A 46924-nucleotide genomic window follows, 5' to 3' on the forward strand; every position below is an offset into this window, starting at 1 on the left:
TTCGCGCCAAAAGCGCTCCAACACCTCACGCACCGGTGGCCGGATGGAGCGGTCCTGACCATCGCGCGCCAGCTCATGCGTCAAGGCCATCTTGACTGCGGCGGTCTTGCTCATTCCCCGACGCTGCGCCAGTTGCTCGGCCAAGGCATTGGCTTCGTGATCTTTGATGAACAGCGACGCCATTTAGACCTCCGGGGATATTCTTTTTTACCAAAAGATATCCCCACACTCAACTATCGACGCCCTCATACGCCTCGACGATGCGCCCCACGATCGGGTGGCGCACCACGTCGCCGCTGCCAAAGCGGCAGATCGACAGGCCTTCCACGCCCTCCAGCCGACCGACCGCGTCGTTCAGCCCTGACGCGTTCATCCCGCCGGGCAGATCGGTCTGCTTGGGGTCGCCGCAAATCACCATGCGGCTGTTCTCGCCAAAGCGGGTGAGGAACATCTTCATTTGCGCAGGCGTGGTGTTCTGCGCTTCGTCGAGGATGATGAAGGCATCGGCGAGCGTGCGCCCGCGCATGAAGGCGATCGGCGCGATTTCGATTTCACCGCTGGCGATGCGCCGTTCGACTTGCTCGGCGGGCAGGCAGTCGTTGAGCGCGTCGTAGAGCGGGCGGAGATAGGGATCGACCTTCTCCTTCATGTCGCCGGGCAGGAAGCCGAGTTTTTCGCCCGCCTCCACTGCCGGACGCGACAGGATCAGCCGTTGCACGCTGCCGGTGATGAGCTGCGCCACGGCTTGCGCGACCGCGATATAGGTCTTGCCGGTGCCCGCTGGCCCAAGCGCGAAGATGATGTCGTTGTTGAGCAATTGCCGCATGTAATGCGCCTGCGCGATGGTGCGCGGCACGATCGTCTTCTTGCGCGTGCGGATCATGATCTGCGGCACCGCGCCGCCACCGGCATCGGCCTGAATGATCCCGGCGAGCGTCGGTTCGCTCGACATGGCGATAACCGCGTCGATCAGGCCAGGATCGACCACTTCGCCGCGCACGATCCGGTTGTAGAGCCCGTGCAGCACATCCCGCGCCTGCGCCACCGCTTCGGCGCTGCCCTCCAGCCCGACCTTGTTGCCACGCGCGGTGATATAGACGCCGAGTTTGTTCTCCAGCGCGAGCAGATTCTGGTCGAACTCCCCGAACAGTTGCGCCATCAATTGCGGTCGGTCGAACACGAGTTCAGCGCGACTACGATCACCGGATTGCGCGGGTACAGGCTTGCGGCTCATGCGTTTCCTTTGCTCGGTTGGATGGGCAACACATCAGGAAGACAGTGCGAAGCCGCGGATCGCGCGGTCGATCGGGGGCAGCCAGATATCAGCGTCGCAGCCCAAGGCGTTCGAGCACGATGCGCGCGCCCGACAACAGGATCATGCCGACGCCCGCCGCGATATAGACCCATAAGGCCACCGGATTGCGCTTCCATTGCGGCGGAACGAGATCGGTTGGCGCGGGCTTCGACATGGCTTCTATTTGGGCTTTTTGTTGGGCGGTGTCGAGGGGCGTGTGCGGCTCCCCTCCCTTCCAGGGAGGGGAGAATTTAGGCTGTGCGCGTCCCCAGCATCGAATTTGCGCCCGCTTCGGCCAGCGTGACCTCGACCAGATCCCCGATCGCGGCATCGCTGACGAGATGGACCGATTGCAGCCACGGACTCTTGCCAATCAACTGGCCGGGCAATTTGCCGGGCCGCTCCAGCAGCACCTGGCAGGTGCGGCCAACGGTGGCGGCATTGAACGCCGCCTGATCGCGGTTGAGCGCGGCCTGTAGCCGTTGCAGGCGTTCGTCCATTACCCCTTCGGGGATCTGTTCCGCCATCGTCGCGGCGGGGGTGCCGGGGCGGGGGCTGTATTTGAAGCTGTATGCCTGGGCGTAACCGACCGCGTTGACCAGGCTCAGCGTATCCTCGAAATCGGCATCGGTCTCGCCGGGAAAGCCGACGATGAAATCGCCCGACAGCGCGATGTCGGGGCGGCGCGCGCGGACGCGCTCGAGGATGCGCAGATAGGAATCGCGGCTGTGGCTGCGGTTCATCGCCTGCAGCACGCGGTCGCTGCCCGATTGCACCGGCAAATGCAGGAACGGCATCAGCTTCTCGACGGCACCGTGCGCGTCGATCAGCCCCTGCGTCATGTCATTGGGGTGGCTGGTGGTATAGCGGATTCGCGCCAGCGCCGGGATGTCGGCCAGCGCCGCGATCAGGTCATGCAGGCCGCGTGTATCGTCGCTCCACGCATTGACGTTCTGCCCCAGCAGCGTGATCTCGCGCGCACCCGCATCGACCAGCGCCTTGGCCTCATCGACAATCTGGTCCCAGCCGCGCGAGACTTCGGCACCGCGCGTATAGGGCACCACGCAATAGGTGCAGAATTTGTCGCAACCTTCCTGCACCGTCAGGAAGGCGCTCGGCGGCACGCGGCGGCGCGCGGGTAAATGGCCGAACTTCATGTCGACCGGCATATCGGTATCGAGCGCGGATTCGCCGCGCGCCGCCCGCGCCACCAACTCGGGCAGATTGTGATAGGCTTGCGGCCCCACTACCACATCCACCTTGGCGCGGCGCACGATCTCGGCCCCTTCGGCCTGGGCAACACAACCGGCAACGGCGATCATCGGCGCGCGACCGATGTCGCGCAGCGCCTCCTTGCGCAGCCGCCCGATGTCCGAATAGACCTTCTCGGTCGCGCGTTCGCGAATGTGGCAGGTGTTGAGCACGACCAGATCGGCTTCGATCGGATCGACTTGGGTCAGGCCCTGCGCGGCCATCAATTCGGCCATGCGGTCGCCATCATAGACGTTCATCTGGCAGCCGAAGGACTTTACGGCATAGGTTTTGGGGGCGGGTTTCATGATGCGCGGGCTATAGGCGCGCCGCGCGAGCGTGACAAATTACGGTTGCGGGTGCCCGGTAAAGGGCCGCAGCGGGTGGCCGATCGTGCGGACCAGCGCTTCTTCGATGCGGCGGCGGCTTTCGGCGGCAATGGCTTTGCGCCCCGGAAAGTCGCGCGGGTGGAACGGCTCCAGGAACGTTACGGTCATCCGAAAGGTGCCAGCCCGGGCGAGCAGGCGCACCGCATTATCCTTGCCCGATTCAACACCGATCCAGGAGATTTCCTCGCTCGCCGCGCCATAATCGAGCAGCACCGGCTGCACGAGAATGCCGGGCGGCGGCGGCTCCAGCACCTTCAGCATCGGCGTCTTGAACGGGAAGAGCGAACGACCGTCGGTGGTCGTGCCCTCCGGGAAAACGGTGACCGACCAGGTCTCAGCCAGCGCATCGCGCAGGCGGTTGATTTGTTCGGCGACGCCCAGCCGGTCCTCGCGCTCGACAAACACCGTGCGGTTGAGCGTGGCGAGCCAACCGACCACCGGGGCATCGCGAATCTCGGCCTTGGCGACGAAGGCAGTGCCGCTCGCTCCGGCAATGGCGAGGATGTCGATCCAACTGACATGGTTGGAGATGTAGAAGACGTCGCGTTTCAGCGCGGCTCCTTTTACTTTGACGCGCGCGCCGCAAATTCGCGCGGCAGTGGCCAGAAAGAAACGCGGCCAGGGCGAGGAAATGTGCAGAATGCGCCACAAATAATGCGGCGGAATCGAGACAAGCAGGACAAACGCCAACAGCGCGGAGCGAGTGCATAGCCGCCACCAGCCGAGCCAGCCAAGCGGGGGCGGGTTGCCCGCCGCCGCAGCAGCGCGAGCCTCGGGGCGAATCGGCATCGCCTCAGGCCTTGCGGTCGAGCGCTACGCCGTAGAGTTCCATGCGATGATCGACCAGGCGGAAGCCTAATCGTTCCGCAATGGCCTTTTGTAGCTGTTCGAGTTCGGGATCGACGAATTCGATGACCTTGCCGGTTTCGACGTCGATCAGGTGATCGTGGTGCGCCTCGGGCGCCGGCTCGTAGCGCGAGCGACCGTCGCCAAAGTCGTGCCGGTCGAGAATGCCGGCTTCCTCGAACAGGCGAACGGTGCGGTACACCGTCGCGATGGAAATGCCAGGATCGATGGCGGAGGCGCGTTCATACACCTTTTCGACATCGGGGTGGTCGTCGGCATCGGACAATACGCGCGCAATCACGCGGCGCTGATCGGTGATGCGCAGACCCTTTTCCGCGCAGAGAGCTTCGAGATCGATATGACGCGCCATACGACGCGTTTAGGCGTTCCGTACTTGTTGCGAAAGGGGATAGTGATTCGCAACAACCGCTTGACCAGCCCCTCCCCGTGAAGGGAGGGGCTGAACAGGCTTAGCGAACGACCTTGCGGCGCTTGGTGCCGAGGCCGATTTTCTTCGCCAGGGTCCGGCGCTGCTCCGCATAATTTGGTGCAACCATCGGATAATCGGCAGGAAGATTCCACTTCGCGCGATATTGCTCGGGGCTCATTTGGTAATGCGTCATCAAGTGGCGCTTGAGCATTTTCAACTTCTTGCCGTCTTCCAGACAAACGATGAAGTCTGGCTTGATCGAGGAGCGGACCGAAACGGCAGGCTCCTGCTTCACGGTTTCGACCGGGATCGGACCGCCAAGGTTGCTTAACGCACCATGAACGTTAGCGATCAATACCGGCAGATCGGAGACGGCGACGCTGTTATTGCTGACATGGGCCGCAACAATATCCGCTGTTAGCGTGATCAAAGTCTCCTGAAGCTCGTTCATGATGTCCATAATAATCCTTTCAACCGAACTGGACGATTGTTACGCATCGTCAGGTTGATGCCTATTGCGCGTCATTCGCCTGTGCGCAAGTAGGTATTACGCCGCATGACAGTATTGTTAGGGAAGAGTCCTACGATAGGTCAGAGCATCAAAGGCTTGCCCGCCAGGTCCGCGATAGTAATGTCGGCGCTCTCCGACTTTTAAAAAACCTTCGCTACTATAAAGCTTTACGGCCTCATTGCCGTCTCGGACTTCCAGATGCAGCGAGCGCGCACCTTGCGACAAAGCGTCTGTAGCGACCGAGCGCAGCAACGCCGCAGCAACACCGCGCCGACGTAAATGCGGGGTTGTTGCCAACAGAAGTAGTTCCGCTTCGTCGAGCACACGGCGAGATAGCGCAAAGCCAGCCGGCTCCCTGCCAAGTTCGGCGATCGTCAACCACACACCAGGCATTGCCAGCAGCCCGAGAACTTGATTGTGCGTCCACGCCTCGCCGAAGCGCGCATCGAAAGCGGATTGCATGATGCGGTCGACAACCGCGAGATCGGCAACCGCGCCGCTGCGCAAATCGATGCCCAGCATCGTACTCATGCCGACATGGTCGCAATCATTTGCGGTTTTGCATCCGGTGGCCGCCCATAAATGGGCTTGGGTTCCAACGCGGCAAGGTGCGGCGGGAGGAGAATGGCGTCGGCGGCGTTGGGCAAGCGCTCCTGCACATCGAGCGTCGGCTCCAGCGCAAGCAGGAAGCGCACGCCGTTCCCGACCGCGACACGCCCGCCCAATGCCGCCAATGCCGCCTCGGGCCGTAGCGAGGCAAACGGGCCGGTCCCGGCGGATGGGGCGGTAAAGCCTTGCATGAAGACCTCGCCATGCCCGCCTTCCATTACGACCGCAAGATCGTCGGTTACCCCCGATGCAAAGGCGGCGGTGGCGAGCAGGGGTAACGAGGAATAGCCGCTCAGTGTGGCGCCCCAGCCGAGCGCCAGCCCGCGCGCCGCCGCGACGCCGACGCGGATGCCGGTAAAGCTGCCGGGACCGCAATCGACCAGGATGTGCGACGCGCGGCCTCCCTCCGGGAGCGCCGCGATCATTGGGATCAGCCGTTCAGCATGGCCGCGCCCGACGATTTCATGGGCTTGGGCGATGACGGTTCCGCCCTCCATCAGCGCGACCGAGCAAGCCGCAGTCGCGGTTTCGATGACCAGGGTACGCAAACCGATATCAGGCGATGCTGTTGAACTTTTCGAACGCCGGGCGGGGAAGGCGATCGAAGATCGTCGCAGCGTCGCCATGTCCCAGCGTTGAAATGAAGTTGGTGGAGACAGAGGGCGTGTCCGCGAAGAACGCGGCATCGACCTTGCCCGCATCAAAGCCTGACATCGGCCCGGTATCGAAACCGAGCGCACGCGCCGCGATGATGAAATAGGCGCCTTGTAAACTCGAGTTGCGGAAGGCCGAAGCGGCGCGCAATTCGGGATCGCCATCAAACCACGCCTTGGCGTCGACGTGCGGGAACAGTTCGGGCAGATGGGTGTGGAAATCACGGTCCATGCCGATGATAACCGTGACCGGGGCCTTCAGTACCTTGGGGGCATTTTGGGCCGAGCAACATTCCGCGAGCTTGGCCTTGGCCGCATCGCTGGTACACCACACGAAGCGCGCTGGAAGCTGATTGGCCGATGTCGGGCCCCACTTCATCAATTCCCAGATTTTATGCAGATCGTCTTCGGTGACCGGCGCATCGGTATAACCGTTATAAGACCGCGCGGTGCGGAAGATCTGGTCCAGCGTGGCATCGTTCAAAACGGTCATCATACGGCTCGCACTTCGGTGACTTCGGGAACGTAATAGCGCAGCAATTGCTCGATGCCGTTCTTCAGGGTCGCGCTCGATGAAGGGCAACCGGCGCACGCGCCCTGCATCGCCAGATAGACCTTGCCCTTGTCGAAACCGCGATAAACGATGTCGCCGCCATCATTGGCAACGGCCGGCCGAATGCGGGTTTCGATCAGATCCTTGATTTGCGCGACGATGTCGGCATCCTCGGGCGCATCGGCGAACGCGTTGTCAGCCGGGACGCTGATCCCGCCAGCGGTGCCGGGGCGGAACAGCGGCATGTCCGCGCTGAAATGGTCGAGCAGCAGGCCAAGCACGTCGGGCTTGAGGTTGCTCCAGTCACTACCGGGGGCCGCAGTGATCGAGATGAAATCGCGCCCGAAGAACACGCCGGTCACATCGCCAAGACCAAATAATGCTTCGGCCAGGGGAGAGGCTTCAGCTTCTTCGGGCGTGACGAAGTCGCGCGTACCCGCCTCCATCACCACGCGGTTGGGCAGGAATTTGAGCGTCGCCGGGTTGGGCGTTGTTTCGGTTTCGATCAGCATGATGGGCATGTGGCGCGCTGCTCGCACCGGCGCAAGGGTGGATATGGTGCCTATTTGGAAATCCACTGTCGCAAATTCGGCGATTATCCGGCGCGAGAACCGACCGCAAGCCGGACCAAGCGCCGCTGGCGGAGCCGGGGCCTGCGCGCTATCGTGCCTGCCATGATCGTCTATTCGCGTGCGACGCGCCTCGCCCTTCTCGCCTTTCTCACCATCGGTGCCGCTCCCCAGCACACGGTGCGCAGCGCCGAAAGCCACGCGGAGGCACAACAGGCGGCGAGCCCGTCCGCAACCGATGCTGGCGATGGCCGACCCGGCAATGCCATCGCCAGCCGCGCGGCGTGGCTTTACAAGGGCAGTGACATCACGCCCGATCCGGCGTGGCATTTCGGAACCTTGAAGAATGGTCTGCGCTACGCGGTGCGCAAGAACGGCGTCCCGCCCGGCCAGATTTCGGTGCGCGTGCGGATCGATGCGGGCTCGCTGTACGAAATGGATGGCGAGCGCGGCTTTGCCCATATGATCGAGCATCTCTCCTTCCGTGGCTCGGAATATGTGCCGGATGGCGAGGCCAAGCGGATCTGGCAGCGGATGGGAACGACCTTCGGTTCCGACACCAACGCGCAAACGACGCCGACGCAAACGGTTTACAAGCTCGATTTGCCCAGCGCGACCGATGCCGGGATCGATGAAAGCCTGCACATTCTGGCGGGCATGGTGTCAAAGCCCAATATCACGCCGCAAGCGCTCAATGCCGAACGTCCCGCCGTGCTCGCCGAACAGCGCGAGGCGCCGGGGCCGCAAGTGCGTGTGTTCGATGCGCTGAACGCGACCTTCTTCGCGGGGCAGCCGCTCGCCGATCGCTCGCCGATTGGCCATGTTGCCGAGCTTGAAGCCGCGACGGCGGAGACCGTGAAAGCGTTTCACGATCGCTGGTATCGGCCCGAGCGCGCGTTGGTGGTGATTGCGGGCGATTTCGATCCGGCCAAGCTTGAACTGATGGTCGCCAAGAATTTCGCCGACTGGAAGGGGGCGGGGCCGAACCCGCCCGACCCCGATTTCGGCGTGCCCGATCCCAAGCAGATCACGACCAAGGCTGTGGTCGAGCCCGGCATCCCGACGCGGATCGAAATGGCGATCGTGCGCCCGTGGCACTACAATGACGATACGGTGGTGTTCAACCAGAAGCGGCTTGCCGACAGCGTCGCGCTGGCGGTTATCAATCGTCGGCTGGAAACGCGCGCGCGCTCGGGCGGCAGCTTCATCGCGGCGGCGGTGCGGCTCGAAGATCCCTCGCGCTCGGCCAATGGCACCTTCGTGACGATCCTGCCGGTCGGATCGGCGTGGGAGCCCGCCTTGAAAGATGTACGCGCGGTCATCGCCGATGCGCAGGCGTCGCCGCCGACCAGGGCCGAAATCGAGCGCGAGCTTGCCGAACAGCGCATCGCCTTCAAGACGCTGGTCGATACCTATCGCGCCGAGGCTGGCAGCAAGGAAGCCGATGACATGGTTCAGGCGCTCGACATTCGCGAGACGACCACTGCGCCATCGACGATTCAGCGGGTGTTCCAGGATGCCGAAAAGAAAGGTTTCTTCGCACCGGACAAGATCCTCGCCTCGACCCGGCGTGTGTTCCAGGGCACCGCGACACGCGCGCTGATTTCGACCCCGGCTGCCGAGCCCGGCATCGAGACGAAGCTCGCCGCCGCGCTCAAGGTCGATGTCAAAGGACTGGCGGGCAAACGCATCACGCAGGCCAAGGTGTCGTTCGACAAATTGCCCAAGCTGGGGCTTCCGGCGACGATCGTGTCGCACACGACGATCAAAGAATTCGACATGCAGGAATATAATCTGTCGAACGGCGTGCGCGTGCTGATCTATCCGACGCCATCGGAGGACAGCCGCGTTTATGTGCGCGTGCGCTTCGGCGGCGGTTATAACGCGCTGCCGACCGATCGCGAGACGGCGGCGTGGGCGGCGGGCCTGGCGTTGACCGCAGGCGGGATCGGCAAGCTCAACCAGGGCGATCTCGACGCCTTGACGTCGGGCCGCCGGATCGGCCTCGATTTCGGGGTCGATGAGGATGCCTTTACCTACAATGCGATGACCTCGCCGAGCGATCTCAACGACCAGTTGCGGATCATGGCGGCGGCGCTGTCGGCTCCGGCGTGGGACCCGGCACCGGTGCTGCGCGCGGGCGCGGTGGCGATCTCGGGTTATCCCAGTTCGAGTTCGTCGCCCGACGGCGTGTTGTCGCGCGACCTCGAACGCTTGCTCCACGATGGCGATCCGCGCTGGGGCAACCCCAGCCTGGCGGCGATCACCGCGACCACGCCCGAATCGTTCCGCGCGCTGTGGGAACCCTTGCTCAAGACCGGGCCGATTGAAGTGATGGTGTTCGGCGACATCAAGGCCGATGTCGCAATCGCGGCGGTGCAGAAGACGCTGGGGGCATTGCCGCCGCGCACCGCATCCGCCGGCTCTGCGGTGCCGCCGGTACGTTTCCCCGCGCATAACCTGTCGCCAGTGGTGCGCACGCATGACGGGCCCGATAATCAGGCCGCAGCGGTCATCGCCTGGCCGACCGGCGGTGGCGTCGCCGGGGCGACCGAGGCACGGCGGCTGGATGTGCTGGCGGCGATCTTCAGCGACCGCTTGTTCGACCGGCTGCGTTCGCAAGCAGGGGCAAGCTATAGCCCGAACGTCTCCAGCTCCTGGCCAACCGGGATGCCGAGCGGCGGGCGCATCATGGCGATTGGCCAGGTTGCGCCGGAAAACATTCCGCTCTTCTTCAAGCTCTCGCGCGAAATTGCGGCTGAGCTGGTCGCCAAGCCTGTCGATGAGGATGAACTGAAGCGCACGATCGGGCCGATGCAGCAATCGATCATCCGCCAATCGACGGGCAACCAGTTCTGGATGAACCAGTTGGATGGCGCGACCTATGAACCGGCCCGCATCGCTGCGGCGATCCGCCTGTATTCGGATATTTCCAGCATAACCGCAGCGCAGTTGCAGGAAACAGCCACCAAATATCTGCGCCCAGATCGCGACTGGACGATGCAGGTGGTGCCCAAAGGCAAATAAGCGACGGCGGCGCGCGCCGGAGCGCGCCGTCGTTCAGCCGATCGCGAGCGGCCGCCCGTCGCGGTCGACCGCGACCATTACGAATTGCGCGGTGGCGGCGCGGCGGCGCTCGCCCGTCAGCAAATCCTCGGCCCATAATTCGACGCCGATTCGCACCGAGGATCGCCCCGTAGCGATGACGCGCGCGATCATTTCGGTCATTTCGCCCTCGCGTACCGGCGAGCGAAAATCGATCCGATCCGACGCCGCCATCACCATCACCGCGCGGGCGTGGCGCGTGGCGGCGATGAAGGCGGCCTTGCCCAGCATCCGCAGCGCATCCCCGCCGAACAGCGTGCCATAATGATTGGTCTGTGGCGGAAAGACGATGTCGGCCATGTGCAGTTCCGTGGCCGGTGGTTCCCGCGTTTCGCCAGGAAGCGAGGGGAGAGGCAGCCGCGTGCCCGGCCCTTTGACCGCGACCAGCGTGAAGTGTCCGCGCGTACACAGCCGCCGTTCGCCGCTGAGCAATGCCTCGGCCACCAGCGTGACCTCCACATCGAGCGCGCTGTTGCCGACGCGGACGATACGCCCGGTCGCCTCGATCAACTCGCCCTTCAGCGCGGGCGCGAGGAAATCGATCCGCTCGGAGGCGGCGGTGACGAACGGGGCCCGCCCGTGGCGCGCGGCGGCGAGGAACGCCACCTTGTCCATATGCGCCAGCGCCACGCCCCCGAACAACGTGCCATGATGATTGGTGTCGCCCGGCAGGATCATGTCGACCAACCGGACTACGCCGGTGGTGACGCCCCGTGCGGGGACGTCACTTGATAATGCGGTCGTGGTCATGCCGACTCGGGCACCTTGGCGCGCAGCGTGCGCGCGGCGGCGACCATCGCGGCGATCGCGGGTTTCACCTCGTCCCACTTGCGCGTCTTGAGCCCGCAATCGGGGTTTACCCAGAGTTGTTCGGGCCGCAGATGGTTTTGTGCAAGCCGCATCAGCGCCACCATTTCCTCCTCGGTCGGCACACGGGGGGCGTGAATGTCATACACGCCCGGCCCGATCGCACTTGGATACCGATAGCGCGCAAAGCCCTCCAGCAACTCCATTTGCGATCGCGCGGTCTCGATCGAGATGACGTCGGTGTCCATCGCCCCGATCGCGGGCAGAATGTCGTTGAACTCCGAATAGCACATATGCGTGTGGATCTGCGTCGCATCGCCCACCCCGGCGGCGGACAGGCGGAAACACTCCACCGCCCAGTCGAGATAGGCCTGCCAGTCGCGGCGGCGCAGCGGCAGGCCTTCGCGCAGCGCGGCTTCGTCGATCTGGATCGCCCGGCAACCGGCGGCTTCGAGGTCGAGCACCTCGTCCCGGATTGCGAGTGCGATCTGGCGGCACGATGCTTCGCGCGGCTGGTCGTCACGGACGAAGGACCAGTTGAGAATCGTCACCGGGCCGGTCAGCATCCCCTTCATCGGCTTGTCGGTTAGCGATTGCGCATAGCGCCACCAGGCGACCGTCATCGGCGCGGGCCGCGACACATCGCCGAACAGGATGGGCGGGCGCACGCAGCGCGACCCATAGGATTGCACCCAGCCGCTGACGGTGAAGGCGAAGCCCGACAGTTGCTCGCCGAAATATTGCACCATGTCGTTGCGTTCGAACTCGCCGTGAACAAGCATGTCGAGCCCGACTTCTTCCTGCCAGCGCACCGCGCGTTCGGTCTCCTCGCGCAGGAATTGGGTATAGGTGGCATCGTCGATCGTGCCGCGATTATGGTCGGCGCGGGCATGGCGGACCTCGGCGGTTTGCGGGAAGGACCCGATCGTCGTGGTTGGAAAGGCAGGCAAATCGAGCATCGCCGCCTGCGCGCGTTGCCGCGCGGGATAGGGCGACCGGCGTTCCCGGTCATCGGGGGTGATCGCCGCAATCCGGGCGGCGACCCCTGTGTCATGGACGCGCGGCGATACCTTACGGGCCGCAGCGGCGGCGGTCGACGCGGCCAATTCGGCGGCGACGGCTGCGCGGCCCTGATTGAGCGCGGTTTTGAGGATGTTCAGTTCCTCGATCTTCTGCGCCGCAAAGGCGAGCCACTGCGTCACTTCGCGATCGAGCTTGCGCTCCAGTGCGAGATCGACCGGGGTGTGCAGCAGCGAGCAAGACGGCGCGAGGATCAGGTCGCGTGCCGCCGCGATCGGTTCAAGCCGGTCGAGCAAGGCGGCAAGGTCGGCGCGCCAGACATTGCGACCGTCGATCACGCCGAGCGACAGCAGCGTTTGCTTGGGCACGGTGGCGAGCACCGCCTCGAGTTGCTGCGGCGCGCGCACCAGATCGATATGCAACCCGGCCACCGGCAAATTGGCAACGAGCCCGAGATTGTCGTCGAGCGCGCCGAAATAGGTCGCGAGCATCAGCTTGACGCCGCAGCGCGGCAGCTTGGCGTAAGCGCGGGTGACGGCGATGCGTTGTTGCTCGGTCAGGTCCTGCACGAAGATCGGTTCGTCGATCTGCACCCATTGCGCCCCGGCATGGGCGAGCTGCCCCAGGATCGCCGAGTAAAGGCCGAGCACTTCATCCAGAAAATCGAACGGATCGACATCGCGGCCCTTGGCAAGGCTGAGCCAGGTGATCGGCCCGAGCAGGACCGGGCGCGTTTCATAACCGAGCGCTCTGGCCTCGCGATATTCATCGACGATCTTGCTGGAAGCGAGCGAGAGCTGCTGGCCCGCGCTCAGTTCGGGCACCATATAGTGATAATTGGTGTCGAACCATTTGGTCATCTCGCACGCGGTCAGGCTGGCGTGGCGGCAGCCGGGCGCGTCGGCACCGGTAGTGCCGCGCGCCATCGCGAAATAGGTCGCGAGATCGGGTGCGCCGGCGCGCGCGCCATACCGTTCGGGCACCGCGCCCAGCATCATGCTGGTGTCGAGCACATGGTCGTAGAGCGAAAAATCGTTCGAGGGCAGCCAGTCCGTGCCCAGCGCGGATTGCCTTGCCCAAGCGGCGGCGCGCAGGCCGGTCGCCGTGGTGTTGAGGTCGGCTTCGGGCGTTGCGCCCGACCAGAAGTGTTCGAGCGCGAATTTGAGTTCCCGACGTGGCCCGATACGCGGGAAGCCGAGCGTTGCAACGGTGACGGTCATGGTCTTCATACCCCGATGAAGGGCGGAGCGACCGGTCACGCGCATCCATGATCGCGCGCCCGGACCAGCCGGTGCGCGACCCTGCAAGCGCCCTGACCGGCTTCCCCGCCGGAGGACGTTATCTGTCGGGGCAGGTCTCCTGGCTTGCGGGTCGTCACGTTGGCCTGGCCTTCCCGGGGGCGTCGCCGAACCCCAGTGACACTTCATGGCCTTCGCTCACCGCTTACAGTTGCGGGGGCAGCGCCGGCCTTGATCCCGCAGGATCGCACCGGCTTCCCGTCTTAGCCCCGACCGCGGATACGTTCGGGGAACCTCGACATGCTCTCTATCCGCGCATCACGCGGTGCCGTCAAGTATGATATAAAGATTTCTTTATATTGTTATATGTGTGTTTCAGGCCTTGTATAAACCCTCCAGCCGCGCGCCGTACACGGCCTTCAGCACATGTCGCCGGATTTTGAGCGAGGGCGTGAGCTGCTCGTTCTCGATCGCGAACGGTTCGTCTGCCAGCACGAACCGGCGGATACGTTCAGTCACCGAAAGATCGGCATTGACCCGTTCAACCGCGCGGCCAAGCGCGGTGCGATATTGGCTATTCTCGGCGAGGCGCTTGAAGTCGCACGCATCGCCCTCGCGCGCGCACCATTCCTGCGTCCACTCGGCGTCGGGCACGATCACCGCAACCATATAGGGGCGCCGGTCGCCGAAGATCATCGCTTGCGCGATTTCGGGCTGCAGCGTCAGCATTCCCTCGACCTTTTGCGGCGCGACATTCTCGCCTTTGTCGTTGACGATGATGTCCTTCTTGCGATCGGTAATCTGGATGCGGCCCTTGGCGTCGATCAGCCCGATGTCGCCGGTATGCAGCCAGCCATCCTTCAGCACGCGCGCCGTCTCGGCCTCGTTGCGCCAATAGCCCTTCATGACAAGCTCGCCGCGCACCAGGATTTCGCCATCGTCGGCGATGCGCACTTCGGTTTCTACCAAGGGTGGGCCGACCGTATCCATCTTGAGCCCGACCTTGGGGCGGTTGCACGAAATGACCGGTGCGGATTCGGTCTGGCCATAGCCTTGCAGCATGGTGATGCCGACCGCCTCAAAGAAGGTGCCGACTTCGGGCGTCAACGGCGCGCCGCCCGACACCAAAGCCTTGATTCGCCCGCCAAAGCGTTGCTGGATCTTCGGGCGCAGCGTCGCGCCGAGGAACAGGTCCATCGGCTTGTCGAGCAAACCCGCTTTGCCCGCCGCTTTCTTGGTGCCGAGCGCTTGTGCGCGGCCGAGCAGAAAACTGGAGAGCTTGCCCTGTTTCTCGACCGCCTTGGAAATACGTGTGCGCAGCACCTCGAACAGGCGCGGCACCACCACCATCAGCGTCGGGCGGACTTCCTCGATATTGGCGGCGAGCTTGTCGAGACCCTCGCTATAATAGATTTGCGCGCCAAGCCCGATCGGGAAATACTGCCCGCCGGTGTGCTCATAGGCGTGGGACAGCGGCAGGAACGACAGGAACACTTCGTCTTCCCAGCCGAAATCCTCCTCGATGATCGTGCAGCAGCCGTGGACGTTGTGCAGGATTGCGCCGTGATGCTGCATCACCCCGCGTGGCGAGCCGCCGGTGCCGCTGGTGTAGATGATGCAGGCGGTGTCCTCGCGTGTTGCGGTCGCGGCGATGCTGGTCGGATCGGTGTCGTGATCGGCGAGCAGGCGATTCCACGGATGAAATTCGAGCGCTCCGGCCTGGTTCGCCCGCAAATCCTCGATGCAGATCACGATCTTGGCGGCGCTCGCGCGGATTGCCGCTGGCAGCAGCGTCTTGGCCAGCTTCGCAGTCGAGACGATCACCGCCTTCGCCCCCGAATTTTCGATGATGTGGGCGTGGTCGCGCTCGGTATTGGTGGTGTAGGTCGGCACGGTGATGCACCCCGCCGCCATGATCGCAAGATCGGCGATGCACCATTCCGGGCGGTTTTCCGACACCAGCATCACGCGGTCGCCGGGCTCAAGGCCAATCGCTTTCAGGCCAGCGGCAAGGCTCGCGACCTGACGCGCGGTTTCGGCCCAGCTCCGCGAGACCCATTGCCCGCCGCTCTTGTGCCACAGAAACGGGCCATCCCCTTTTTCTGCGGCGCGTGCGAGAAACATCGCGACGAGGTTGGGGAAGTGTTCGAGGGTACGCATCTTTCTCTCCCGGGGAGTAAGCGCGCCGCATTCGGCTGCGCGTTTGGGGGTTATTCGGGCGGGCGTGGCGCGGCACCGGCGCGGATGATCTGTGTGGTCTGGCCGTCCTCGCGCACCGCAACGCCTTCGCTGCGCGGATCGGCGGCACCGACCCATTGGCCATTCACGCGCTCGATCGCATTGGCCTTGAGGCCAAGCGGCGCGATCTGGACATGCTCGCCCAGCGCCTGCAGCGCGGGCACCATCGCATCGAGCTGCGTGCCCTTTTCGGCCACCGCGTCGAGCTTGGGGGCGTAGAGCAGACCCAGGCCGATCGCATCCTGCGCCGACATCTTCCAGTCGAGCACCGCCACGAGCGCCTTGGCGACTTGCGCGATGATGGTGGAGCCGCCCGCCGCGCCAATCGCGATCCGCACTTTTCCATTGGGGCCATAGACGATGGTCGGCGACATCGAGCTGCGCGGGCGCTTGCCGCCCTCGACGCGGTTGGCGACGAGATAGCCGTCCTTGGCGGGGACGAAATCGAAGTCGGTCAGCTCATTGTTGAGCATCACGCCCCCGACTGACAGGCCAGAGCCAAAATAGCTCTCGATCGTGGTGGTTACCTCCGCGACATTGCCGCGCCGGTCGACCGCGACCAGATCGCTGGTGCCGGGGATATCGGCATTGGGGGCGGGCGTGCGTGGCGGTGCGCCCGGCGGCGTGCCGGGAGCGACACTCGTCATGCTGTGGTCGGGGGAAATCAACGCCGAGCGGGCGGCGATATAGCCGGGATCGAGCAGACCCTTGACCGGCACGCTCACATAATCCGGATCGCCGAGATACAAATCGCGATCGGCATAAGCGAGCCGTTCGGATTCGGCGAAGAGGTGCCACGCGACCGGGCTGTCCTTGCCCAGCGCCGCCATATCGAAGCGCTCGAGCTGTTTCAGGATCATTAGCACCGCGATTCCCCCGGCCGAGGGTGGCCCCATGCCGCAAATCCTGTACGCGCGGTACGTCCCGCAGATCGGCGCGCGTTCCTTGGCGCGATACTTGGCGAGGTCGGCGAGCGTCATCTTGGACGGGTTCTGCGCGGCCCCGTTGACCGCCGCGACGATCTTCTGCGCCACCGCCCCGGTATAAAAGGCGTCGGGCCCTTTGGTCGCGATGGCGCTGAACAACGTGGCCTGTTCGGGGCTTTTCAGGATGGTGCCGACAGGGAATGCCTTGCCGTCGCCATCAAGGAAGTGGCTGCGCGCCCAGGGATCGAGATGGCGACCGAAATTGTTGAGCCCGTTGTGCAGGCGCGGGGTGATCGCAAAGCCATCGCGCGCCAGCCGAATCGCCGGCGCGAACAAGGTTGCCCAAGGCAGCTTGCCGTAACGTTGATGCGCCAGCGCCATCATCCGCAAATTGCCGGGCACGCCGGCACTGCGACCGCCGGGGATGGCGCTAAAGATCGGCAGCGGCTTGCCGTCGGCACCATAGAACCAGCGTGGGTCGGCGGCGGCGGGTGCAGCCTCGCGTCCGTCGAAACCGGTGGTGCGGTTGGTCGCGGCATCGTGATGCACCAGGAAGCTGCCGCCGCCGATACCGCTATTTTGCGGCTCGACCACGTTGAGCACCAGCATGGTCGCGATCGCGGCATCGGTGGCGCTGCCGCCCTTGCGCAAGATCTCCGCCCCAGCGGCGGCGGCACGCGGATCGGCGGCGCTGACCATGCCAAGGTCGGTGGCGGGTTTCGGGACGGGGCGGCGTGCCTCGGCGGCGGGCGTGAGCAACAGGAGGGCGAGGGCGGCGAGCGATCTGTTCATGCAGCGACCGTAGCGCGCTATGCCGTACAGGCAAGCCGTCGCCCGCGCGGCGGCATCCTTCCGTCTTCTCTTTGTGTCTTCGTGCGGGGAAATTTTCTCGCACGAAGACACAAAGCCACAAAGAAGCAATCAGGAGCCGCGCTTCGCGTTACGGCGCCCGCGTTCCAACCGCCTCGGCGATGTTCGCGAAGCCGTCGCGTTTCAGGTTGCTGGCGAGACCGCGCACAATGCGGCGGGCAAGGCCAGGCCCCTGATAGACCAGCGCGGTGTAGAGTTGGATTAAGCTCGCCCCGGCGCGGATGCGGGCATAGGCTTCGTCCGCGCTGTCGATACCGCCAACCGAGATGAGCGGGATGGCACCGCCCGCTGCCGCCCGGAAATCGGCAAGACGTTGGCGCGCCAGCGGCGCGAGCGGAGCGCCCGACAGTCCGCCGCTTTCGCCCGCGTGCGCGGAGTGTAGCGGCGGGCGGGAGATGGTGGTGTTGCTGACGATCAGCGCATCGATATGATGCGTCGCCGCCGCAAGCGCGATGGCATCGATCGCGGTCGGTTCAAGGTCGGGTGCGACCTTCAGGAACAGGCGCGGCCGCGTGATCGGCCCGCGACGCGCCTCGTCCGCTGCGGCAAGCAAGTCGGTCAGTTCGGAGCCATGCTGCAAATCGCGCAAGCCCGGTGTGTTGGGCGAACTGATGTTGACGGTGACATAGTCCGCCACCTGCGCCGCTGCGGCGACGCCATGCGCATAATCTGCGATACGATCGGGCGCATCCTTGTTCGCACCGACATTGATGCCGAGCACGCCGCGCCGCTTGGCGGCGATCGCACGGGGCAAAGCGGCGGAGATGCCGCCATTGTTGAAGCCCATGCGGTTGATGACGGCGCGATCCTCGACCAACCGGAACAAGCGCGGTTGCGGGTTGCCGACCTGGGGCAGGGGGGTGAGCGTACCGATCTCGACACTGCCAAAGCCAAGCCCGAAAAACCCGTCAATCGCGCGCCCGTCTTTGTCCACGCCTGCGGCAAGCCCGACCGGATTGGCAAAATCCAGCCCTGCGACGCGGGTGCGCAGGCTGGCGGGGGAGGATCGCATCGAAAATGGAGCGATTCCGCCAGGGGAAAGCCCCAGAATGGTGAGGGTAAGGGTATGCGCGCGCTCCGGGTCGAGCGCGAACAAGGCGGGGCGGAAGAGCGAAAACAGCATCCTTAGCGTGATGGCATTGGCGGGCCCTCAGGTCAAAATGTGCTATATCAGTCCCGATATATCAGAATGATGCTAAACGGCGTATTTATACAATACCGTCACGTTAGATTCTGCCAATAGTGTTTTGCGACCCAAGAAGCTCCGAACAGGGGGCATCTTTCCTTCGGCCCGGATGGTATACCATCCGGGCCGCTTTTATTGGCCTTTAAAAAAGACTATGCTTCATCCCTTCGTATGCAGGGGTGCGACGTAGTGGTAAATGTCGATTTGAATTACGCGGTTCCGGCGACCGATCTGGCAGAATATATAACATTGTTTTACGATTTTTCGGCCTACGTTGCGGTGCTGGAAGATGTCGAACGTGCCGATTACGCGCAGCTCCGCTTTCACCTGTCGCCAGGGCAGGCGATTTATTCTTTCCCCGACGGTACGGCACAAGAAGCGCCCAAGGTTCATATCCTTGGCCCGACCAGTGGCGCGCGCAGCGTGCGCGTGGCGGGGCCTGTCGCTGTGTTCGGGATGGGGCTGACGGCGTCGGGATGGTCGGCAATGGTTGGGGCAGACGCCTCGACCATGCTCAACCGCGTCATCGACGCGGGCGACCTGTTCGGCGCGGCGCGATTGCAGGCGGTAGCGCGGGCATTGCACGAATCGCCTGGTATCGTTGCGCGTGTCGCCATCGCCGAGGCGTTGGTGCGCGATCTGGTTCACGGCGCGGATTCGCATTGCACGGGCTTCGTGCGGCAGGTCGATGCGTGGCTGACGGCGAGTCCGTCCCCGGAAATGGCGGATTTGATCGCCGCGACCGGGCTTTCGCGTCGCCAGATTGAGCGCAAGTGCAACACCTTGTACGGCGCGCCGCCCAAAGTTCTGGCGCGCAAATATCGTGCGCTGCGGGCCGCAGTGGCGATGTTGGCGGAGGACGAGGCAGTGGGCGATGCGATCGACCGCGGTTTCTACGATCAGTCGCACATGATCCGCGAAGTGAAGCAGTTCACCGGGCTGACCCCGCGCCAGATTCGCGCCGATCCCGGATTGTTGTCGCAACTGACCATTTCGCACCGCAGCGCCTTTGGCGGGGTCGTCAGTCCGTTGATAAGCGAAACGTAACGGTTCGGGGTGCGATAGCGCAACGGCATTGCGGCGCATGAGGGCTTGACCCGACTCGTCGCTGCGCCCATTTGCAATCGGACAAATTCAATCCGATTGGACCCGATGCGTCTTTCCAGCCTTGCCGACTATGCCGTCGTAATGATGTCCGCCGCCGCGCGACATTGCGGCAGTGCGGCCAAGCTGAATGCGACGACGCTGGCCGACGAGACCGGTCTGCCCTTGCCGACGGTGCAGAAATTGGTCAGCCGCTTGTCTGCCGGGGGCTTGATCGAAAGCACGCGTGGTACTGGCGGTGGTTTCCGCCTGTCGCGCCCGGCGGCGGCGATTTCGCTCGCGGAGATCATCGAAGCAGTCGAAGGGCCGATCGCTTTGACCGCGTGTGTCGAGGAAGGCCGCCACGATTGTGCGCTGGAAGGCGATTGCCGCGTCAAGCCGCACTGGAACGTCGTCAACGGTGCCGTGCGCGGCGCGCTCGACGGCGTTTCGCTCGCCAGCCTGTCGAGGATGCCGGCATGAGCGCCGCCAGCACCATTTTTTCTCTCCGCGTCTCCGCGTCTCCGCGTGAACAGAGGGTTTTGTTCACGCGGAGGCGCGGAGACGCGGAGATTTTTGCAGGTCGCTGTGCGACCGGAGTACGATAATGGCCACCAAGAACGCCGAAGCTTACGAAGCCGTCAGCAAGAGTTACGAATGGGGCTTCCATTCCGACATCGAGCAGGACTTCGCGCCCAAGGGCCTGAGCGAGGATACCGTCCGCTTCATCTCCGCCAAAAAGGGCGAGCCCGAATGGATGCTCGACTGGCGGCTGCAGGCCTATCGCCTGTGGCTAACGCTCGACACGCCCGATTGGGCCAAGCTGCAGATCGACCCGATCGACTATCAGGACGCGTATTATTACGCCGAGCCCAAGGCCAAGCCCAAGCTCGGCTCGCTCGACGAAGTCGATCCCGAAATCCTGCGCGTCTATGAAAAGCTCGGCATCCCGATCGAGGAGCAGAAGATGCTCGCCGGCGTCGAGGAGCTTGGCGAGGACGGCCAGCCCAAACGCCGCGTCGCGGTGGACGCGGTGTTCGACAGCGTCTCGGTCGCCACCACCTTCCGCAAGGAGCTGGAAAGCGCAGGCGTCATCTTCCGCTCGATCAGCGAGGCGATCAAGGAATATCCCGACTTGGTGCGCAAATGGCTGGGTAAAGTGGTGCCGCAGCATGACAATTACTTCGCGGCGCTCAATTGCGCGGTCTTCAGCGACGGGACCTTCGTGTATATCCCGGAGGGCGTGCGCTGCCCGATGGAGCTGTCCACCTATTTCCGCATCAATGCCGAGAATACCGGGCAGTTCGAACGCACGCTGATCGTCGCCGACAAGGGGAGCTACGTCTCCTATCTCGAAGGCTGCACCGCACCGATGCGCGACGAAAACCAGTTGCACGCCGCGGTGGTCGAACTCGTCGCGTTGGATGACGCCGAGATCAAATATTCGACCGTGCAGAACTGGTATCCCGGCGACGAGAACGGCAAGGGCGGGATTTACAATTTCGTCACCAAGCGCGCGCTCTGCCAGGGGCGCAATTCCAAGGTGTCGTGGACCCAGGTCGAGACCGGCAGCGCGATCACCTGGAAATACCCGTCCTGCGTGCTCAACGGCGAAAATTCGGTCGGCGAATTTTACTCGGTCGCGGTGACCAACAACCGCCAGCAGGCCGATACCGGCACCAAGATGATCCACAATGGCAAGGGGTCGCGCTCGACGATCGTGTCGAAGGGCATTTCGGCGGGCCGCTCGGACAACACCTATCGCGGGCTGGTGCGCGTGGCACCCGGCGCGGAGGGCGTGCGCAACTTCACCCAGTGCGATTCGCTGCTGCTCGGCGACCAGTGCGGCGCGCATACCGTGCCCTATATCGAGGTCCGCAACCCGAGCGCGCAGATCGAGCATGAAGCGACCACTTCGAAGATTTCCGACGACCAGTTGTTCTACGCGATGCAGCGCGGGCTCGACCAGGAGGCGGCGGTGGCGCTGATCGTCAACGGCTTCGCCAAGGAAGTGCTGCAGCAACTGCCGATGGAGTTTGCAGTCGAGGCGCAGAAGCTGCTGGGGATCAGCCTTGAGGGGAGCGTGGGGTGATTTTTGGGTGGGAGCCCATACCCTGGAAACTGGGTTTTCTCGGTTCGCGGAGATTGAAACAGGGCTTCCTTGAGCGGAGTACGCTCCCATTAGACTGGCGCGCGGCAACTGAGTCCGATTGGCCTCCGGTCGAAGCGTTAGGTGATGATTTCGACTGGGCTCGACGTACGGGAACAGGTTTCGTGGCCGAGAGAGACGAGGAGAATCTCTTCCTCATTCACCGCGATTGGTTCGGTTGGCCCGATCCGCCGGAATGGGGATTGGCCTCACGTTCCAAAGCGGACGGCAGTTGGTATTTGTGGGGCAGCTTCGACGCTGTGCCCGAAAATTGGAAAGTTCCGGAAGTAGCTCATGCTCAAAATCACTGACCTCCACGCCGAAATCGACGGCAAGGAAATCCTCAAGGGCCTTTCGCTCACCGTCAATGCGGGCGAGGTCCATGCGATCATGGGGCCGAACGGCGCGGGCAAGTCGACGCTGGGCTATGTGCTCGGCGGGCGGCCCGGTTATGAAGTGACGGCGGGGAGCGTGTGCTTTCTTCCTTCCCACTTCCCCGGCGAAGGCCGGGGCCCAGTCTCGGTGCCCTTGGAAACGAAGCACAGCACTTCGCCATCGGCACTTCCGCAACTGGGCCCCGGCCTTCGCCGGGGAAGTGAAGAAGGGGAAAGTGACGGCGGCTGGCTCGATTTGCTCGAGATGGCCCCGCACGAGCGCGCCGCCGCTGGCCTGTTCCTCGGCTTCCAATATCCGGTCGAAATCCCCGGTGTCTCCAACGTGCAGTTCCTGCGCGAAGCGCTCAACGCGCAGCGCAAGGGCCGCGATGAAAAGCCGCTTTCGGGTGCCGAATTCCTCAAGCTCGCCCGCGCGCAGGCCGATGCGCTGAGCATGGACCAGGACATGCTCAAGCGCCCGGTCAATGTCGGTTTCTCGGGCGGCGAGAAGAAGCGCAACGAGATGGTGCAGATGGGGCTGATCGACCCCAAGCTCGCGATCCTCGACGAGACCGACAGCGGGCTCGACATCGATGCGCTGCGCATCGTCGGCGAGGGCATCAACCGCATCATGCGCAAGCCCGACAAAGCGGTGATCCTCATCACCCATTACGAACGCTTGCTGAGCTATGTCGCGCCCGATTTCGTGCATGTCCTCTCGGCAGGGCGGATCATCCGCTCGGGCGGGCCGGAGCTGGCAGCGGAACTGGAGCGCGAAGGCTATGCGGGGGTGGTGGCGTGAACCCGGCCCTTAATCCTCCCCGGCACGGGGAGGGGGACCGCGTAGCGGTGGAGGGGGCTCTCAACGAGCGCTCCGCCCGTGGCACGCCCCCTCCACCCTTCGCTATATGCTCAGGGTCCCCCTCCCCGTGCCGGGGAGGAGCGCAGTGACGCTCGCCCTTCCCACACGTCGAGATGAGTCCTGGCGCTACAGCGACCTCGACGCCGTCGCCTCGATTTGGCCGGTCCCGGTGCCCGAGCTGATCGAGGTTGCGGCGGGTGAATCGCTCGCGCGCGTCATCGTGCAGGACGCCGCGACCGATGCCGTCGCGATCCGCGATTACCGCGTGATCCTGCGCGAAGGGGCCTCCGCGACCTTCCATGTGCTCAACACCGGTGGCAAGCTCGGTCGCGTGACGATCGACGTCACCTGTCATGCGGGCGCGCATTTCGAACTCGGCGGCGCGATGCTCGGCGCGGGCGAACAGACGCTGGAGATCGTCACCACGCTCAACCATATCGAGCCGAACGCGACCTCCAACCAGGTCGTGCGCTCGGTGCTCGGCGGGCGGGCGACGGGCTCCTATCTCGGCAAGGTCGCGGTTGCGCGCCATGCGCAGAAGACCGATGCGGCGCAGTCGGTCAAGGCGATGCTGCTGACGCGCACCGCCACCGCCAATGCCAAGCCCGAACTCGAAATCTTCGCCGATGACGTGAAGTGCGCGCATGGCGCGACCGTCGGCGAACTCGATGCAAATGCGTTGTTCTACCTCGCCTCGCGCGGCATCGCCCCGGCAGAGGCCAAGGCGATGCTGCTGCGCGCGTTCATCGGCTCGGTGTTCGAGGGGATCGCGGACGCCGCCGACCGCGACCGCGTCGAAGCCGCAGCGCAAGCCGCGCTGGAGCGGATGCTGTGAGCGGGCTTGGCCTGCTCCCCTCCCTGGAAGGGAGGGGTAGGGGGTGGGTCGGCCCGTTGTTCGGGCGACCCGCATTCCGCGCGCCAACCCACCCCCTACCCCTCCCTTCCAGGGAGGGGAGACAATGAGCGTGCTGACCGTACCCAAAGCCGAAACCGACGCCCTCGACCACCGCGCCGATTTCCCCGCCATCCCCGCAGGCTGGGCCTATCTCGATACCGCCGCCACCGCGCAAAAGCCGCAAGCGGTGATCGACGCGATCACGCGCGGCTATGACACGAGCTATGCGACGGTGCATCGCGGCGTGTACCAGCGATCGGCCGATATGACGCTCGCCTTTGAGGCGGCGCGGCGGCGCGTCGCCGCTTTCCTGAACGCCGGGTCCGAAAACGAGATCGTGTTCGTGCGCGGCGCGACCGAGGGCATCAACCTCGTGGCGCAATGCTGGGCAGGCACGCAGTTGAAAGCAGGCGACCGCATCCTGCTGAGCCAGCTCGAACACCATTCCAACATCGTGCCGTGGCAGATGGTGGCCGAGCGGCTGGGCGTGGCGATCGACGTGATCCCGCTGACGTCTGACCATAAAATCGACCTCGACGCGATGGCGGCGATGATCACGCCCGCCCACAAATTGGTCGCGCTGGCGCATGTCTCGAACGTGCTTGGCTCGCTGCTCGACGGCAAGCGCGCCGCCGACATCGCGCATTCGGTCGGTGCCAAGCTGCTGCTCGATGGCTGCCAGGCGGTGCCGCGCATGGCGGTCGATGTCACCGCGCTCGATTGCGACTTCTACGTCTTTTCGGGCCACAAGCTCTACGGCCCGACCGGCATCGGCGTGCTGTGGGCGCGGCCCGATCTGCTCGAAGCGATGCCGCCTTATCAGGGTGGCGGGTCGATGATCGACAAGGTCAGCTTCGCCAAGACGACCTATGCCCCCCCGCCGGGCCGGTTCGAGGCGGGCACGCCGCATATCGTTGGCGTGCTCGGACTCCATGCTGCGATCGATTATGTCGAAAGCATCGGGCTCGACCGCATCCATGCGCATGAAACCGCCTTGGTCACGCTGACGCGCGAAGCGCTGTCGCAGATCAATTCGCTCACGCTGTTCGGGCCCGAGGCTTCCGCCGGAATCGTCAGTTTCAGCATCCAGGGGGTGCATCCGCACGACATCGGCACCATCTTGGACGAAGCGGGCGTCGCGGTGCGGGCCGGGCATCACTGCGCGCAGCCGCTGATGGAGACGCTCGGCGTCCATGCAACGGCGCGCGCCAGCTTTGGCGTTTACAACACAGCAGACGATGTCGCCGCGCTGGTGCGCGGGATTGAACGAGTGACGAGGATTTTCGGATGAGCGACCGGATCGAAATCGAGGAAGTGGCCGCAGTCGAGCAGCCGCCGCGCGCGCGGGTCGAGGCAGCGGAGGAAACGCCGGGCCAGACGCTCGAGCGCAAGCGCGACTATCTCGAAGGCTTTCTCGCGCAAAAGCCAGCGGGCGATGCGGGGGGCGAGCCCGGGGGCGCGCTGTACGAGGCGGTGGTCGAGGCGTTGAAGGGCATTTACGACCCTGAAATTCCGGTCAATATCTATGATCTCGGGTTGATCTACGGTGTCGATGTGACCGAGGCGGGCCATGCCGTCGTCACCATGACGCTGACCACACCGCATTGTCCCGTTGCCGAATCGATGCCGATGGAAGTCGAGATGCGCGTCGGCGCGGTGCCCGGCATCGGCTCGTCCGAGGTCAATCTGGTGTGGGACCCGGCGTGGGACCCGGCCAAGATGTCCGACGACGCCAAGCTTGAATTGGGAATGCTATAAAATCCCCCTCCCGCAGGCGGGAGGGGAGAAGAAGGACGAAGCCGATGACCACCACCACACGGGTACGCCCCGCCGCCTTGATCCTGACGCCCTCCGCCGAGGATCGCATCGCCGTGTTGATGGCGAAGGCACCCGAGGGCGCGATTGGCGTGAAGCTGTCGACGCCCAAGCGCGGCTGCTCGGGCCTTGCGTATTCGGTCGATTATGTAACCGAGGCCAAGCCGTTCGACGAACGCATCGATACGCCCGGCGGCACTCTGTTCGTCGATGGCGGGTCGATCCTGTATCTGATCGGATCGACGATGAACTGGGTCGAGGACGATTTCGCCGCAGGCTTCGTGTTCAACAACCCCAATGCCAAGGGCGCGTGCGGCTGCGGCGAGAGCTTTACCGTCTAACCAGGCGACCGCTGCAACAGTGCCGTCCGCAGGCACTCGCACACCAGTTCGCTCCGTTGGTTGAACATGCGGTGCTGGAACACGACCAGCCCGGCATCGGGGCGTGATTTGCTCGCGCGCAGTTCGACCACCTCGGTTTCGGCGCGCAGCGTGTCGCCGACGAACACGGGCTTGGGCATCACCACCTTGTCATAGCCGAGATTGGCGACGAGCGTACCGAGCGTGGTGTCGCCAACCGACAGGCCGACCATCAGCCCGAAGGTGAAGATGCCATTGACGACGATGCGGCCGAATTCGGTTGCGCCGGCATAGTCCGCATCGAGATGCAGCGGCTGCGGATTGTGCGTCAGCGTGGTGATGAGCAGATTGTCCGTCTCGGTCACCGTGCGGTGAAGCGCGTGCTCGATCCGGTCGCCCACCGTCCAGGCGTCGAAAAAGCGACCGCTCACGCCGCGTGCCGGATCGTGGTGGACACGGGCACCATGCGCGCGGGTAGAGGATGGGGAGGCCATTTCGCCGACACAGACAGGTCCTTGTTTGCCGAACCCCTGTGGTCCGGCGTGTTGGGTTGAGCGCAGTCTCATCGCATGTCATGGGCCCGGCGACAAACCCGCCGGCGACGATTGCGGTTCTGGAAACACGGACGATGGCCAAGAAACACTATCTGACGGCGACGCTGCCCGATGGCTATGTCAAGACGATCGGGCCGACGGCGCTCGATTTCACGCATTATTGGCGGATCGTGGCACAGCTTGACAATGGCAAGACCGAAGTGTTCTGGGGCCATGCCAAATCGCTGGCCGAAGCGCGCAAAAAACACACCGCCGCGCGGGATGCCGCCGCTCAACGCGGGTGGGCGGACTATGTTTTCGAAGTGGTCGAACTGGTCCGGACCCCGGCATAAGCGAAGCGTCGCGCTGCGCCGGTTCGACGGCTGCGCATCACGCGCCCACCCCCGCCGACAGTTTTGCAGCGAGCCAGTCGTTCATCCGCGCGTCGAGGACAAGGTGGACGCGATCGGTCTTGCCTGCGTTGATAACGCTGTGCCGGTCGGCGAGGCGCAGATACCATACGCTGCCGGGCGCCATCGTGACGCGCTCGCCGCTCAGGCGGAAATCGACATCGGGGTTTGTGCACACCGGAATGTGGAGCCGCGCATACCCCCATTCGGCGGCGAGATCGTGGTCGCTATGGTCTTTGATGACCGATCCGGGCGTCAGCCGCATCAAACGCGCGGCGTCGATCGGGCATTTGAAACGGGCAAGGACATCGCGAAAATAGGGGCTGGTTGCGAGAAATTCGGTGTCGTCCCAATCCGATACGCCGGGATTTGAAGTGATCCGCAGGATCGGATGCGTGGCTCCGCGCGGCGCGCGCAGCGGCAGGACGCTCCAATCGCCTTCATAATGTTGCGGGACGAAATGCGCGGTCCACGCGGTCGCTTCGATCCGCTGGAGATCGGCAAGCAGCAAAGCGGGGTCAAACTGGATCGGCAGGCGCAGACGGTCGGCCCACGCCATTGCCGGGATCGATGTCGCCGTTTGTTCGAAAATTTCGCTCACGTGCAGCTCCCACACCCTGGGGGAGTATGCGCTATCGGACAGCGCGCGCCATCCCAAATTTGCCAGGGGCTATTGGCGCATCGGTCCGGCACCAAGGCCGTATGAGCGACGGTCAACCGTCGGCCTGACCGGGGACGCGCCGTTTCCTCCAAACCGGCATCGCCGCAACCAACTTTGCTGGCACCGGCGTGTGACGCCCGGGTTAGGAGACCCGGTTCAGGGGCAGGCGTAGTCTGAGAAGGACGTTCGAATGCCCCGAGGGCCAGCCGACGAATTCGGCCATGCGTTCAAAGCCCGCGCTTTCGTACAGCGCGGGTGCCTGGAAATCATAACTGGCCACCCAAATCTGTTCGACCCCGCGCCGCGCAGCCTCCTCGATAAAGGCGTGCAAAAGGTCACGGCCATAGCCGCGCCCGCGATAGGCCTTGTCGACCCATAACTGCTTCAGCTCGGACGAACCCGCCCAAGTATAGCCTGCGCATGTCGCGATGATGCGGCTTTGCTCGTCGCGGATCACGAAGGCGAGGCCCTGGGCGTCATCATGTCCCGTCGCTTGCCGGTTGTGGTCGTAAATATGGTCCTCGATCGCATCGACCTCGGCGGAGGACATGTCATGAAATGGCTGTATCGCGTGGTTCATTCGGAGGGCTCGACGGTTGGGTGCAGGATCAGGGCAGGCCTGGCCATGCTCCGTTGCGCGGGCGCGCCGCCACCGTCAACGTCCGGGCGAATTGGTGCGTGCCCCGCCGGGTGTCGCCGTGACCGCTGCCGAGCGGCTCATTTTTCCGCCGCCTTGCCCAGATAATAGCCAGCAAGCACGTCGAAAGCCTGCTTGTGCTGCCCCGTTTCGGAGATCAGCCCCTTGCGGTTCCAGCCTTGCTGGAAATCCGGGTTCTGGCGGCGCGGCGAGCGGAAGTCCTTGAGGATCCACGGCGACATACCGCGCAGGGTCGGGAGCTGGTCCGCCATCGCCAGCGTCTTGCGATAATATTCCGCCTGGAACTCCTCGGAGAATTTCTGCTGTTTCGGGTCGTGGAAACCGGCGCGCGCATCGGCCCCGAATTCCGAGAAGATGAGCGGCTTGTCGGCTGGCACGTGCCATACGCTGCTCGCCAGATCGGTCAGCCGATCGGCCGTGTACCAGCCATTATAGGTGTTGATCGCCAGCACATCGAGCGCATCGGCCAGGGGATCGGCCATAGTCATGATCGGCACCGCGCCCGGCGTGCGTTCCACCAACAGGGCGGCGCTGACCAGCCGCGTATCGTCCATCGCGCGCACATCGCTCACCAGCGTCCGCAGAAACGTGTTGCGGGCTTCGGTTACCGGCGTTTCGTTGGCGACGCTCCAGATTGCGATCGAAGCGCGGTTGCGGTCGCGCAGGATGTTCTCCGCGATCATGTTGCGCGCGGTCTTGAGCGTGTCGGGGTTGGACCAGGCGACGCGCCAATAAACCGGCACTTCGCTCCACACGATCAGGCCGAGTTCGTCAGCCACGCGGGTCATCGCCTCGGTATGCGGATAGTGCGCCAGGCGAACGAAATTGCCGTGCAGCCCGTCCTTGATCTCGCCAAGCAAGGCGCGCGCGGCGGCGGGCGTCATTGCGCGGGTCGGTTCAGCGCCCAGTTCCTCTTCGTGCAGCGAGATACCGCGCAGGAAGATCGGCTTGCCGTTGAGCAGGATCTGCGAACCGCGCACTTCCACGGTGCGAAAGCCAATGCGGTCGTGCCAGCGGTCTTCGCCCGCGTCGATCGAGGTGTCGTACAATTTGGGCCGTTCGGGCGACCAGCGTACCAGCGCGCGCGGCGCGGGGAAGGTCGCCCGCCACCGACCGTTTTCGTCGGTGATGCCGGAAAGATCGGCCCCAAGCCCTGCGATATGCAGCTTCACGGCGTGGCGCGCCGCGTGCGGTCCGTCGAGATGCGCGTCGACCGCCAGGCGCCCGTCGCGTGTCATCCGTACCCAGGCGTCGTCGACATAGGTGTCCGGCGTCGCGATCAGCCGCACGGGCCGCGTGATGCCGCCGTAATTCTCCCAATCGGTGACGGGCGGCGGCACCGTTGCCTCGGTCGCCTGCGAATCGACGCCGACGGTGATCTGGTTGTCGCCATCGCGCAGCAATTTGGTCACTTCAAACGCGAAAGGGGTGAAGCCACCCTCATGCCGGCCGAGCGGCTGCCCGTTGAGATAGACGATGGTTGCATAGTTCGCCGCGCCGAAGCGCAGGAAATATCGCCCCTTGCGCTGTTCCGGCGCGGGGAAGTGCCGCTGATACCACATCAGCCCCTGATAATGGCGCAGCTCCGGTGCCTGGGTCAGCCAGGAGGATGGCAGTGTCGCGATCGGTGAGCGGGCAAGGTCGAATTCGTAGAGCACGCGGCTGTCCTCGGCCATCGCCGTGCGTACATCGACTTCACGGTAGCGCTGCTGGCCGGTATCCGGCGTTCCGCCGTGGAAGCCGGCGAGCCCGGAGCGGAACGGGTCGATCGAATAATGCCACGGGCCCGACAAATCAGTCCCGTCGCGCAAATCACCCGCGACCAGCAAGGGGCTATTCGCCGCCGTGGCGAGCGGAAGGACGGGCGAGGGCGACGGTTGCTGCTGCGCCGAGGCGGGCCCCGTGCAGAGGCCAGCACACAAGAGTGTCGCGGCGAGCAATCGGTATGTTACCTTGTTCATCCGTCCGTCTCCCGTTTATGGTTTCGTCAATCGGTGCCGCGCGCAAACGCGATGCCGCGCTCCAGCCCCCGCAATTCGGCAAGCCCCCGCATCCGCCCGAGCAGCGAGTAACCGGGGTTGGTCCGCCGCGTAAGATCGTCGAGCATCTGGTGGCCGTGGTCGGGCCGCATCGGCAGCGATCGTCCGGTGCGCTGTTGCAACCTATGCACCGCGCCGACGATCGCGGCCATGCCGGCATCGCCCTCCAGATGTGCCGCTTCGTGGAACGCGCCGCGCGGCTCGCGCTGGACCGAGCGCAGGTGGACGAAGCCGATCCGGTCGCCCAACCGTTCGACCATGCCCGGAAGATCATTGTCGGCGCGCACCCCGAACGACCCGGCGCAGAAGCACAAACCGTTCGAGCGGTTCGGCACGCGTGCGAACAGATGCTTCAGATCGGCTTCGGTGCTGACGACGCGCGGCAGCCCGAAGATCGGGAAAGGCGGATCATCGGGATGGACGACCAGGTGCAGGCCAAGGTCGTCCGCAACCGGGCAGACCGCTTCGAGGAAGGCGACATGGTTCTCGCGCAACTGGTCGGCATTCACCGTTGCGTAGGTTTGGATCGCGGCGAGGAATTCGGCGGCGGTAAAGCTCTCTTCGCTGCCCGGCAGACCCGCCGTGATATTGGCGGCGAGCGTCGCACGTGCGGCATCGTCCATCGCGGCGAAGCGCGCCGCCGCCGCCGCGATCATGTCGGGCGCATAATCCGCCTCGGCCCCCGGGCGCTTGAGGATGTGCATGTCGTAGGCAGCCACCGCCTCCAGTTCGAAACGCAGCGCGCGTGCGCCGTCCGGCAGCTCCCACGCCAGATCGGTGCGGGTCCAGTCGAGCAGCGGCATGAAATTATACGTGACGACCGTGATGCCACATGCCGCGAGATTGCGCAGGCTCTCACAATATTGCGCGATCAGCCGGTCATGTCCTTCGCTCCGCGTCTTGATCGCGTCATGAACCGGCAGGCTCTCCACCACGGTCCAGCCGAGCCCCGACGCTTCGATCATCGCCTTGCGCGCGGCGATCGCCTCGCGCGGCCACACGTCGCCATTTGCGATCTCGTGCAACGCGGTCACGACTTCCGTTGCGCCGGCCTGACGTATGTCCCGCAGGGAAACGGGGTCGTCTGGGCCGAACCAGCGCATCGTTTGCGTCATGAACATGCCGGAAACTACTCCTTGGGGCCGGTCGCTGCCGCGCCCGGCTGTGCCTATTCGGCGGGTTTGAACTCAAACGACATGCCAGCCGCCTTGTTGGGCTGGAAGCCCTTCCACAAGGTTGCCTGCGATCCGCCCGGACTGAACCCGGCATAGCGGCCGACCGGCGTGGACGACCAGACGCCGTTATTCGAATTGGGCACGAGACCGTCGATATAAGCGGCTCTGGATGCGTCGTCCTTAACGTAGCGGTCGAGGAAGGCCGTGATGAAATGCGTCTCGATTCCCATCAGCCGGTCCTTGCGCCACACCGAATCCTCAAACCAGTCCTTGTCCCAATAGGATGTCCGCATTTCAGGCGGCGCGCCGACCAGCCCGATGCTGTGCCCGGCCTCGCGGAAGGTCAGCAGATAGCGCGGGGCATATCTTTCCTGTTCGAACAGGGTGCGCACGCCGGGATCGTAACCGACCGTATGGTCCTGGCTGCCGACGATGAAGAGCGTCGGCGCACGGATCGCGCCCATGCCGGACGCGGCCCACAGCTCCGTGCCGCGCAATGCCTTGGGCGGGGAGATCGCAACGACCGCCTTCACATTGGCGACCTTGAGTTCATTCGCCTTCGCGCCGCCCGCGACATAGGGCGTGAGCACGCCGCGCGTCGCCAGCCCCAGCGCCGGATTGAGCGACGCGCCAGCCGCCGCCAGCACGCCATAGCCGCCCATCGAATAGCCGATCAGCGCGGTACGGCTGGCGTCGGCGGCGGCGAACAGGCCTTGCCCGGCCCTGGCACGCCGCTGCGCTTCGGCCGCGACAAAGGCGATGTCGAGCGGGCGGCGCGATACCGGCCCCGCAGCAGCGGCGGTGGTTCGGATCGTGATCGACGGATCGTGAAAGGCCGGTGTCACGACGACATAGCCCTTGCTCGCAAGATTCTCGCCGAGCCAGGACAACACTTCGGGCGTGTTGCTATAGCCATGCGCGAGGATGACGAGCGGGAAGCGCCCCGTTGCGGGAGCGAGGCCCGGCGTTGCGAGACCCGGCACCGTGAAGGGGATGTCCACGCCCTTCTCGCCGGGAAGCGCCGTGCGATAGGTCGTCCCTGCGCCTGTGCCCCCCGCCGGATACCAGATCTTGAGCGGAATATGACGGTCGACGATCGCGGGCGCGTCCTTGCCCTGTAACGGATCGGCCTGGTCGGGCTGGACGAACTCCAAGTCCGCGACCCCGACCGGATAGGCGCCAAGTGCTGCAAGCTCGGGCGCATCCACGCCCGGTCGCGCGGGCGCGTCCTGCGCCGCGACGGGCGTAACGACCAGCACGCACGACGCACATGCGAGCAGCGAAGGCAGTACGAACCGAAACATCACGTTGCTTCCGAAAATCGAGGGTGCGGGCGGAGCCATCGGCCCCGCCCGATATCGTCAGAAATTCACCGAGAGCCGAACACCGCCATAGCGGCGGAAGTCGCGGGGAAGGAGCGCCTGCGTGGCGCGTTGATTGCCAAAATTGCCGGCGGTGTTGACCAATGAAGCGAAATATTGCTGGTCGAACAGATTGTTGATGAAGCCGACCACTTCCCAGCGCCGATCGGCATCGCGCACGCCAATCCCGACATTGACGATGTGGAACGCCGGCTGGAAGGTTTCGGGGTCGCGCAGGCCGTAATTGAGGCTGCTCTGATATTGCCAGTTGAACTGCGCGATCCCGCGCAGCTTCTCGGTCAGCGCGGGGGTGTAATCACCGCTGAGCGAGAATTTCCATTCAGGCGCCTGAAGTGCCCGCCCGCCGGTGAGATTCTGGCGCGCAGGAGAGCCGGTACAGCCTTGCGCGGCGGTCTGCGTCGGATAGCATTGGGCGATGGCGTAATCGGTATAGTGCGCATCGAGATAGGTCACGGCGCCGCCAAAGGTCACGTCACTGCCGATCCGGGCCGAGCCTTCGAGCTCGACGCCGCGCGTCTTCAAGCCGCCGACATTGGTGAGGCGATAATTCTGGGTGCCATCGGCCAGTGTCTCGATCGATTGCGCCTGCAGGTTGGTGTAATCGGTGTCGAACAGCGTGAGGTTGAGGGTTAGCCGCCGATCGAAGAACTGCGTGCGCGCGCCGATTTCGCGATCGCGCGAGCGTTCGGGCCGGATCGGCCCGGCGAGCGCGCGGTTCAGGTTGAAGCCCGTGGTCAAATCGTAAGTCTGGCCCTTATAGCCGGTCGCATAGGTCCCGAACAGCATCAGGTCGGGCGTAAATTCGTAGCGTAGATTGACCTTGTAGGTGCCCGCCGTGTCTTCGGCATGGCCGCTATAGAAGGCATTGTTCGCCAGCCGGTCGAGGAAAGTATAGCTGACTGCCTCATTCTGGACGCGGCCGCCTGCGGTCAAAGTTGCCTTGGGCAGGAACTGCCAGTCGATCTGCGCAAAACCCGCCACCTGGCGCGACTTGGAAGTTGCCGACCAATTGGCGAGCGAGAAGACCGGCCCGCGCGAGAACGGACGCCCAAAGCTCAAATTGGCGAAATAGGTGCCGACCGTGTAGCGGAACGGCTTGGTACTGGCCGATTGCAGGCGGACTTCGTTGGTGACCTGCTCGGAATTGAACGCGCCGATCTGATTGTTGTTGCCGAACGCGCCCGGCGCCGACGTGTCGTCCTGATCGAGATAATCGCCGAGGTGGAAGCGATCGTAGGAAGTAACGGTGATCAGGTTGGAATCACCGAACACAGCGACTTCGGTTCGCAAATATCCACCACCGCCCGAATATTTGGTGCGCGCGTCGAAATTGTTGCTGACGTCCTGATTTTTCTCGCTGATCGTAACGCCCGGAAACACCACTGCGGGGGTAAGGCCGGCCTGCCCGCGGAACAAGGCATTGGGCGCGACGCGAATGAACGGGCGACCGACATCGGTGTTGCCGTTGACATAATTGGCCGAGAGCGTGACCGACGAGGTGTCGGTTGGCGTCCAGCGCAGTTTGCCGCGCAGGTTGATCGTTTCGCGGCCATTGACGCGCTTACCGTCATAGACGTTGCGGACGTTGCCATCCCAATAATTGTAGGCTGCAGACACGACATAGCCGACCGAGTCCGAGATCGGCCCCGAAATGCTGACATTGCCGCCGCGCTCATTGTCGGTTGTCACCACCGCATTGGCGCGCACGTGCAGCGTATCGGTCGGCGCGCGGGTGATGACGTTAATAAGACCGGCTGAAGCCGACTTGCCATACAATGTGCTCTGCGGCCCGCGCAGCACCTCGATCCGCTCGACATCGGGCAAATCGGTGAAGGCACGCGCCTGGAACGCCAGCGGGACTTCATCAACCAGCACCGCGACGCTCGATTCAACGCCAATGCCGAAGGCGAAGGTGCCGACGCCGCGCAGCGACACGTTTGAATTTTGTGGCTGTTCGGCGGGGCGAACCACCAGCGAAGGTGAAATCTTTGCGATGTCCTGGAAATTGCGCACGCCCGCGCTGGCGAGCGCGGCAGGGGTGAGCACCGAAACGGCAAGCGGAACGCGCTGGATGTTTTCCGCACGCTTGTTCGCGGTGACGATGATGTCGCCCTCCTGCCCGCTGGAGGGCGGGGCGGACGCCTCGGGGGCCGGCTGCTGTGCGGCGGACGCATCGAGCGGCTTGTCCGCATCCTTGGCGAAGGCCGGATTCGCGATCAAAGCCAGCGAAGCGGCAAGCGCGCCACGGCAAACGGACTGGTGGAAAATACCCATCTTGATCCTCCCCTTATCGTCGGATCGCGGTGTTCGCGTCCGTATCTATGGCGCTTGGCTATCAAATGGTCAGACCAGATGCAAGGGTTGCCTGACCGCATTGCTTGACAGGGCTTCCAAAGCCCAGGCGGTGTTGCCCTTGGGCCACGGCGCTGATACTCTCGCGCCCAGCCATGCCACTGCAAAAATTGATCAGGCCAATGGGCCAACCCACGAGCGCGGCCATTAAACCGGACGGGCGCAAACTCTATCAGCAGGTCGCCGCAGCCGTGGCCGAGGCAATCCAGCGCGGGGAATTCGCGCCCGGCCAGCGCATCCCGTCCGAACGCGAGCTGGCCGATGCCTATAAGGTCAGCCGCCCGACGATTCGCGAGGCGATGATCGCGCTCGAAGTGATCGGTATCGTGCGGTCGCGCCACGGCTCGGGTATTTTCGTGGCCGACAATCCGCAGCTCGATGCGCCCACGGTCGGCCTCGACATCGGCGCGTTTGAATTGACCGAGGCGCGCCGCCTGTTCGAGGCCGAGGCGGCGGCATTGGCGGCGGTGTCGATCACAGACGAGGAAATCGCCACACTCGAGGCGCTGATCGGCGACATGGAGCGCGAAAACCTCGAAAACGTCAGCGGCGAACATGCCGACCGGGAATTTCACGTCACGATCGCGCGGGCGACGCGCAATTCGGCGGTGGTCGATGTGATCGAGTCGCTGTGGGACGCACGCTACAAATCGCCGCTTTGCGCGCACATGCTGGAGCGGGCGCGCAGCGTCGGCGTGCAACCGCGCATCGATGAGCATCAGTTCATCCTCGCGGCCTTGCGCGACCGCAATCCCAAGGCTGCGCGCACGGCGATGCGCGACCATCTCGCGCGCGTCATCGACGGCCTGTTGCAGGCAACCGAGAGCGACGCACTGGAACGTACCCGTGCCGAAGTGGCGGCACGGCGAACCGATTTGGCGAAACGCGTGGCGGTCTGAGCGCCCCTCTGCTTTGGCCTAGATTGTAACCGTAACCCCTATACGCTGCGCCTGCGTGGCGGGCGTGCCGTCCCGACCCGACACGATCAGCGCGCGCGTGTCGCCCGGCGGGAGGAGCAGCGTGACCGTGCCGTCGCCGAACGTGCCCGGGCCGTCACGCGTCACGGTGATTACCACCTGCGCCGCGTCCGCCGTGCCGGTGACGCGCCAGCGATCGACCGGACCATCGCCGTCGCCTGCATCCTCGACCGCAGACCATTCGAACGCGCCTTCGCAGGGCGGGAACAGCCACACACCGCGCCGATAGGGTTTGGGTTGCCAGCCACCCCTGGCAAGATCGACCAGCATCGCCGAACCGGCGCGCGCCAGCAGCGGCGGCAGGCCGTCCAGCGGGGCGTCGAGCGTAACGCTTTCCCCGCCCGCGATCCGCGCGCCGGTCCAGACGTGGATCCAGTCCGCCCCCGCAGGCGGCCATATGGTGCGCGTTTCAGCCCCCGCCACCATCACCGGTGCGGCGAGCAGGTCAGGCCCGAGAAGATGCTCGTCGCTTTCCGCCCAACATGCCGGATCTTGCGGGAAATCGAGCCAGGTCGGGCGCACCATCGGCTCATATTCCGCGCAATAACGGTGCAGCAAATCGTAGAAAAAGGGCAGCAGCGTCTGGCGGAGCGCGATCAGCCGCCGGATCGCGGGCAGCACTTCGGGGTACATCCACGGCTCGTTGACGCTGCGGTCGTCATTCCAGCTATGGATGCTGAAGCGTGGCATCAACACGCCCGCCTGCACCCAGCGCACCAGCAGTTCGGGCGAGGGCGGTGGCCCCGCAAAGCCGCCGATATCGTGGCCGCTATTCGACACGCCCGACAGCGCGAGGCCGAGCGATTGCCGTGCGTTATAGCGCAGCGACTTCCATTCGGTGCGGTTGTCGCCACCCCAGGTCTGGGCATAACGTTGCAGCCCGGCCATGCCCGAGCGGGTGACGACATAGGGCCGTCCGCCGGGTCGCGCTTCGGTCTGCGCGCGGCGTGAGGCGCGCATCATCAGCAGCGGCTGGACCGGGCGCATCTCGGCGGCGGCGCGTGGCGTGCCGAACCCGGCGAAACGCGCGCGCGCGTCCCACACCTCATATTCGTTATTGTCGTTCCAGGTCGCGACAAGGCCCTGGTCCAGCAATGCGGTAGTGACCTGTGCGCGCCACCAGGCGGCGGCGTCGGGGTTGGTGAAGTCGATGTATGAGCCGACCTCGTCCCAGAATTGCGCCTCGACCGGCGCGCCCTCAACATCCTTCACGAACAGCCCCAGCGCCGCGACTTCGTCATAGCGCGGATGGCTGCGCAACAGCGCTGGCTTGATATTGGGCACCAGTTCGATCCCCGCCGCGCTATAGCTCGCGACGAACGCCGCCGGATCGGGGAATTTGTCCGGGTTCCAGTGGAAGACATAACGCTTGTCGCCGATCGACGTGTAGCCCGACGACAAATGAAACGAGGTGCAGCCAATGTCGTGTTCGGCCAGCTTCTCGAGGAACCCCGCCATCTGCACCGCGGCATCGGGCGCATCGGTATAGGTCATGGTCGAACCCGAATATCCCAGCGTCCAGCGCGGCATCATCGCCGGGCGACCGGTCAGCCAGGTGAAACGCTTGGTCACCGCCAGCGCATCCGGCCCGGCGATCATCCACAGGTCGAGATCACCCGATGCGGCGACCATCTGACGGTAGAGGCCGTGATAATTGTCGAGTTCGCGCCCGAAATCGAACGTGACATCGGCCGTTATGTCGTAAAACGCGCCGTGGCAGCGCCCCTCCGCATCGGCGACCAGCACATAGGGGATCGACTTGTAGAGCGGATCGCCATTTTCCGCATCATAGCCCATCGGGTCGAGATTGGTCAGGCGGAAGCTCCGCCCGGCGCGGTCGACATCGCCCGAACGGTCGCCAAGGCCGAAGAAGCGCTCGCCGGGGCGACGTGCGCAGTAATGATAGGTGCGCCCGTCCCACCAGCCGAAGTCGTAGGATTGGGTTGGCCGGTCCTCGGCCATCAACCGCCAGTCCGCACCGTCGCGCTGTTCCCAGCGACAGTGCAGGCCGTGCAAGCGGATCGAAACGCGCAGCCGCGCGGTTTCCAGCGTCAGCACATCGCCTGCGACCGCGTGGTGGAAATCGGGGCAGGAAAAACCCGCCACGTTCATCCGGTCGCGGCCCGGCTCGGCGATGTCGGCGGCACCGGGGGCGATCGCCCAGCTTGGTGGGCTGGTGACGGTGCCTCCCGTCAGCAGCAGCAACCGCGCAACGTCGTCCTCCAGCACGAACAGATGCGCAACTGCGCCGGTGTCGGCGGTGAGCGTCAGGCGACCGCGCGCTTGCTCCGTCACGGCGAACAGTGGCGGGTTGGACAAGGTGGCGCGTTTCATGAACGGGACTCCGCGACGATAAGGGTGCGCATACTGGCGATCAGCACAGCCGCGCCGATCAGGTCGAATACCGAAAGGGCGGCGAATAACGGCGCATAGCCGACCGTGTCGGCGAGCTGTCCGATCAGCAGCGAGAAGAGCAGCCCGCCAATCCACCCGGCTTGGCCGATGAAACCGTTGGCGGTGGCGACTTCCTCGGCGGTAAACACGTCGGCGGACAGCGTGTTGATGAGCACCGAGATCATCTGGTGCGCAAACCCGCCAATGCAGAACAAGGCGATGGCAGCGTAAGGGCTGGCGGCGAGGCCGATACAGCCCGGCGTGATCATCAGCACCGCCGCCAGCACGATGCCCGCCACGCGCGAGGCGATGAGCGAGAGGCGGAAGCGCTTGACCAGAAAGGGCGAGAGATAGCCGCCCAGCACGCCGCCCAAATCAGCCGCAAGGAAAGGCAGCCACGCGAACAGCGCGATCTGCTTCAGGTCCATGCCGCGTTCGGTTGCGAGGTACAGCGGAATCCAGAAGCTGAAGGTCTGCCACGCTGGCTCGGCGAGGAAGCGCGGCACGGCGATCGCCCAGAATTTTGCGGTGCCAAGGATCTGGCGCGCGGTGGCGCGTTGGCCGGTGAGGGCAGGCCGGTCGGCAGCAATCAACGCCGCCTCGACCGGGGTGATGGCGGGGTGATCGGTGGGGCTGCGATAGAAAGCATACCACGCCGCCGCCCAGACTAGGCCGACCGCGCCGGTAACGACGAAGGCCAGCCGCCAATCGGCCCAGAGCGACACTGCCACCACAATCGGCGGGGCAATCAGCGCGCCGAGCGAGGTGCCCGCGTTGAACCAGCCGACCGCGACCGAACGCTCGCGCGCGGGAAACCATTCGGCAATCGCCTTGATGCCCGACGGCACCGCCGCCGATTCGGCCAGGCCGAGCAGCCCGCGAAAGAAGAGCAGGCCGAGCCACCCCGCCGCCAGCGCATGGAGCATGTTGGCAATCGACCACGCCACGCCGAACAAGGCGAATCCGGCGCGAAGCCCGACGCGGTCGACGATGAACCCCGCGATCGGCTGCATCACGGTATAAGCAAGCTGGAAGGCGCCGACGACATAGCTGTATTGCTGCGTCGTCATGCCAAGGTGCGCTTTCAGCTCGGGCGCGAGCACGCCCAGCGAATTGCGCGCGAGGTAATTGGCGATCGTACCGACGCAAATCAGCGCGACGATCCACCAACGCAGATGCGGTATCCGCCTCAAACCTTCCCCTTCCCGTCGTTCACCGCGACGCTGTTCTCTTCCAATCCCGACTAGCCTAGTCGAATGCACTTGTCGACATTGGTCAGACCAGTGGCGCACGGGCGGGCCGGGGGGTGGGCACGACGACTCACGGCTTGACAGAGGCAGTTAATCGCTCGCTATTGGTCTGACCAAAAAAATAAACAGGGAGGGGCGCGTGGGTTTGCGCATTGGAACACGCTGGTGGATGATAAGCCTTGTCACCATCGGCACCGTCCTCAACTATCTCGCCCGCTCATCGTTGTCGGTGGCGGCGCCGACGCTGAAACATGCCTTCGACATGAGCACGCAGGAATATAGCTGGGTCGTCGGCGCGTTCCAGGCGGCCTATACGGTGATGCAGCCGGTGGCGGGCTATGTGCTCGATCTGGTCGGCCTGCGGCTCGGCTTTGCCCTGTTCGCCGTTGGCTGGTCGGTGGCGAACATGCTGCATGGGCTGGCAAGCGGGTGGCCGATGCTCGCCTTCTTTCGCGGACTGCTCGGGCTGACCGAGGCTGCCGCCATTCCTGCGGGACTGAAGACCGTGACCGAATGGTTTCCCCCGCGCGAGCGCACGGTCGCGACCGGCTGGTTCAACATCGGTGCGTCGATCGGCGCGATGATTGCCCCGCCGATCGTGGTAACCTGCATTGCCCTGTGGGGCTGGCGCTCGGCGTTCGTGGTAACGGGCGGGCTGGGCCTGATCTGGGCGGGCTTGTGGTACGTGCTGTATCGCTCGCCGACCGAGCATGGCGGCGTCGGCGAAGCGGAACGCGCGCATATTCTGGGCGACCGTCCAATCGTGTCTGCGGAAGCGCCGATCGGCTGGCGTGCAGTGCTTTTCACGCGCGATTTCTGGAGCATCGCCATCCCGCGCTTCCTCGCCGATCCGGCATGGCAGACCTTCAGTTTCTTCATCCCGCTCTATCTGGTCGAGGTGAAGGGCATGGATTTGAAAGGCATCGCGGCGTTCGCCTGGTTGCCGTTCCTGGCGGCGGATGCGGGGGCGTTGCTCGGCGGTTATTACGCGCCGTGGTTGATGCGCGTGTTCGGAACATCGCTGATCGGATCGCGCAAGATCGTCGTCGCCACCGGGGCGATGCTGATGATCGGCCCGGCGTGCATCGGGCTGACGGTGTCCCCCGGGGCTGCGATCGCCTTGTTCTGCATCGGCGGGTTCGCGCATCAGATGCTGTCGGGCGCGCTCATCACACTGGCGGCCGATCTGTTCGACGAGCGCGTCGTCGCGACCGCGACTGGATTGGCCGGGTCGGCGGCGTGGATTGGCGGCCTGAGCTTTTCGCTCATCATTGGGGCATTGGCCGATACGATCGGGTATCCGCCGCTGTTCGTCTGTCTCGCCGTGTTCGACCTAATCGGTACGGCGGTGTTGTGGACGCTGCTGCGCCGCCCGCGTGCGGAGGTTCAGGGGGCGTAGGGCGCGTCGATGTCGCGCGGCGGCACCGCGCCCACGCGCATCACCACCCAGCCGGCGATACGGTGACCCATCTGGGCGGCTTCTGCCGGGGAGCATCCGGCAAGCCGCGCGTGGAGATAGCCCGCATTGAAGGCGTCGCCGGCGCCGCTGGTGTCGTGCGGGGCGAGCCGCGCGGGCGGCGGAACATGGTTGCCCGCAACGAAACAACCCTCCACACCGAGTTTCACCACGACTTCCGTCGCACCGCCCGCCTGCCAGCGTGCCGCGATTTCCTCCGGCGTTTCCGGATGGCCGATCTGCGCTTCATCCTCCAGCGTGGGCAGGCCAATCGTGCAGGTGGCGATCGCGCGGTCGCGCCAGAGCGCCGCTTCGCGTGCATCGGTCCACAGACGCGCGCGATAATTCCCGTCGAACGCAACATGGCGGCCCGCCGCGCGCATCCGCCGTGCGACATCCAGCAAGGCGACGCGTCCCTCGGGCGGCAGGATGGCGAGACTGATGAGCGAGAAGCCAAGCATTTCCGCCTCCTCCGTCGCGCGCACCGCCTCGGCGATGCCAGGTGCGGTGAAGACGTGCGTCGCCGCGCTGCCCTTGCGCCAATAGGTAAAGCTGCGCTCGCCCTCCGCATCGTTGGTGATGGCGTAAAGGCCGGGGCGGGACGCGGGCTTGGTCAATAGCAAAGCGGGGTCGATCCCCTCGTCAGCCCAGGCCGCGCGCAGATCGGCGCTGAAGGGATCGTCGCCGAGCGCGGTGAGGAAGCCGACCTGGTCGCCAAAGCGTGCGAGGTGGATCGCCGTGTTGAGCGTGTCGCCGCCATAGGTCAGCCGCCACAGCGCGGCGTCGGCGCGCGACAGTTCGACCATGCCCTCCCCAACCAGCACGATGCGCGCCATCAACCTTCCCCTCTTGTCGATTATCCACGCCCGGCGATGCAATATTGGTCAGACAGGTGTCAACGGGATTGCCGTGTCCATCCTCACGTTTACCGTGGAATTGCTCGACGCATCAGGTGGGTATTGGTAAGGCCAGTGTGAGAATCGATCCGAAGTGATTGGGCAAGGGAGGGCATCATGCAGCATCCAATTTCGTGCCAAAGGCGCACCGCCGCATGACGCGACCGCTCGTCCTCCACCCTGATCGCCTGTTCTCCAGCGACCCGATCCAGCGCGGCATCGCGCGCACCTTATATACCGAGATCGCCGACGCGCCGATCATCAGCCCGCACGGCCATACCGATCCCGCCTGGTTCGCCGAGGATCAGCCGTGGGACGATGCGGCAAGTCTGTTGCTCGCGCCCGATCATTATGTCTTCCGTATGCTCTACAGCCAGGGCCTGAGCCTCGACGCGCTCGGCATCCGCACGCGAGCCGGCGCGCCCGACACCGATCCGCGCAGCGCGTGGCGGTTGTTCGCGGAGCATTACAAGCTGTTTCGCGGCACGCCGTCCCGGTTGTGGCTCGACCATGTCTTTGCTGAGATATTCGGCTTCGACATGGCGCTGGAAGCGGCGACCGCCGACCATTATTTCGACAGGATCGGGGAGGCGCTCGCTACTCCCGCCTTCCGCCCGCGCGCGCTGTTCGACCGTTTCCGTATCGAGGTGCTGGCAACCACCGAAGGCGCGCACGACAGTCTGGAGGCGCACCACCGCATCCGGGCATCGGGATGGAACGGTCGTGTCATCTCCACCTATCGCCCCGACGGGGTGATCGACGTCGAACATGAGGCGTTCAAGCCCGCTCTGGCCCGCCTCGCCCAACTGACCGGCGAGGACGTGTATGGTTGGCGCGGCTACCTCGCCGCGCACCGCAAGCGCCGCGCCGATTTCCGCGCGGCGGGTGCCACCGCGACCGATCACGGCCATGCGACGGCGCAAACCGCCAACCTTTCGCCGACCGAGGCGGAAGCCCTGTTCGCGCGCATCGTCGGCGGCGACTGGACCCCGACCGATGCCGAGCTGTTCCGCGCGCAAATGCTCACCGAAATGGCCAGGATGAGCCTGGAGGACGGGATGGTGATGCAGATCCACCCCGGTTCGTTCCGCAACCACAATGCCGGTTTGTTCGCGAGCCACGGCCGCGACAAGGGCGCCGATATTCCGATGCGCACCTCCTATGTCGATACACTCAAGCCCATGCTCGACGTGGTCGGAAACGCGCCCGAGCTGACGATCATCCTCTTCACGCTCGACGAGAGCACCTATGCGCGCGAACTGGCGCCGTTGGCTGGCCATTATCCGTGCCTGAAGCTTGGCCCGGCGTGGTGGTTCCATGACAGCCCGGAGGGGATGCGCCGCTTCCGCGAGATGACCACCGAGACGGCGGGCTTCTACAACACGGTGGGCTTTAACGACGATACACGCGCTTTCCTGTCGATTCCCGCGCGGCACGATGTCGCGCGGCGGGTGGATTGCGCGTTCCTCGCCCGGCTCGTTGCCGAGCACCGGCTGGCGGAATGGGAAGCGGTCGATCTCGCGCACGAACTGACCACCGGGCTGGTGCGCAAGGCCTATAAGCTGTGAGGCTTTCGGCGAGCACGGTCGACCGGCTGCCCGCGGCCATCGCGCGGCCCGGTTACGACCGAACTGCGCAGCGGCGTGGCATCGTGCATCTCGGGATCGGCGCGTTTCACCGTGCGCATCAGGCGGCCTATACTGACGATCTGATGGTCGGCGGTGACCGGGACTGGGCGATCACCGGCATCTCGCTGCGCTCGCCCGGTATGCGCGATGCGCTTGCCCCGCAGGACGGGCTATACACCGTGACCGAACGCTCGGCTGCGGAAGAAAAGACGCGGTTGATCGGCGCGGTGGCCGAGGTGATTGTCGGGACGGAAAGGCCGATGGCGGTGGTGGCCGCATTGGCTTCGGCGGACTCGCATCTGGTGACGGTGACCATAACCGAAAAAGGTTATTACCGTCGCCCCGATGGCACCCTCGATTTTGCCGCTGTGACCGGGGGAGGGGACACGATCTATTCCTATCTCGCCCGCGCCTTCGCCGCGCGGCGCGATGCGGGGCTACCGGGGTTGACGCTCCTGTCGTGCGATAATCTGGCGGGCAATGGACTTGCCCTTGAACAGGGGATGGCCGCCTATCTCGACCGGACGGCACCGGATCTTTGCGGCTGGTTTGACGCCGAATGTGCCTGCCCCGCAACGATGGTCGACCGGATCGTACCCGCTGTGACTTCGGCCGATCTCGACGCGGCGACGGCCCGGCTGGGCATGTGCGATGCGGCCGCGGTCGTCACCGAACCATTCCGGCAATGGGTGGTGGAGGACCGTTTCGCCGGTCCGCGTCCGCGCTGGGAGCATGTCGGCGTGACCCTTGTGGCGGACGTGACGCCCTATGAAACGGCGAAACTGCGCCTGCTCAACGGCGCGCATTCGGCGCTCGCTTATCTCGGCCTCGCCGCCGGGCATGTCTATGTGCATCAGGCGATCGCCGATCCGGCAATCCGGCCCTGGATCGAGCGGTTGATGCGACAGGAAGCCGCGGCGAGCCTCGATCCCGCGCCGGGCCAGGATCTCGACGCCTATGCCGACGCGTTGCTCGTGCGCTTTGGCAACACCGCATTGCCGCACAGCCTTGCGCAAATCGCGACCGACGGCTCCCAGAAAATCGGCCAGCGTTGGCTGGAGCCGCTTGCGATCAACCGCGCGCGCGGCGTGGCTTGCCCCGCCACATTGCGGGCGTTGGCGGCATGGGTCCTGTTCGTGCGCGGCGACGGCCCTGCGGTGAACGACCCGATGGCGGGGGGCCTTGCGCGGGCGTGGCAGCAGGCGGGGACTGGCGGGATCGCTCGGGCGGTGTTCGGCACGACCGGCCTGCTCGGCGCGCGGCTGGCGGAGGCGGACCTTTGCGCATTGCAGACTCTGGTCGAAGTCTAAAACGGATCAACGCAGCCATCCAAGGCCAGTCGGCGAGTCTCCAAAATGAGGGTGTCGAGACGACGCGGTGGAGGCCGAACGCATCTTTATCGGGCGCGGTGCGGCGGTACAAAATCGCGGGACATGGTTGCGATCAGCGCAACGGTTTGAGCGATCCCCTCCTCGAAAGAGAGCGTTCGTTGATAGAAATGCTGGCCGGCTTGCCCCATTGCTGCGCGTGTGGCGGTACGCCGCGCGCGATCAACGCACGACGCATTCCCGCCGACTGGACGACAATCGCTGAAGCGCGCCAATAGACAAACCGGCATATTGGATCGAGTAGCCGGGCGATCACGCGTCCGCCGCGCATACCGGCGACAGCGACCGTGTCCGGCCACAGATCCTGAATATCCAGCATGAAGGGCAGGTGGCGCACCAACCCGGCCAGGGCCGCCGCCAGCCCGACGGTGATTGGCGGATGATAGACGTAAGCCATGTCGAAGCGCGTGCGGCGTAGCAAGCAGTAGGCAAGTACCGAAAAGAAGAAGGACAGGAAGTTCAGCGCGCGTCGTAACGACGATCCGTCATGGCTGGGATAGAGCGGCAGCCGCACCACCGCCACGCCATCGATCGTCTCGCGTCCGATCAGCCGTATCCGGTATCCCGGATAGAGCCGTCCGCTGGGATAGTTGGGAAAGCCGGTGACGACCGTGACGTCATGTCCCGCTGCTTCCAACGCACGGACGAAGCGGGGGCCTTTGATAACCCCCGGCTCAGGATCGAACCATTGCGTCAGATAGGCGATTCGCATCGGATTTTTCTCGGCAGAACGACCGTCTTGAGCCGACGGTGCAGCAACAGCCCCCATATTGGCGACGCCGGTAAGTGCCGCGCTGTGGCCGCGATGTTCATGCCACCGCCGCGTCGGTCGACCACCTGCTGAAATAAGGTGACACCAGCTCTGCCACGATCCTCGGGCCGTCTTTTCGCCGGGGCGGTGGCTTTGAACCGCAACCATACCAAGGGGCATTTACGGGTGGAGAAGGGCGATGACCGAGCCGGTCAAAGTGTCGGGTGGCCTGCGGACCACGGCGGAAGCCGGGGAAGCCGCCAGCAACCGCGTCCTGTTCGAGGCCAATCCATCGAGTTGAGAGACCAAGCTCGAAAACTTTCCAAAATATGTCCGGCGGCAGCACTTGACACGTTTTCTTGCGCTGTATGAAGTGTTCAAGCGCGCGCTCCCGGTCAAAGGATCGGTAATCGAAGCCGGTGTTAACCACGGATTCGGCCTGATGACTTGGGCGAAGCTCTCGGCAATCCTTGAGCCGGTCAACCTGACGCGGCGCATTTATGGCTTCGATACTTTTGAAGGTTTCCCCGACGTTGCTGAACAGGATCGCGCCCCGGCTTCGCGCCATATTGGTCCCGGTGACCTCGCAGCGGATGTTCATGACGAACTCGCCCGACTGATAGAAATTTATGACAGCACATGTTTTCTTGGTCATGTTCCCAAGGTCAAGCTGATCCGCGGTGACGTGCGCGAGACAATTCCGGCTTTCGTCGCCGAAAATCCACATTTGGTCGTCAGCTTGTTGTTCCTCGATTTCGATTTGTACGAGCCGACCAAGGCCGCGCTGGAACACTTCGTGCCGCGAATGCCACGGGGCGTGACCTGCCCCCCGCTGGTCCCGCAGTCATAACGAGAGTCTGTCGGATTGATATTCTTGCTCGCCCGCCGGCACAAGCGCGCCGGGCGGGACGCTTCTATTTTGCAGGAACGCCCGGCGCGCTT

The 46924-nt window shown here is 64.5% G+C and carries 42 protein-coding genes and 1 riboswitch (1 of these 43 only partly in view); of the genes, 15 read left to right on the forward strand and 27 right to left on the reverse strand.

Annotated elements, in window-relative coordinates; all coding sequences use genetic code 11:
* From WC704_RS08620 to WC704_RS08670, 11 genes are all read right to left on the reverse strand, one after another.
* On the reverse strand, nt 1-183 hold the 5' portion of the coding sequence (locus WC704_RS08620; RefSeq protein ID WP_372889500.1) for a type II toxin-antitoxin system VapB family antitoxin. The gene continues 78 nt to the left of window position 1, outside the view; 183 of the gene's 261 nt are visible here — the first part of the coding sequence; its start codon is at nt 181-183; the stop codon falls past the left edge of the window.
* Nucleotides 184-229: 46 nt separating this feature from the next.
* Nucleotides 230-1234: a PhoH family protein gene (locus WC704_RS08625; RefSeq protein ID WP_372889501.1), complete on the reverse strand. Its 1005-nt coding sequence runs from the start codon at nt 1232-1234 to the stop codon at nt 230-232.
* 88 nt (nt 1235-1322) lie between these two features.
* On the reverse strand, nt 1323-1469 hold the full coding sequence (locus tag WC704_RS08630; RefSeq protein WP_372889502.1) for a hypothetical protein: 147 nt from the start codon (nt 1467-1469) through the stop codon (nt 1323-1325).
* A 76-nt stretch (nt 1470-1545) separates the two neighbouring features.
* Nucleotides 1546-2853, reverse strand: coding sequence for a tRNA (N6-isopentenyl adenosine(37)-C2)-methylthiotransferase MiaB (miaB, locus tag WC704_RS08635; protein WP_372889503.1), 1308 nt, complete (start codon nt 2851-2853; stop codon nt 1546-1548).
* A gap of 39 nt (nt 2854-2892) precedes the next feature.
* Nucleotides 2893-3723 carry a lysophospholipid acyltransferase family protein gene (locus tag WC704_RS08640; protein ID WP_372889504.1) on the reverse strand — a complete coding sequence of 277 codons (831 nt, stop codon included), beginning with the start codon at nt 3721-3723 and terminating at the stop codon, nt 2893-2895.
* A 4-nt stretch (nt 3724-3727) separates the two neighbouring features.
* Entirely contained in the window at nt 3728-4150 is a 423-nt protein-coding gene (locus WC704_RS08645) for a Fur family transcriptional regulator (protein WP_010407487.1), read from the reverse strand.
* Between the two features lie 100 nt (nt 4151-4250).
* Nucleotides 4251-4661: a MucR family transcriptional regulator gene (locus WC704_RS08650; protein WP_372889556.1), complete on the reverse strand. Its 411-nt coding sequence runs from the start codon at nt 4659-4661 to the stop codon at nt 4251-4253.
* Nucleotides 4662-4778: 117 nt separating this feature from the next.
* Complete coding sequence (locus WC704_RS08655) at nt 4779-5252, reverse strand: GNAT family N-acetyltransferase (protein ID WP_372889505.1); 474 nt, start codon at nt 5250-5252, stop codon at nt 4779-4781.
* Nucleotides 5249-5878, reverse strand: a complete 630-nt coding sequence (tsaB, locus tag WC704_RS08660) for a tRNA (adenosine(37)-N6)-threonylcarbamoyltransferase complex dimerization subunit type 1 TsaB (RefSeq protein WP_372889506.1) — start codon at nt 5876-5878, stop codon at nt 5249-5251. Before tsaB ends, WC704_RS08655 begins: the two co-directional genes overlap by 4 nt.
* Nucleotides 5879-5885: 7 nt before the next feature.
* Nucleotides 5886-6479 carry a malonic semialdehyde reductase gene (locus WC704_RS08665; RefSeq protein WP_372889507.1) on the reverse strand — a complete coding sequence of 198 codons (594 nt, stop codon included), beginning with the start codon at nt 6477-6479 and terminating at the stop codon, nt 5886-5888.
* On the reverse strand, nt 6476-7048 hold the full coding sequence (locus WC704_RS08670) for a NifU family protein (protein WP_372889557.1): 573 nt from the start codon (nt 7046-7048) through the stop codon (nt 6476-6478). Before WC704_RS08670 ends, WC704_RS08665 begins: the two co-directional genes overlap by 4 nt.
* 162 nt (nt 7049-7210) lie before the next feature.
* Here WC704_RS08670 and WC704_RS08675 point away from each other — a divergent pair, with 162 nt between their 5' ends.
* Nucleotides 7211-10132, forward strand: coding sequence for a M16 family metallopeptidase (locus tag WC704_RS08675; RefSeq protein WP_372889558.1), 2922 nt, complete (start codon nt 7211-7213; stop codon nt 10130-10132).
* A 33-nt stretch (nt 10133-10165) separates the two neighbouring features.
* On the opposite strand, the gene WC704_RS08680 is transcribed toward WC704_RS08675, so the two are convergent.
* The 5 genes from WC704_RS08680 to WC704_RS08700 all read right to left on the reverse strand — a co-directional run bounded on the left by WC704_RS08680 (nt 10166) and on the right by WC704_RS08700 (nt 18432).
* Nucleotides 10166-10960 carry an acyl-CoA thioesterase gene (locus tag WC704_RS08680; protein ID WP_372889508.1) on the reverse strand — a complete coding sequence of 265 codons (795 nt, stop codon included), beginning with the start codon at nt 10958-10960 and terminating at the stop codon, nt 10166-10168.
* Nucleotides 10957-13257 carry a 5-methyltetrahydropteroyltriglutamate--homocysteine S-methyltransferase gene (gene metE / locus WC704_RS08685; RefSeq protein ID WP_372889509.1) on the reverse strand — a complete coding sequence of 767 codons (2301 nt, stop codon included), beginning with the start codon at nt 13255-13257 and terminating at the stop codon, nt 10957-10959. The genes WC704_RS08680 and metE overlap by 4 nt, the downstream gene beginning before the upstream one ends.
* A gap of 111 nt (nt 13258-13368) precedes the next feature.
* Nucleotides 13369-13588, reverse strand: a riboswitch (cobalamin riboswitch).
* A 62-nt stretch (nt 13589-13650) separates the two neighbouring features.
* On the reverse strand, nt 13651-15435 hold the full coding sequence (locus tag WC704_RS08690; RefSeq protein ID WP_372889510.1) for a long-chain fatty acid--CoA ligase: 1785 nt from the start codon (nt 15433-15435) through the stop codon (nt 13651-13653).
* 50 nt (nt 15436-15485) lie between these two features.
* A complete protein-coding gene (ggt, locus tag WC704_RS08695) occupies nt 15486-17231 on the reverse strand; it encodes a gamma-glutamyltransferase (RefSeq protein WP_372889511.1) in 1746 nt (581 codons plus the stop codon).
* A 148-nt stretch (nt 17232-17379) separates the two neighbouring features.
* Nucleotides 17380-18432, reverse strand: coding sequence for a quinone-dependent dihydroorotate dehydrogenase (locus WC704_RS08700; RefSeq protein ID WP_372889512.1), 1053 nt, complete (start codon nt 18430-18432; stop codon nt 17380-17382).
* Nucleotides 18433-18684: 252 nt separating this feature from the next.
* Here WC704_RS08700 and WC704_RS08705 point away from each other — a divergent pair, with 252 nt between their 5' ends.
* From WC704_RS08705 to WC704_RS08740, 8 genes are all read left to right on the forward strand, one after another.
* Entirely contained in the window at nt 18685-19542 is an 858-nt protein-coding gene (locus tag WC704_RS08705) for a helix-turn-helix domain-containing protein (protein ID WP_372889513.1), read from the forward strand.
* Between the two features lie 105 nt (nt 19543-19647).
* Nucleotides 19648-20061, forward strand: a complete 414-nt coding sequence (locus tag WC704_RS08710; protein WP_372889514.1) for an SUF system Fe-S cluster assembly regulator — start codon at nt 19648-19650, stop codon at nt 20059-20061.
* Nucleotides 20062-20185: 124 nt separating this feature from the next.
* Nucleotides 20186-21670, forward strand: coding sequence for a Fe-S cluster assembly protein SufB (gene sufB, locus WC704_RS08715; RefSeq protein WP_372889515.1), 1485 nt, complete (start codon nt 20186-20188; stop codon nt 21668-21670).
* 351 nt (nt 21671-22021) lie between these two features.
* Complete coding sequence (sufC, locus tag WC704_RS08720; protein WP_372889516.1) at nt 22022-22903, forward strand: Fe-S cluster assembly ATPase SufC; 882 nt, start codon at nt 22022-22024, stop codon at nt 22901-22903.
* Between the two features lie 106 nt (nt 22904-23009).
* Nucleotides 23010-23798: a SufD family Fe-S cluster assembly protein gene (locus WC704_RS08725; protein ID WP_372889517.1), complete on the forward strand. Its 789-nt coding sequence runs from the start codon at nt 23010-23012 to the stop codon at nt 23796-23798.
* A gap of 124 nt (nt 23799-23922) precedes the next feature.
* Nucleotides 23923-25149, forward strand: a complete 1227-nt coding sequence (locus tag WC704_RS08730; RefSeq protein ID WP_372889518.1) for an aminotransferase class V-fold PLP-dependent enzyme — start codon at nt 23923-23925, stop codon at nt 25147-25149.
* Nucleotides 25146-25616, forward strand: a complete 471-nt coding sequence (locus tag WC704_RS08735) for an SUF system Fe-S cluster assembly protein (protein ID WP_372889519.1) — start codon at nt 25146-25148, stop codon at nt 25614-25616. Before WC704_RS08730 ends, WC704_RS08735 begins: the two co-directional genes overlap by 4 nt.
* Nucleotides 25617-25660: 44 nt before the next feature.
* The gene (locus tag WC704_RS08740) at nt 25661-26014 is read left to right on the forward strand and encodes a HesB/IscA family protein (RefSeq protein ID WP_372889520.1); all 354 of its coding nucleotides are present in this window, start codon (nt 25661-25663) and stop codon (nt 26012-26014) included.
* Here WC704_RS08740 and WC704_RS08745 read toward each other — a convergent pair.
* Nucleotides 26011-26463: a MaoC family dehydratase gene (locus WC704_RS08745; RefSeq protein ID WP_372889559.1), complete on the reverse strand. Its 453-nt coding sequence runs from the start codon at nt 26461-26463 to the stop codon at nt 26011-26013. The two genes, WC704_RS08740 and WC704_RS08745, sit on opposite strands and share 4 nt — an antisense overlap.
* 197 nt (nt 26464-26660) lie before the next feature.
* On the opposite strand from WC704_RS08745, the gene WC704_RS08750 reads away from it, so the two are divergent.
* Nucleotides 26661-26918: a hypothetical protein gene (locus tag WC704_RS08750; protein WP_372889521.1), complete on the forward strand. Its 258-nt coding sequence runs from the start codon at nt 26661-26663 to the stop codon at nt 26916-26918.
* 37 nt (nt 26919-26955) lie between these two features.
* On the opposite strand, the gene WC704_RS08755 is transcribed toward WC704_RS08750, so the two are convergent.
* The 6 genes from WC704_RS08755 to WC704_RS08780 all read right to left on the reverse strand — a co-directional run bounded on the left by WC704_RS08755 (nt 26956) and on the right by WC704_RS08780 (nt 35164).
* Complete coding sequence (locus WC704_RS08755) at nt 26956-27576, reverse strand: aspartyl/asparaginyl beta-hydroxylase domain-containing protein (protein WP_372889522.1); 621 nt, start codon at nt 27574-27576, stop codon at nt 26956-26958.
* A 202-nt stretch (nt 27577-27778) separates the two neighbouring features.
* A complete protein-coding gene (locus WC704_RS08760; protein WP_372889523.1) occupies nt 27779-28216 on the reverse strand; it encodes a GNAT family N-acetyltransferase in 438 nt (145 codons plus the stop codon).
* Nucleotides 28217-28353: 137 nt separating this feature from the next.
* The gene (locus WC704_RS08765; protein ID WP_372889524.1) at nt 28354-30255 is read right to left on the reverse strand and encodes a glycoside hydrolase family 2 protein; all 1902 of its coding nucleotides are present in this window, start codon (nt 30253-30255) and stop codon (nt 28354-28356) included.
* A gap of 26 nt (nt 30256-30281) precedes the next feature.
* On the reverse strand, nt 30282-31454 hold the full coding sequence (gene uxuA, locus WC704_RS08770) for a mannonate dehydratase (RefSeq protein ID WP_372889525.1): 1173 nt from the start codon (nt 31452-31454) through the stop codon (nt 30282-30284).
* A 47-nt stretch (nt 31455-31501) separates the two neighbouring features.
* Nucleotides 31502-32812 carry an alpha/beta hydrolase family protein gene (locus WC704_RS08775; protein WP_372889526.1) on the reverse strand — a complete coding sequence of 437 codons (1311 nt, stop codon included), beginning with the start codon at nt 32810-32812 and terminating at the stop codon, nt 31502-31504.
* Between the two features lie 57 nt (nt 32813-32869).
* Nucleotides 32870-35164: a TonB-dependent receptor gene (locus WC704_RS08780; RefSeq protein WP_372889527.1), complete on the reverse strand. Its 2295-nt coding sequence runs from the start codon at nt 35162-35164 to the stop codon at nt 32870-32872.
* Between the two features lie 200 nt (nt 35165-35364).
* Here WC704_RS08780 and WC704_RS08785 point away from each other — a divergent pair, with 200 nt between their 5' ends.
* Nucleotides 35365-36141 carry a FadR/GntR family transcriptional regulator gene (locus tag WC704_RS08785; RefSeq protein ID WP_372889528.1) on the forward strand — a complete coding sequence of 259 codons (777 nt, stop codon included), beginning with the start codon at nt 35365-35367 and terminating at the stop codon, nt 36139-36141.
* Between the two features lie 18 nt (nt 36142-36159).
* On the opposite strand, the gene WC704_RS08790 is transcribed toward WC704_RS08785, so the two are convergent.
* Complete coding sequence (locus WC704_RS08790; RefSeq protein ID WP_372889529.1) at nt 36160-38553, reverse strand: TIM-barrel domain-containing protein; 2394 nt, start codon at nt 38551-38553, stop codon at nt 36160-36162.
* Nucleotides 38550-39806 carry an MFS transporter gene (locus WC704_RS08795; RefSeq protein ID WP_372889530.1) on the reverse strand — a complete coding sequence of 419 codons (1257 nt, stop codon included), beginning with the start codon at nt 39804-39806 and terminating at the stop codon, nt 38550-38552. Before WC704_RS08795 ends, WC704_RS08790 begins: the two co-directional genes overlap by 4 nt.
* A gap of 226 nt (nt 39807-40032) precedes the next feature.
* Here WC704_RS08795 and WC704_RS08800 point away from each other — a divergent pair, with 226 nt between their 5' ends.
* Nucleotides 40033-41262 (forward strand): MFS transporter, encoded by a 1230-nt coding sequence (locus tag WC704_RS08800; protein WP_372889560.1) that lies wholly within the window; start codon nt 40033-40035, stop codon nt 41260-41262.
* Here the strand turns inward: WC704_RS08800 and WC704_RS08805 are convergent.
* Nucleotides 41250-42155, reverse strand: a complete 906-nt coding sequence (locus WC704_RS08805; RefSeq protein WP_372889531.1) for a sugar kinase — start codon at nt 42153-42155, stop codon at nt 41250-41252. The two genes, WC704_RS08800 and WC704_RS08805, sit on opposite strands and share 13 nt — an antisense overlap.
* A 215-nt stretch (nt 42156-42370) precedes the next feature.
* On the opposite strand from WC704_RS08805, the gene uxaC reads away from it, so the two are divergent.
* Together uxaC and WC704_RS08815 are read left to right on the forward strand one after the other, a co-directional pair.
* Nucleotides 42371-43783: a glucuronate isomerase gene (gene uxaC, locus WC704_RS08810; RefSeq protein WP_372889532.1), complete on the forward strand. Its 1413-nt coding sequence runs from the start codon at nt 42371-42373 to the stop codon at nt 43781-43783.
* Nucleotides 43780-45153: a mannitol dehydrogenase family protein gene (locus WC704_RS08815; protein ID WP_372889533.1), complete on the forward strand. Its 1374-nt coding sequence runs from the start codon at nt 43780-43782 to the stop codon at nt 45151-45153. Before uxaC ends, WC704_RS08815 begins: the two co-directional genes overlap by 4 nt.
* A gap of 133 nt (nt 45154-45286) precedes the next feature.
* Here the strand turns inward: WC704_RS08815 and WC704_RS08820 are convergent, their stop codons facing one another.
* Nucleotides 45287-45943, reverse strand: coding sequence for a glycosyltransferase family 4 protein (locus WC704_RS08820; protein ID WP_372889534.1), 657 nt, complete (start codon nt 45941-45943; stop codon nt 45287-45289).
* A gap of 385 nt (nt 45944-46328) precedes the next feature.
* Here WC704_RS08820 and WC704_RS08825 point away from each other — a divergent pair, with 385 nt between their 5' ends.
* Complete coding sequence (locus WC704_RS08825) at nt 46329-46832, forward strand: TylF/MycF/NovP-related O-methyltransferase (protein ID WP_372889535.1); 504 nt, start codon at nt 46329-46331, stop codon at nt 46830-46832.
* Nucleotides 46833-46924: the final 92 nt, after the last annotated feature.

Origin of the sequence: Sphingomonas sp. (assembly GCF_041661885.1) — a bacterium.
In the GTDB taxonomy this organism is placed as follows: Bacteria; Pseudomonadota; Alphaproteobacteria; order Sphingomonadales; family Sphingomonadaceae; genus Sphingomonas.

Excerpts from the sequence above, each read along its gene's own strand:
- WC704_RS08725 (WP_372889517.1), top strand. The coding sequence starts at position 23,010 with ATGCTCAGGGTCCCCCTCCCCGTGCCGGGGAGGAGCGCAGTGACGCTC.
- uxuA (WP_372889525.1), bottom strand. The coding sequence starts at position 31,454 with ATGTTCATGACGCAAACGATGCGCTGGTTCGGCCCAGACGACCCCGTT.
- WC704_RS08655 (WP_372889505.1), bottom strand. The coding sequence starts at position 5,252 with ATGAGTACGATGCTGGGCATCGATTTGCGCAGCGGCGCGGTTGCCGAT.
- WC704_RS08680 (WP_372889508.1), bottom strand. The coding sequence starts at position 10,960 with ATGACCACGACCGCATTATCAAGTGACGTCCCCGCACGGGGCGTCACC.
- WC704_RS08740 (WP_372889520.1), top strand. The coding sequence starts at position 25,661 with ATGACCACCACCACACGGGTACGCCCCGCCGCCTTGATCCTGACGCCC.
- WC704_RS08765 (WP_372889524.1), bottom strand. The coding sequence starts at position 30,255 with ATGAACAAGGTAACATACCGATTGCTCGCCGCGACACTCTTGTGTGCT.
- miaB (WP_372889503.1), bottom strand. The coding sequence starts at position 2,853 with ATGAAACCCGCCCCCAAAACCTATGCCGTAAAGTCCTTCGGCTGCCAG.
- WC704_RS08700 (WP_372889512.1), bottom strand. The coding sequence starts at position 18,432 with ATGCTGTTTTCGCTCTTCCGCCCCGCCTTGTTCGCGCTCGACCCGGAG.
- WC704_RS08820 (WP_372889534.1), bottom strand. The coding sequence starts at position 45,943 with ATGCGAATCGCCTATCTGACGCAATGGTTCGATCCTGAGCCGGGGGTT.
- WC704_RS08780 (WP_372889527.1), bottom strand. The coding sequence starts at position 35,164 with ATGGGTATTTTCCACCAGTCCGTTTGCCGTGGCGCGCTTGCCGCTTCG.
- WC704_RS08690 (WP_372889510.1), bottom strand. The coding sequence starts at position 15,435 with ATGCGTACCCTCGAACACTTCCCCAACCTCGTCGCGATGTTTCTCGCA.
- WC704_RS08625 (WP_372889501.1), bottom strand. The coding sequence starts at position 1,234 with ATGAGCCGCAAGCCTGTACCCGCGCAATCCGGTGATCGTAGTCGCGCT.
- metE (WP_372889509.1), bottom strand. The coding sequence starts at position 13,257 with ATGACCGTCACCGTTGCAACGCTCGGCTTCCCGCGTATCGGGCCACGT.
- WC704_RS08640 (WP_372889504.1), bottom strand. The coding sequence starts at position 3,723 with ATGCCGATTCGCCCCGAGGCTCGCGCTGCTGCGGCGGCGGGCAACCCG.
- WC704_RS08800 (WP_372889560.1), top strand. The coding sequence starts at position 40,033 with ATGATAAGCCTTGTCACCATCGGCACCGTCCTCAACTATCTCGCCCGC.
- WC704_RS08735 (WP_372889519.1), top strand. The coding sequence starts at position 25,146 with ATGAGCGACCGGATCGAAATCGAGGAAGTGGCCGCAGTCGAGCAGCCG.
- WC704_RS08790 (WP_372889529.1), bottom strand. The coding sequence starts at position 38,553 with ATGAAACGCGCCACCTTGTCCAACCCGCCACTGTTCGCCGTGACGGAG.
- uxaC (WP_372889532.1), top strand. The coding sequence starts at position 42,371 with ATGACGCGACCGCTCGTCCTCCACCCTGATCGCCTGTTCTCCAGCGAC.
- WC704_RS08805 (WP_372889531.1), bottom strand. The coding sequence starts at position 42,155 with ATGGCGCGCATCGTGCTGGTTGGGGAGGGCATGGTCGAACTGTCGCGC.
- sufC (WP_372889516.1), top strand. The coding sequence starts at position 22,022 with ATGCTCAAAATCACTGACCTCCACGCCGAAATCGACGGCAAGGAAATC.
- WC704_RS08645 (WP_010407487.1), bottom strand. The coding sequence starts at position 4,150 with ATGGCGCGTCATATCGATCTCGAAGCTCTCTGCGCGGAAAAGGGTCTG.
- WC704_RS08785 (WP_372889528.1), top strand. The coding sequence starts at position 35,365 with ATGGGCCAACCCACGAGCGCGGCCATTAAACCGGACGGGCGCAAACTC.
- WC704_RS08665 (WP_372889507.1), bottom strand. The coding sequence starts at position 6,479 with ATGATGACCGTTTTGAACGATGCCACGCTGGACCAGATCTTCCGCACC.
- WC704_RS08775 (WP_372889526.1), bottom strand. The coding sequence starts at position 32,812 with ATGTTTCGGTTCGTACTGCCTTCGCTGCTCGCATGTGCGTCGTGCGTG.
- WC704_RS08730 (WP_372889518.1), top strand. The coding sequence starts at position 23,923 with ATGAGCGTGCTGACCGTACCCAAAGCCGAAACCGACGCCCTCGACCAC.
- WC704_RS08710 (WP_372889514.1), top strand. The coding sequence starts at position 19,648 with ATGCGTCTTTCCAGCCTTGCCGACTATGCCGTCGTAATGATGTCCGCC.
- ggt (WP_372889511.1), bottom strand. The coding sequence starts at position 17,231 with ATGAACAGATCGCTCGCCGCCCTCGCCCTCCTGTTGCTCACGCCCGCC.
- WC704_RS08630 (WP_372889502.1), bottom strand. The coding sequence starts at position 1,469 with ATGTCGAAGCCCGCGCCAACCGATCTCGTTCCGCCGCAATGGAAGCGC.
- WC704_RS08670 (WP_372889557.1), bottom strand. The coding sequence starts at position 7,048 with ATGCTGATCGAAACCGAAACAACGCCCAACCCGGCGACGCTCAAATTC.
- WC704_RS08760 (WP_372889523.1), bottom strand. The coding sequence starts at position 28,216 with ATGAACCACGCGATACAGCCATTTCATGACATGTCCTCCGCCGAGGTC.
- WC704_RS08675 (WP_372889558.1), top strand. The coding sequence starts at position 7,211 with ATGATCGTCTATTCGCGTGCGACGCGCCTCGCCCTTCTCGCCTTTCTC.
- WC704_RS08750 (WP_372889521.1), top strand. The coding sequence starts at position 26,661 with ATGGCCAAGAAACACTATCTGACGGCGACGCTGCCCGATGGCTATGTC.
- WC704_RS08650 (WP_372889556.1), bottom strand. The coding sequence starts at position 4,661 with ATGAACGAGCTTCAGGAGACTTTGATCACGCTAACAGCGGATATTGTT.
- sufB (WP_372889515.1), top strand. The coding sequence starts at position 20,186 with ATGGCCACCAAGAACGCCGAAGCTTACGAAGCCGTCAGCAAGAGTTAC.